Here is a 57495-nt window from a genome sequence, read left to right as displayed (position 1 = left end):
GCACGCGCTGCCAATGCCTATGTGCTGTCGGATCGCGGCAGCTGGATCTCGTTTCGCGATCGCGGCGATCTCGACGTCGTGGTCGAAGGCGACCGGCGGCTGCTCAATCAGTACGGTGTGATGCTGGTGAACCCCGAGAAGTTTCCGAACGTGAAGAAGGATCTCGCGCAGACCTTCATCGACTGGCTCACCTCGCCGGAGGGGCAGACAGCGATCGCCGGCTACAAAGTCGACGGACAGCAGTTGTTCTTCCCAAATTCGGACAGGTCGGGCGGTTGAACGCCCGCATCGCCGGCGGTTGCCAAACCGGGCGATGCATGGTCCATCATGGCGCAATGACCCAGCGCCTGCCGCCCTCGCTGACGCCGCTCGACACCGCCCTTGCCGCGTTGCTGCGAGGCATTGATCCCGTCGCGCCGGTGCAGGTGCCGCCGGCGGAAGCGATCGGCTGTATTACCGCGGGAACGCCATTGCTTGCGGCGCATCCGCCGCGCGACATTGCGGCCGCAGACGGTTGGGCGCTGCGCGCCCATGATCTCGTCGGCGCGTCCTCTTATGCCCCGCTGATTCTGACGGAAGAGCCGGCGTGGGTCGAGGCGGGCGAGGCGATGCCGGCGGGATGCGATTGCGTGCTCGATGCCGACGCGGTGGAGCTGTCCGGTCCGCTCGTGCAGGTCTTGGCGGAAGGCGTGCCGGGGCAGGGCGTCCGACGCGCCGGTAGCGACATCGCGGAGCGCACGCCTGCCGGTGCCGAAGGCTGTCCGGTCGGTGTGGTGGATCTGCTGCCCGCGAGCGTTGCGGGTTTGCAAAATCTCGGCGTGCGGCGGCCCCGGCTGCGCATCGTCAATGTGCCGGGGGCAACGGCAACGATGGATGTGATCGCCGGGCTTGCGCGTGCCGCGGGACTGGACGTGGACAGGCGCGAAGCCGGTGCGCGCGATCAGACATCGATTGCCGAGGCGCTCGATGCGTCCTCTTGTGATCTCCTGCTGACGATCGGTGGCAGCGGCGTCGGTCGCCGGGATGCCGCTGTCATGGCCCTGGCCCAGCGCGGCGAGGTGACGGCACACGGCCTCGCGCTGCAGCCTGGACGGACCGCCGCGATCGGCCGGCTCGGGCAGGTTCCCGTGGTCGCATTGCCCGGCTCGTCCGATGCTGCGCTTGCGGCGTGGCTCGCGCTCGTGCTGCCGCTCGTCGATCGCCTTTCGGCGCGTCGGCCGCGCCGAAAAGTGTCGCTGCCGCTCGCGCGAAAAATCGCATCCACTGTCGGCATCACCGAGATCGCTTTGCTGGCCGAGGAACATCGCGCCTGGATGCCGCTTGCCGTGGGCGAATGGTCGGTTCAGGCAATTGCCCGTGCGGACGCATGGCTGCTCATTCCTGCGAGTGACGAGGGATTTGCGGCAGGTACGCCGGTCGATGCCCATCTGATGCGGGCGTGATATGGGTCCTGGCATGACGATGATCCCGAGATCACCAGACCGCAGCGCGCTCGAGCAGGAGCAGTTCCTAAAGATCCTGTCGCGCGAGGAGGCTCTGGCGCGCTTCGAGGCGGCGCTGTTCCCGCGTGCGCTTCCGTCCGATACGCGCAAGCTTGGTGCCGCGCTCGGCGCGATGCTCGCCGAAGACATCACGGCGTCGATCGACGTTCCCCCGTTCGACCGTTCCAATGTCGACGGCTTTGCCGTGCGTTCTGCCGACCTTTCTGCGGCCGGGGAAGGTGCCGCCATTTGCCTCGTGCTGAACGGTGAAACCATTCACTGCGGTACCGCGCCGAGGCTGCAAGTGGCGGCGGGAACCGCCACGGCGATCGCCACCGGCGGCCCGCTGCCGCGGGGCGCGGATGCTGTGGTCATGGTCGAGCATACCCAACCGGCCGGCCCCGATGCGATCGAGGTTCGCCGTGCCGTCTCGCCCGGTCAGTTCGTGTCCTACGCAGGCTCCGACATTGCGCGCGGCGAGGCGCTGCTGCGCGCCGGCACCATCATCGGCTCGCGCGAGATTGGCATGCTGGCGGCTTGCGGCATTGCCGAGGTCAACGTGACGCGCAAGCCGCGCGTGGCCGTGATCTCCACCGGTGATGAACTGGTTCAGCCCGGCGGAGCTCTTCCGCCAGCCGCGATCTACGACACCAACGGAGCGGTTGTCGCTGCTGCGATCGATGAAAACGGCGGCGAGGCGGTCTTCCTTGGCGCCATTGCCGACGATGAAGCCAAGCTCGAAGCCGCCATGCGTGCCGCGCTTGCGGATGCCGACATGCTGGTGCTGTCAGGCGGCACGTCGAAAGGCGCGGGCGACCTGTCCCATCGCATCATCGGCCGGCTCGGTGCGCCCGGCATCATCGCGCATGGCGTTGCGCTCAAGCCCGGCAAGCCGCTCTGCCTTGCAGTGTGCGACGGCAAGCCCGTGGTGATCCTGCCGGGCTTTCCGACCTCGGCCATGTTCACCTTCCACGACATGATCGTGCCGGTGCTGCGCAAGCTGGCCGGTCTGCCGCCGCGCTCGGATGCTAAGGTGAGTGCGACCGTTCCGGTTCGCATCGCGTCCGAGCTCGGTCGCACCGAGTTCGTCATGGTCTCGCTGGTCGAGGGCAAGAGGGGCCTGATCGCCTATCCTTCCGGCAAGGGTTCCGGCGCGATCACGTCCTTTGCGCAGGCCGACGGCTTTTTGCGCATCGATGCGCTCGCCGACCAGATGCCGGCCGGGACGGAAACCGAGGTGACGCTGTTCACGCCGCATGTGCGGGTGCCCGATCTCGTCATCGTCGGCAGCCATTGCACCGGCCTCGATCTCGTCACCGCACGGCTCGCGCATGCCGGTCTGACCGTCCGCTCGATCGCCGTCGGCAGCCTCGGCGGACTCGCGGCTGCAAAGCGCGGCGAATGCGACCTCGCGCCGATCCATCTTTTCGACGACAAGACCGAGACCTACAACTCTCCCTATCTTGCCGAGGGGCTCGAGCTCGTGCCGGGCTGGCGGCGGATGCAGGGCATCGTGTACCGCAAGGGCGATAGGCGTTTCGAGGGCATCGGTGCGAAGGAGGCCGTCGCCGCCGCGCTCGCCGATCCCGCCTGCATCATGGTCAACCGCAACCAGGGCGCCGGGACGCGCATCCTGATCGACCGCTTGCTCGGCGGTGCGCGGCCGGACGGCTATTGGAACCAGCCGCGCTCGCACAACGCAGTCGCGGCGGCCGTCGCACAGCACCGCGCCGATTGGGGCATGACCATCGCACCGGTCGCCGATGCGGCCGGTCTCGGTTTCATTCCGCTCGCGGAAGAGCATTATGATTTCGCGCTGGTGACGGCACGCAAGGACCGGCCGGCGGTGCTTGCATTTTTCGACGCGCTCGGCTCGGACGAGGTGCGTGCAGCGTTGAAGCGAGCGGGCTTCCGGCCCGCATAAGAGCGGACGCGATGACGCGACTTTGGCGACGCGGTCCGGCGTGGAGCTTACGGGTAAGACCGCGCGACAACGCCTCAGGCCGCATCATCCAGCGCCGCCAGCCGTTCGGCCTCGGCAATGTCCTCGATCGTATTGGCATTGAAGAACGGATCGAGCGGCTCGGTTGGCCAGGTCACCGTCGCCAGCGGATAGCGCGCGGTCCAGCGGTCGATCTTGCGGAGGTCTTCGACGACCAGCGCGTGGCGCAACTCGCCACGCAGGGCGACGCGCCACAGGCCGATGACGGGATGGGACTGGTCGCCTGATGCGGCGACCGCGAGCTGCGCGTTCTCACGCTCGCGGGCGTCATGCAGGCGGGCAACCAGATCGCGCGGCAGGAACGGGCAGTCGCCGGCGGCGCTGAGCACCCATTCGACGTCCGGCCGGTTCGCGGCGGTCCAGTCCAGCGCGGCAAGGATGCCGGCGAGCGGGCCGGGAAAGCCGGGCACGTCGTCGGCGACGACCTGCAGGCCGAACGCGGCGAACCGCGCGGGATCGCCGTTCGCATTGAGGATCAACCCGATGCATTGAGGTTTCAGACGCGCGATCACGCGCTCCAGAATGCTGCGGCCAGCGATGGTGCGCATCGGCTTGTCGCCGCCACCCATGCGCCGCGCCAGGCCTCCGGCCAGCAGCACGCCAAGAGTTGATGGAATGCCCGTCAGCGGAATGTCAGTCGTCACCGCCTTCACCCTTGCGCTTGTGCTTGGCCGATTCCTCTTCGACGTAAGCGAGGTTCTGGTCGTAGACAATCCGCTCCTCGCCGGCGAGCGCGATGAAGCGCTTGCCGCGGGTGCGGCCGATCAGCGTCAGACCGACCTGCCTCGCGAGATCGACGCCCCAGGCGGTGAAGCCCGAGCGTGACACCAGGATCGGAATGCCCATGCGCACGGTCTTGATGACCATTTCCGAGGTGAGGCGTCCCGTCGTGTAGAGGATCTTGTCTGAGGCATCGACGCCGTGGCGGTACATCCAGCCGGCGATCTTGTCGACGGCGTTGTGGCGGCCGACGTCCTCGGTGTAGCAGAGCGGGGTGCCTTCCTTGCACAGCACGCAGCCGTGAATCGCGCCGGCTTCCAGATACAGGGACGGCATGGTGTTGATGGTCTGCGTCATCTGGTAGAGCCAGGAGGTGCGCAGCTCCGCCTTCGGCAACGCGACGCTCTCGACCGCCTCCAGCAGGTCGCCGAAAGCAGTGCCCTGTGCGCAGCCCGAGGTCTGCGTGCGCTTCTTCAGCTTGGCTTCGAAATTGGTGTTGTGCTCGGTGCGCACGACGACGACCTGGAGATCGTCGTCGTATTCGACCTCGGTGACCACGTCATTATATTTCAGCATGTTCTGGTTCAGCAGGTAGCCGAGCGCCAGATATTCCGGATAGTCGCCGATCGTCATCATGGTGACGATCTCCTGCGCATTCAGATAGAGCGTCAGCGGCCGCTCCATCGGCACCTTGATCTCGACCCTGGCGCCGGTCTGGTCGGTCCCGATCACGCTCTGGGTCAGGCGCGGGTCGTCCGGATTGGGGATGATCAGGGGCACCGGGGTCTTGTCGATCTTCATCATGGCGGAGAGGTTAGCATGACATTCGGGTCAAGCCGATATAAGCATGATCGGGAATGGGCAAGATGCCTCCACTCGTCATTGCGAGCGCAGCGAAGCAATCCAGGAATGCCCCCGCGGAGACGGTCTGGATTGCTTCGCTGCGCTCGCAACGACGGTGGAAGGCTGGGGTTCCATCGGCCAGCGAGCCGTTGGCGGAGATCGAACGGTCATGAAAGTCATCGGCCTTGCAGGCTGGAGTGGTGCGGGCAAGACCACGCTGTTGACGCGGCTGATCCCGCATTTCAACGCGCAGGGCCTGCGCGTCTCGGTCATCAAGCATGCGCATCACCAGTTCGATGTCGACGTGCCCGGAAAGGATTCCTGGCGCCATCGCGAGGCCGGTGCGGCCGAAGTATTGGTTGCGTCGTCAAACCGCTGGGCCCTGATGCACGAACTGCGCGGCGCGGCCGAGCCCAAATTGCCGGAACTATTGGGCAAGCTGGCCGCGGTCGATCTCGTCATAGTCGAGGGTTTCAAGCGCGAGCCGCATCGCAAGATCGAGGTGCATCGCGCCGCGAACGGCAAGCCGCTGCTGTTTCCCGACGATCCCGGGATCGCGGGAATCGCGACCGACACCGCCATTGACACAGGGCTACCGACCGTCCATCTCGACGATATCGCGGCTGCCGCGGAATTGTTGCTGCGCGCGGCGATGCCGGTCGAGGAGGCGGTGGCGAAGAGCGCCGCGATACGCTGACGAGGCACCATGGCGCAACTCTCGGACGATTGCTTTGCCTTCGGCGGCCCGATGATGTCGGTCGACGAGGCCGTTGGTCTCATCACGACGCGCGTCAATGCGATCGTCGATCTGGAGACGGTGGCGCTCATCGACGCAGACGGGCGCGTGCTGGCACACGACATCGCCGCGCCGCTGCCGTTGCCGCCCTTCACCAACTCGGCCGTCGACGGCTACGCCGTACGCACTGCCGATCTCCCTGTTAGCCTGGAGCAGGCGTTCCCGCTTGACGGCCGCATTCAGGCCGGCGGGCTTGCACAGGCACCGATCAAGCCTGGTCACACCGCGCGCATCTTCACGGGCGCGCCGATGCCGCCCGGCGCGGCGACCGTCTTCATGCAGGAAGATGTCCACGTCGACGAGACCGGCAAGATCGTGCTGCCGCCCGGGCTGAAGGCTGGCGCCAATGTCCGGCCTGCAGGCGAGGACATTCCCCAAGGACATGTCGCGCTGCGCGCCGGTCAGCGCTTGCGGCCGCAGCACGTCGCGCTCGCCGCGGCCTTCGGGCTGACTCGGCTTGATGTGGTCAGACGCATTCGCGTTGCCGTGTTCTCGACCGGCGACGAGCTGGCTTCCCCTGGCGAGCCACGGGCGCCCTCGCAGCTGTTCGATTCCAACCGTTTCATGCTGATGGCGATGCTTCGCCGACTCGGTTGCGAGGTCAGCGATCTCGGCATTCTGCGCGACGAGCGGACGTCGCTTGCGAATGGCCTGAAGCAGGTTGCAGGGCGGCACGACCTGATCCTGACCACCGGCGGGGTTTCAACCGGCGAGGAAGACCACGTCAAGGCGGCGGTCGAGAGCATCGGCTCGCTGGTGCTATGGCGGATGGCGATCAAGCCCGGCCGGCCCGTGGCGATGGGCATCATGGACGGCACGCCGCTGATCGGATTGCCCGGCAATCCCGTCGCGAGTTTCGTCACGTTCGTCCATGTGGTGCGGCCGACGGTGTTGGCGCTGGCGGGCGGCCTGCCGGAGCCGTTAATGCCCATCCCGTTACGTGCGGCGTTTACTTACAAGAAGAAGGCTGGCCGGCGTGAATATGTGCGCGCTTCGCTGCGACGCAGGCAGGACGGCGGGCTCGAGGCGATCAAGTTTCCGCGCGAGGGAGCGGGGCTGCTGTCCTCGCTGGTCGAAACCGACGGCCTGGTCGAACTCGGCGAGAGCGTCACGGCAGTCGAGCCCGGGCAGCAGGTCGGCTTTCTGTCCTACGCCGGTCTGCTCTAGAGACCCTGCGTTGACGCCATCGCTTGCTCCCGCCATGTTGCGTTCATGACCAGAACGATGCTCGATCTCACCGGACTGAAATGCCCGCTGCCCGCCCTCAAGACGCGCAGGGCGCTCAAGCCTTTGCAGCCGGGCGATCAGCTCGAGGTTCACTGCACCGACCCCTTGTCGGTGATTGACATTCCGAACCTGATTCGCGAGACCGGTGACAAGGTCGAGATCACCGAGCGCAACGAGGCGCGCATCGTGTTCCTGGTCGAAAAGAGCGACGCCCCGTAGAAAGGCGAATGTTCACCGCGGTGACGTTTGACTATGCTGCCCCGGCGGAGGGGACGGCCGGAGTTTCGCTGCAATGCGAAATGTGCCGGCTATTGCGGTGGATGATCTCAAACCTAAGACGTCGGGCATGACACTCCCATCACCTAGGGCAAGCGCGGGCGCAGGTCCCGCGGTGGGCCGCGAGCCTGCCGTCAAGCTCGGCAAGACGGTCGCAGGGCCGGAATTCGGCGCGCTGGCGCAGGCCTCGATCCTGATCGTCGACGACGAGCCGGGCATGCGGAATTTCCTGGTGCGTACGCTTGCGCCACGCTGCAAGCTGGTGGACGAGGCGGCCGATACCGACCAGGCCTCGCGCAAGCTCGATTCCAACCGCTACGACGTCGTCATTCTCGACAATATCATGCCCGGCAAGAACGGCGTCGATTGGCTCGCTGAGCAGCGCGCCGTCGGCTTTTTCGCCGACGCCATCCTGATCACCGCCTATGCCGACCTCGACACCGCGATCCAGGCCCTGCGTGCCGGTGCGGCCGATTTCGTGCTCAAGCCGTTCCGCTCCAACCAGATCCTCAACGCGGTGGCACGATGTCTCGATCGTGTCCGCCTCCAACGCGAGAATTACGTCCTGCGCTATGCGCTGCGGGCCTCGTCCGACCGCACCTTCCTGCGCGACAATCTGATCGGGCAGTCGGCCGCGACGCTGCGCGTGCGCGAGACCATCGCGCGCGTCGCGTGCCTGCCGACCTCGGTTCTCCTCACCGGCGCATCCGGCACCGGCAAGGAAGTGGCGGCGCGCTCGATTCACTCGCTGTCCGACCGTGCCGACAAGCCCTTCGTGCCCGTGAATTGCGCGGCGATCCCGCCCGAGATGATCGAGGCCGAGCTGTTCGGGCACATCAAGGGCGCCTTCACCGGCGCCGATTCCGGGCGTGAAGGCCTGTTCCTGTATGCCCATGGCGGCACGCTGTTCCTCGACGAGATCGGGGAGCTGCCGCTGCCGATGCAGAGCAAGCTGCTCCGTGTGCTGGAGGATCGCCGCGTCCGCCCGGTCGGCTCCGAGCGCGAAGTTCCGGTCGACCTGCGCTTCGTGTTCGCGACCAATGCCGAGCTTCAGAAGGAGGTCGATAAGGGCCGCTTCCGAGCCGATCTGTTCTACCGGCTGAATGTGATGCAGATCCATCTGCCGCTCCTGAAGGATCGCGGCGACGACGTGCTGGAGCTTGCCGCCATCTTTATGAGCAAGCTGTCGGCTCAGCTCGGCATGCCGCCGGTGCCGATCGACGCCTCGGTGCGGGCGGCGCTCGCGAGCTATGACTGGCCGGGCAATGTGCGCGAGCTGCGCAACCTGATCGAGCGCACGCTGATCCTCGGCGCCTTTCCCGACGACTTCGCCGGTCCCCGCAATGACGGCCAGTCGGTGCCAGCCGACAGTCTCGCTGAACTCGAGCGCCGTCACATTCTCGGCGTGCTGAAGGAGGTCAATGGCAATCGCGAGGAGGCGGCTCGGCGCCTCGGTATCTCGCGCAAGACCATCGATCGCAAATGCGCGTTGTGGGATGTCTGATGCTGCCGGCCGCAGCGACGAGCCGGTGCGGGGACGCTCCGTCCGCTTCCGGCTGCTCGCGATCGCTCTGCTGCCGATGCTCGTCATCCTGCCGCTCCTGCTCGGCGTTGCGATCTATCGCTGGAACGCGAAATTCGACGCGACCCTGATCTCCAAGGTGAACGGCGACCTCACCATCGCCCACCAATATCTCGCCCGTATCCTGGAGAAGACCGGCGTCCAGGTCCGGGCGCTCAGCCTGTCGGCCCGCTTCCACGAGGCGCTGTCGCCTGATGCGCACGGCGCCTTACGGGATCTGCTCGACGAGACCCGCAAGGAAATCGGTCTCGATTTCCTGTATCTGACCAATGATCGCGGCGACGTCCTGGCCTCGTCGCCACCGCTGCAGCGCCAACCGCGAAGCGACTGGCCGATCATCGCATCGGCGCTGTCAGGCCAGGTCTCGGCGACCGGCGTCGACATTTTCGGCAATGACGAGCTCGCCGCGATTTCGCCGGCGCTGGCCGAGCGCGCGCGGCTGGACCTGGTGCCGACCCCGAACGCGGTGCCGACCGACCGCAGCACGGAGACGCGCGGCATGGTCGTGCATGCGGCGAGCAGGGCGATGCTGCCCGACGGCGGCGCCGCGGCGCTGGTCGGCGGCACGCTGCTCAACCAGAATCTCGAATTCATCGACACGATCAACGATCTGGTCTATCGCGCCGCGAGCCTGCCTGAGGGCAGCCAGGGCACCGCGACGCTGTTCCTGGACGACGTGCGGATATCGACCAATGTCCGTCTGTTCGAGGGAAGGCGCGCGCTCGGCACGCGCGTGTCGGCGGCGGTGCGCTCCGCCGTGCTCGGCGAGGGGCACACCTGGCTCGACAGCGCTTTCGTGGTCAACGACTGGTACATCTCCGCCTACGAGCCGCTGGTCGACAGCTACGGCAAGCGGGTCGGCATGCTCTACGTCGGCTTCCTGGAGAAGCCGTTCAGCGAAGCCAAATACCAGACATTGGTGATCATCATCGCAGCGTTCATCGCGATCACCGCCGCGACCGTTCCGATCTTCCTGCGCTGGGCGACCTCCATCTTCATGCCGTTGGAGCGCGTTACCGCGACGATCACCGAGGTGGAGCGCGGCAACCTGTCCGCCCGGACCAAGATGCCGGTGTTGGGTGACGAGATCGGCCGGGTCGCGGTTCATCTCGACAGCCTGCTCGACCAGATCCAGGAGCGCGACCGACAGCTACGGGAATGGAACGAGGAGCTGAACGCCCGCGTGCTGGAGCGCACCCGCGACCTCGAGCATGCCAATCTCAAGCTCGAGGCAACGACCAAGCAGCTCATCATGTCCGAGAAGCTGGCTGCGATCGGCGAGATCACCGCCGGCGTCGCGCACGAGATCAACAATCCGATCGCGGTGATGCAGGGCAATCTCGACGTCATCCGCAGCGTGTTCGGGGCCGATGCCGACAAGGCGAAGGTCGAGTTTCGCCTGCTCGACGAACAGATCCACCGCATCAGCCAGATCGTGACCAAGCTGCTGCAGTTTGCGCGGCCGGAGGAATATGCCGGCTATGTCGAGCGCCATACGCCGGCAAGCGTCATCTCCGACTGCCTGCCGCTGGTGCAGCATCTCCTCAACAAGACCGAGATCTCCGTGGTCAGGGACGACCGCGCCAACCGCCTCGTGCTGATGAACCGCAACGAATTGCAGCAGGTCCTGGTCAATCTCATCGTCAACGCGATCCACGCCATGCCGGACGGCGGAACCTTGACGCTCCGTTCCTTCGATGCCGAGCGCGAGGGCCATCGAGGCGTCGTCATCGAGGTCGCCGACACCGGCATCGGCATGAGCACCGAGGTGATCGAGAAGATCTTCGATCCCTTCTACACCACGAAGCGGCTGCAAGGGACCGGGCTCGGCCTCTCCATCAGCCAGACGCTGATCAAGCGCCAGGGCGGGCAGATCACGGCCGAAAGCCAACTCGGTTCCGGGAGCACGTTCACGGTGTGGCTGCCGGAAGCGACCTGACCGGACATTTTGTCCTGGGATCCTGGACATTCTGTCCGACGAAGTACATTGCATTGCGGGAAGTCGTTGAATCGTCACGATCCGACTTCTGGCACGCGCGTTGCTCACATCAAGACAGGGTGTTGAGGGGGGATGAGGCGCGATAGCTGTCACGGCAACGCTGCTTGCGGGGCGAAGGGACATCGCCCGCGGTCGGTCGCTTGCTCGGCGCACATGAAGCGATGCGCACCGGTGATTCCACTTCGGCATGAAATCCGACCTGTCATGCGCGGCTGCCAAGCACGCGCAGGACCGGTCTCAAACCGATGTGCCGGCAAGGCCGCGCGTGGGAGGTAATGCTTATGACGACTGCCGATACCGTTTATGCACCGCTTGGTGCTTCCGGCTTGCTGGATCGTGAACGCACGATCGCGAAGGCCGGTTTCAATCGCTGGCTGGTGCCGCCGGCCGCGTTGTGCATCCATCTCTGCATCGGCATGGCCTACGGGTTCTCGGTGTTCTGGCTGCCGCTGTCGCGCGCGATCGGCATCTCGCAGAGCAAGGCCTGCCCCGACATCTCGTTGTGGCAGGAGCTCTTCACCACGACCTGCGACTGGAAGGTCGCAAGTCTCGGCTGGATGTACACGCTGTTCTTCGTCCTGCTCGGCGTGTCTGCCGCGATTTGGGGTGGCTGGCTCGAGCGAGCCGGACCGCGCAAGGCCGGTTTCGTCGCCGCGCTCTGCTGGGGCGGCGGCCTTCTGATCGGCGCTTTCGGAGTCTATGTCCACCAACTCTGGATCATGTGGCTCGGGGCTGGCGTCATCGGCGGCGTCGGCCTCGGCCTCGGCTACATCTCGCCGGTGTCGACGCTGATCAAATGGTTCCCCGATCGCCGCGGCATGGCGACGGGCATGGCCATCATGGGCTTCGGCGGTGGCGCGATGATCGGTGCGCCGCTCGCCAATCTCTTGATCAACTACTTCAAAAGCACGAGCGACGTCGGCGTGTGGCAGACCTTCGTCGTGTTGGGGGTGATCTACTTCATCTTCATGACGATCGGCGCCTTTTCGTATCGGGTGACGCCGCCCGGCTGGCAGCCCGACGGCTGGACGCCGCCGAGCGAAAAGAAGTCGATGATCACCGAGCACCATGTGCACCTCAACGACGCGCACAAGACGCCGCAATTCTGGCTGATCTGGTGGGTGCTCTGCTTGAACGTCTCGGCGGGCATCGGTGTCATCGGCATGGCCTCGCCCATGCTCCAGGAGATCTTTGCCGGCAAGCTGATCGGCCATCCGGACCTCACCTTCGGCCAGCTTTCGGTTGAACAGAAGGCAGCGATCGCGGCGATCGCCGCCGGATTTGCCGGTCTGCTGTCGCTGTTCAATATCGGCGGACGGTTCTTCTGGGCCTCGATGTCGGACCTGATGGGCCGCAAGAACACCTACTACACGTTCTTCATCCTCGGCATCGCGCTCTACGCGCTGGCCCCCACCTTCGCGGCGATGGGCTCGAAGCTGCTGTTCGTGCTCGGCTTCGGCATTATCTTGTCGATGTATGGCGGTGGCTTCGCCACGGTGCCCGCCTATCTTGCCGACATGTTCGGAACCCAGTTCGTCGGCGCCATCCACGGCCGCCTGCTGACGGCTTGGTCGACGGCCGGCATCATCGGGCCCGTGGTGGTCAACTACATCCGCGAGTTCCAGCTCGCGGCCGGCGTACCGCGCGACCAGCTCTACAACACGACGATGTACATCCTGTGCGCCATGCTGATCGCCGGTCTGATCTGCAACTACATGATCAAGCCGGTGGATCCGAAGTGGAACATGAGCCACGAGGAAGTCGCCAAATTGCAGGCGGCCAGCGCGAAGAGCGAGGCGTCGATCCAGCACGGCTCGTTCGGCATCGGCAAGGGCGGGCTCGACGCCAAGGCGGCGTTGTTCTGGGCCTTCGTCGGCGTGCCGCTCGCCTGGGGCGTCTGGAAGACGCTGGAGAGCGCGGTCAAGATCTTCTGATCGCAGCTTCATCGCGGGCGGGAGCGCACCGTGCGCGCTCCCGCCGCTCATTCAATTGTCTCAAGATCATCCCAGGGGGAATTCGATGGTTCGTAGACTCGTTTGTGCCGCCGCCATGCTGCTCGTCGCCGGCGTCCTACAATCCGCATCCGCACAGACCGCGGCGCCACCGGCCGCAACCGAGGCCAAGCCCGGCAAGATCAAGCTGACCGCGCAGAAGCTCAAGGACATGAAAGCCAAGTGGAGCGCCAACAAGCCGAAGCTCAAGGAGTGCCGCAAGGATGTGAAGGCCAAGGGCCTCGCGGGTGACGACCGCTGGTTTTATATCGAAGAGTGCATGGGCAAGAGCTGACCCATCGGCGCCGGGGCGTGGAGGGTACCTGCAGTCTTGGAGCTGAAGCTCGATACGATTTCGCTATCGCAGCATAGGAAGCCTTTATTGATCTCTGGGTCAATTCAGGCTTCGCTCTATCGATTGGCGCGTTGGACCAATGTCAGGCCCGCGTCCGGGGCAGCGATCCAGGGCTGCTCCCTCAGCTGCTCTTGGGCGGCGCTTAACTGTTTCCGCAAGCACAATAATTTGCTTGGCATCTGGCATACCAGTGGCTAGAACTGGAGCCGTTCTAAAAGACGAGATCGAGACGAATCGATGAGCCACGACGTGCACAAGGTCCGCCCGTTTGAGCATCCCGGCGAGGGGCGCCGGCGCGCCAAGGCCACGCCCAAGGGGCGGCAGGTCGATCCCACTGCGGCGCACGAGATCGAGCAGCTGCTCGGGGACAGGCCGCGGCGGCGTGATCTCCTGATCGAATATCTGCACCTGATCCAGGACAAATATCACCAGATCTCGGCCGCGCATCTCGCCGCGCTGGCTGATGAGATGAAGCTCGCCTTCGCGGAAGTGTTCGAGACGGCGACCTTCTACGCGCATTTCGACGTGGTCAAGGAGGGCGAGCCGGATATCGCGCCGCTGACGATCCGCGTCTGCGATTCGCTCACCTGCGCGATGCTCGGTGGCGAGAAGCTGCTCGAGGATTTGCAGAGCGCGTCGGGACCCGGCATTCGCGTCGTACGGGCGCCCTGCGTCGGCCGCTGCGACACTGCCCCGGCAGCTGAAGTCGGGCACAATTTCGTCGACCATGCGACTGTCGCCAATGTCATGGCGGCCGCGACAGCCGGCGACACTCACGCCCATCTGCCCGACTATATCGGCTACGACGCCTATGTCGCCGGCGGCGGCTACAAGCTGCTGGGCCGCCTGCGCTCGGGCGAATTGTCCACGGACGATCTGTTGAAGGCCCTCGACGAGGCCTCGCTGCGCGGCCTTGGCGGCGCCGGTTTTCCCACGGGGCGCAAATGGCGCGCGGTGCTCGGCGAACCCGGTCCGCGGCTGATGGCCATCAACGGCGACGAGGGCGAGCCCGGCACGTTCAAGGACCGTTTCTATCTCGAAAGCGATCCGCATCGCTTCATCGAAGGCATGCTGATCGGCGCGCATGTGGTGCAGGCCTCCGACGTCTACATCTATCTGCGCGACGAATATCCGGCCTCGCGCGAGATCCTCCAGCGCGAGATCGCAAAGCTCCCGCCGGGCGGTCCGACGCTGCATATGCGCCGCGGCGCCGGCGCCTATATCTGCGGCGAGGAGTCTTCGCTGCTCGAAAGCATCGAGGGCAAGCGCGGCCTGCCCCGACATAAGCCGCCTTACCCGTTCCAGGTCGGCCTGTTCGGCCTGCCGACGCTGATCAACAACATCGAGACGCTGTGGTGGGTGCGCGACATCGTCGAGAAGGGCGCCGACTGGTGGAAGGGCAACGGTCGCCACGACCGTCATGGCTTGCGCAGCTTCTCGGTCTCGGGCCGCGTCAAGAATCCCGGCATGAAGCTGGCGCCCGCCGGCATCACCATTCGCGAATTGATCGACGAGTATTGCGGCGGCATGGCCGAAGGCCATCAGTGCTACGCCTATCTTCCGGGCGGTGCGTCCGGCGGCATCTTGCCCGCCTCGATGGATGACATCCCGCTCGATTTCGGCACGCTCGAGAAATACGGCTGCTTCATCGGCTCGGCCGCGGTCGTGGTCCTGTCGCAAAAGGACAGCGTGCGCGCGGCCGCATTGAACCTGATGAAGTTCTTCGAGGACGAGAGCTGCGGCCAGTGCACGCCGTGCCGCGTCGGAACCCAGAAGGCGGCGTTGCTAATGCAGAAGCCGGTCTGGAACCGGGCATTGCTGGAAGAATTGAGCCAAGCGATGCGCGACGCCTCGATCTGCGGGCTCGGACAGGCGGCATCGAATCCGCTGTCCTCCGTGATCAAATATTTCCCTGACGAGTTCAAGGAAGCGGCCGAATGACGAAGATTACGTTTGAGCTCGACGGCAAGCAGGTCGAGGCCAATCCCGGCGAGACGATCTGGCAAGTCGCAAAACGGCAAGGCCGCGACATCCCGCATCTGTGCTATTCGCCAGCGCCCGACTATCGCCCCGACGGTAATTGCCGCGCCTGCATGGTCGAGATCGAAGGCGAGCGCGTGCTGGCGGCGTCCTGCAAGCGCACGCCGTCGGTCGGCATGAAGGTCAAGACCGAGAGCGCCCGGGCGACTGCGGCGCAGAAGATGGTGATGGAGCTCTTGGTCGCCGACCAGCCGGCGCGCGAGACCTCGCACGATCCGGATTCGAAATTCTGGCACTGGGCCGAGGCCACGGGCGTCACCGAGAGCCGCTTCCCGGCCGCCGAGCGTTGGGCCACCGATGCCAGCCATCCGGCGATGCGCGTCAATCTCGATGCGTGCATCCAGTGCGGCCTCTGCGTGCGCGCCTGCCGCGAGGTCCAGGTCAACGACGTCATCGGCATGGCCTATCGCAACGCCGGCGCCAAAATCGTATTCGACTTCGACGACCCCATGGGCGAGTCCACGTGCGTGGCCTGCGGCGAATGCGTGCAGGCGTGTCCGACCGGCGCGTTGATGCCGGCCGTGATGCTGGACGACAAACAGACCCGCGTCACCTACGCCGACAGGAAGGTGGACTCGCTCTGCCCGTTCTGCGGCGTCGGTTGCCAGGTCACCTACGAGGTCAAGGACGAGAAGGTGATCTATGCCGAGGGCCGCGACGGTCCCGCCAATCACAACCGTCTTTGTGTAAAGGGTCGTTTCGGCTTCGACTACATCCACCATCCGCATCGCCTGACAAAGCCGCTGGTGCGGTTGCCGAACGCGAAGAAAGACGCCAACGACCAGGTCGATCCGGCCAATCCCTTCACCCATTTCCGCGAGGCGAGCTGGGAGGAAGCGCTCGACATCGCCGCCAAGGGCCTCGTCAAGATCCGCGACGAGAAGGGCGTCAAGGCGCTGGCCGGCTTCGGCTCGGCCAAGGGCTCGAACGAAGAGGCCTATCTGTTCCAGAAGCTGGTGCGCACCGGCTTCGGCTCCAACAACGTCGATCACTGCACCCGTCTGTGCCACGCTTCGTCGGTGGCGGCGCTGTTCGAAGGTCTGAGCTCGGGCGCGGTGTCGGCGCCGTTCGCCGCGGCGATGGACGCCGAGGTCATTATCGTGATCGGCGCCAACCCGACCGTGAACCACCCGGTCGCCGCGACCTTCATCAAGAACGCCGTCAAGCAGAACGGCGCCAAGCTGTTCGTGATGGATCCGCGCCGGCAGACGCTGTCGCGCCACGCGACCAAGCATCTGCAATTCAAGCCCGGCTCCGACGTCGCGATGCTGAATGCGATGATCAACACGATCATCACCGAAGGCCTCACCGACGACCAGTATATCGCCGGCTACACCGAGGGCTTCGAGGACCTCAAGGAGAAGATCAAGGAGTTCACGCCGGAGAAGATGGAGGCGATCTGCGGCATCCCCGCGCAGACGCTGCGCGAGGTGGCACGCACCTATGCGCGGGCAAAATCGTCCATCATCTTCTGGGGCATGGGCATCAGCCAGCACGTCCACGGCACCGACAATGCCCGCTGCCTGATTGCGCTCGCGCTGATCACCGGTCAGGTCGGTCGTCCGGGCACCGGCCTGCATCCGCTGCGCGGCCAGAACAACGTGCAAGGCGCGTCCGACGCCGGCCTGATCCCGATGTTCCTGCCGGATTATCAGCCGGTGGGGCGCGATGATTTGCGCGGCAGCTTCGAAAAGCTCTGGCAGCAGGATCTCGATCCCGTTCGCGGCCTGACCGTGGTCGAGATCATGAGCGCGATCCATGCCGGTGAGATCAAGGGCATGTATATCGAGGGTGAGAATCCCGCGATGTCCGATCCAGATCTCCAGCATGCCCGCGAAGCACTCGCCATGCTGGATCACCTGGTGGTGCAGGATCTCTTCGTCACCGAGACCGCGTTCCACGCCGACGTGATCCTGCCGGCCTCGGCCTTCGCGGAGAAGGACGGCTCGTTCACCAACACCGATCGCCGCGTGCAGCTGGCCCGCCAGGTGATCAAGCCGCCGGGCGATGCGCGGCAGGATCTCTGGATCATTCAGGAGATCGGCAAGCGCATGGGCCTGCCGTGGAATTATGCCGGTCCCGGCGACGTCTATACAGAGATGGCAGAGCTGATGCCGTCCTTGAAGAACATCAGCTGGGAGCGGCTGGTGCGCGAAGGCGCCGTCACCTATCCGGCCGACGATCCGAACAAGCCGGGCAATGAGATCATCTTTACCACGGGCTTCCCGACTGCGAGCGGCCGCGGCAAGATCGTGCCGGCGAAGGTCATTCCCCCGGACGAGATTCCGGACGACGAATATCCGATGGTGCTCTCGACCGGCCGCGTGCTGGAGCACTGGCACACCGGCTCGATGACGCGCCGCGCGCAGGTGCTGGACCAGATCGAGCCGGAGGCGGTCGCCTTCATGTCGCCGAAGGACATGCGGAAGAAGAAGCTCGCGCCGGGCGATTTCATTCGCCTGGAGACCCGCCGCGGTGCCGTCGAGGTGAAGGTCCGCTCCGATCGCGACGTGCCGGAGAACATGGTGTTCATGCCGTTCTGCTACGCGGAAGCGGCGGCGAACCTGCTGACCAATCCGGCGCTCGATCCGTTCGGCAAGATTCCGGAGTTCAAGTTCTGCGCCGTACGGGCCGAGCGTGCGGAGATGCGGGACGCGGCGGAGTAGGGGAAGGCCTCGTGGTCATCGCGCACGAGGCTTGCCACACAAACCGCTGTCATTCCCCGCGAATGCGGGGAATCCAGTACGCCGCGGCCTTTCGGTTCAATCGGAGACGTCACCGAATATTGGATCGCCCGGTCAAGCCGGGCGATGACAGCTATTGTGTCGTGCCAGGTTGCCCTACACAGTCGTTGCTTCGTCGCTTCGCTCCTCGCCATGACGGTGGTAAATACCGTCCATGTCCAAAGTCACCCCAGCCACCCGGGCACTCACTGCCGCCGGTGTTGCCTTCACCGTCCACGCCTACGACTACGATCCCGACGCCGAGAGCATCGGCCTTCAGGCCGCGGCCGCGCTTGGTGAGGACCCGGCGCGTGTCCTCAAGACGCTGATGGCGCTGGTGGACGGCAAGCCGGTCTGCGTCGTCGTTCCCTCCGATCAGGAAGTCTCGATGAAGAAGCTCGCCGCTGCCGTCGGCGGCAAGTCGGCGCAGATGATGAAGCCGCCCGAGGCCGAGCGTGTGACCGGCTACAAGGTCGGCGGCATCAGCCCGTTCGGGCAGCGCAGGCAGGTCGGCACCGTGGTCGAGCAGAGCGCACTCGCGCATGATCTGGTCTATCTCAATGGCGGCCAGCGCGGCCTGCAGGTGCGGCTGAGGCCCGCCGACCTGCGGGACGTCGTGAAAGCGGTCGTCGCGGATGTGCTGGCGTGACGGCAATGGAGCGGGATCATGAGGCGGCCGCGCTTGTGGTGGCTCCTGGTCCTGCTCGCAATCTGCCCGCCGGCTGAGGCACATCAGGTCAACCTCGTCACGGCACGCGTTGCGCTGTCCGCCGATCGCACGGTGAGCGTCGAGCTCGGATTGAAGGGCAGCGACGTCGATCGCGTGATCGGCACGAAGGTCTACGACACCAGGCAGGACGCGGTGGATCCGGCCGCGGTCGAAGCGGCCAGGGCTGCAATCCTGGCCTATTTCGACAGGCATTTGGCCGTGACAGGCGGAGGTGCGGCCTGCCGGCCGAACGATGCGGCGATTCTGCCTGATGGGGACGGCATCGTCTATCGCAACAGCTTCACCTGCGTGGATGCTACCGGGAACATCGTTTACCGCTCCACCGTACTGACCGAGAGAGACAAGAGCGCGCGTCAGGTGGTGCTGATCGCGCAGGGCAAGTCCGAGATACAGGCCTTGCTCGATGCCGAGATGACGACCGTCACACTCTCGGCGGCGCCTTCGCTGTCCTCGACCATGTGGCGCTATCTCGTCACCGGCGTCGAGCACATCTTTCTCGGTTACGACCACATCGCATTCCTGCTTGCCGTGGTGCTGTGGGCCCGACGGCTCATTCCCGTCGTCAAGATCGTGACGGCCTTCACCGTCGCCCATTCGGTCACCTTGTCGCTGGCCGCGCTGGATCTCCTCGTCATCCCGAGCCGCGTCGTGGAGCCTGCGATCGCGGCCTCGATCGTGTTCGTGGCGGCCGAGAACTTCTTTTCGCGTGACGTCGACCGACGCTGGCGCGTGGCCTTCCTGTTCGGACTGGTCCACGGCTTCGGCTTCGCCGGTGCGCTTCGCGAGATCGGCCTGTCCCCGAACGCAGTGGTTCCGTCACTCGTCGCTTTCAACATCGGCGTCGAGATCGGACAGGTCGCGATTATCGCGGTCGCGATGCCGACCCTCCGTCTGGCCGATCGACTGAGTGCAAAGGATCGATCCGAGCCGGCGAGGGCGGCCGGACTGGTCTACACGCTGTCCGCGATCATCGGCCTGCTGGGCGGGCATAGGCTGCTCGCGCGCGTCTTCGAAGCCTGAAGTTCAGCCGTGCCGCCGGCGCGACAAGCTTCAAGGCTGTGGCGCCGGCCACCTCCCCGGGACGGCGTGCCCCCATGAGATCCGTGCACTTGAGTTCGCTCGCGAGCCCTGTATAGAACTGGATTAGAAATAGAATGATGTTCTGTCTAACAGAACAAGCGATGGGGAGAGGCGGAACAATGGAATCCGAACGCGTCGGTCAAACCGACGGCCCACCGGTGCCATTCACACCGGAGGCCGTCATCGCGGCTTTCAAGACGATTCCCGAATTGCTGGCCCGCGACGAGACTCTCGCCGCCCGCGGCCGCTGGCTCGATGTCGACTGCCTGCTGGGCCCGAGCACGCAGCCATTTCACATCGCAATCCGCGCCGGACGGATCGTGGATATGACGCCGCCCCCAGTGTTGATGCGTTCCTGGCGTTTCGCCTATCGCGCGACGCCAGCCGCGTTCGCCGCCCATTGGCAGAAGATGCCGTCGGCGGGCTGGCACGATCTCCTCGCGCTGACCAAGCGCGGGCAGGCGACCCTCGAAGGCGATCTGCACCCCTTCATGACGCATCTTCAGTATTTCAAGGATCTGCTGGCTCTGCCCCGGCGAAGCGGCTTTGGAGCTGCGTCATGAACGGTTATGTCGAGCCGATCGTCGGGCGCTATGTGCATGTCGACCTCGATGGCGAGATCAACCGGATCTATTTCGAGGAGAGCGGCAGCGGCATTCCATTGGTCTGCCTCCACACCGCCGGCTCCGACGCGCGGCAATGGCGGCATCTGCTCGTGGATGACGAGTTCACCAGACATTTCCGCGTCATCGCTTTCGACATGCCCTGGCACGGCAAGTCCAATCCGCCGGATAGCCAATACGGCAGCGAATACCGGCTGACCACGGCAAGCTACACCACGACGATTCGCGCGTTCTGCAGCGCGCTGGGGCTGGACCGGCCGGTGGTGATGGGCTGCTCGATCGGCGGCCGTATCGTGCTCAATCTCGCCATCGAGCATGCGCGCGAATTCCGCGCCCTGATCGGGCTCGAGGCCGCGGACTTCCAGCAGCCCTGGTATGACACGGCCTGGCTGAACCGGCCCGACGTTCATGGCGGGGAGGTCTGCGCCGCCCTGGTGTCGGGCTTGATCGCGCCCGGTGGTCCGGAGGCCGCGCGCGATGAGACGCTGTGGGGTTACAAGCAGGGTGGCCCCGGCATCTTCAAGGGCGACCTCTATTTCTATCGCGTCGATGGCGATCTGCGCGGACGCACCGGCAATATCGATGTCAACCAGTGCCCGCTCTACCTCCTGACCGGCGAATACGATTTCTCCTGTACGCCGGAGGACACGCTGCGCACGGCTGCCGGCATCCCCGGCGCAAAGGCGACCGTGATGGAACGGCTCGGCCATTTTCCCATGAGCGAAAACCCAGCCCAGTTCCGCCGCTATATCGCGCCGGTGCTGCAAGACATTCTCGATAAGCAAAAGTTGTAAACGGGAGGCGTACATTATGAAGTTGCGTTGGATGATGGCGGCTATCCTTGCCGCCCAAACGAGTGCTGCGGCTGCGGCCGACAATGTCATCAGGATCGGCGTGCTCAACGACCAATCCGGTGTGTTCGCCGACAACGGCGGGCGCGGCTCGGTCGCAGCGGCGAAGCTCGCCGCGGAAGATTTCGGCAACGAACTGCTCGGCAAGAAGATCGAGATCATCTCGGCCGACCACCAGAACAAGCCGGATATCGCTTCGGCCACCGCGCGCAAATGGTTCGACAATGAGGGCGTCGACATGATCGCGGACGGCGCGGCGTCGTCGGCCGGATTCGCCATCCTCGAAGTCGCAAAGCAGAAGAACAAGATCTTCGTCATCTCGGGGCCCGGCTCATCCGATTTCACCGGAAAATCCTGCTCGCCGGTCAGCTTCCACTTCAACTACGACACCTATGCGCTGTCGAAGCTGACCAGCGATGCGATCACGCGCGCGGGCGGCAAGACCTGGTACTTCGTGACCGCCGACTATGCGTTCGGCCACGCGCTTCAGCGCGATGCCACCAAGTTCATCGAGGCCGCCGGCGGCAAGGTGATCGGCTCGGCCGCGCATCCGCTCGGCACCGCCGATTTCGCCTCGTTCCTGTTGCAGGCGCAAGGCTCGAAGGCCGACGTCGTCGGCCTTGCGACATCAGGCGCGGACGTGCAGACCGCGATCAAGCAGGCCGGTGAGTTCGGCATCGTCGAGGGTGGCCAGAAGCTTGCCGGTCTTCTCGTTTTCATCACCGACGTGAACTCGCTCGGCCTCAAGGTGACCCAGGGTCTGCAGGTGACGACCTCGTTTTATTGGGACCTCAACGAGCAGACCCGGGCCTGGTCGAAGCGGTATGCCGGCCTGATGGACGGCAAGGTCGCGAGCATGGTGCAGGCCGGCGTCTATAGCGGCGTCCATCACTACCTCGCCGCCGTGAAGGCAGCCGGCACGACCGATGCGACGGCCGTCGCCGCCAAGATGCACGAGCTGAAAGTCAACGACATGTACAACAAGGACGTCGCGATCCGCCCCGACGGACGCGTACTGCACACCATGTATCTGGTGCAGGTGAAGAAGCCGGAGGAATCCAAGTACAAGTTCGACTACTACCGGGTTGTCAGCTCCAAGCCCGGCGAAGAAGTGTTCCGGCCGATGAGCGAAGGCGGCTGCCCGCTGGTCAAGTAACTGCGCTGCCGGGCGGCCCGGTGGTCCGCCCGGCCAAGAGATTTTTAGGGAGAGTACGGAATGTCTGGTTCGATTGGGTTCATCGGTCTCGGCGTCATGGGCGAGCCGATCTGTCGCAATCTGCTGCGCAAGAGCGGACGAACGGTGCTTGCGTTCGACCTTGCCCCCGAGCCGCTGGCGCGGATCGTGGCTGATGGAGCGACCGCGGCAAAGTCGATCGAGGACATCGTTGCCGACGCAGAGACGATCTTCCTCTGCCTGCCAAGTGCCAAGCACGTGACGTCTGTCTTCGACGGCATCCTGCCGGCGATCAAGAGCGGCCAGACCGTGATCGATCTCGGCACCTCCGATGTCGGCCAGACGCGGGCGTTCGCCAAGCAGCTCGCAGACAAGGGCGCGCTCTGGATCGATGCGCCGATCGCGCGCACCCGCCAGGCGGCGCAGGACGGCACGCTCAGCGTCATGGTCGGCGCGACGCCGGCGCAGTTTGCCGCGGTCGAACCGCTGATCCGGCATTTCGCCACCGATGTCACGCACTGCGGCGGGACCGGCGCGGGGCAGGTGACGAAGATCCTCAACAACATGGTGCTGTTCGAGACCGTCAATGCGCTGGCGGAGGCCGTTGCGCTCGCCAAGCACAGCGGCGTCGAGCCGAAGCTGCTGCTGGAGACGCTGTCCAAGGGCTCGGCGGACAGCTTTGCCCTGCGCAACCACGGCATGAAGGCGATCGTCGCCAAGGAGTTTCCGCTGCGGGCCTTCTCGACCGAATATGCAATGAAGGATCTTTCCTACGCGCTGGAGCTGGGCGCGCAGGCCGGGCTGAACCTGCGCGGCGCGGCGCTGATGCGCGAGATCTTCCAGGAGACGATCGACAAGGGCATGGGCGATGCATATTTTCCCGTCATCGCAAAGCTCATCGATCCCTCCGGATTTCCCCAATAGGAGACGACATGCCTTCGCCGGGCGTCGCAGCCGTCGACCGCGCTCTCAGCATTCTGGCGGCCTTCGAGGATGCGCCGGAGCCGATGACGCTGGCCGAGCTGGCCCGGCGGACCAAAATGTACAAGAGCACGCTGCTGCGGCTGATGACGTCGCTGCAGGAATTCGGCTATCTCGTGCAGTTCGCCGACGGCCGCTATCATCTCGGCCCGACGCCGTTCCGGCTCGGCGCGGTTTACCAGCGCAGCAACAATCTGCATGACCGGGTGATGCCTCTGCTGCGCCAGCTCGTGGCCGACGGGACCGAAAGCCCGTCCTTCCATGTGCGGCACGACGCCAAGCGCCGGCTCTGCGTGTTTCGCGTCGATTCCCAGCACTCGACGCTCGACCGGGTCGAGGCCGGCATGCTGCTGCCGCTCGACCGCGGTGCGGCTGGCCGGGTCCTCCTCGCCTTCGACGGCGAAAAAGGCGAGGGCTATGACGAGATTCGCAAGGAGTGCATCGCCCTGTCCTTTGGCGAGCGCGATCCCGACTGCGCCGGGCTTGCCTGCCCGGTGTTCGGCCCCGGTGGCAAATGCGTGGGCGCCTTGTCGCTCTCGGGGCCGAAGCCGCGGTTCACGCGCGACAACATCAAGGTGATGGCGTCGCTGCTGTTGAAGGCTGCCATCCGACTGACGCGCGCGCTGGGCGGCCCGACCGAACCTCTCGATGCCGCGCTCGCCGCCGCGGCCGACGATGCGCGTCCTCCGCGCCGGGCAAGACGATAGGCTACTGCTTCTGCAGCAGCTTGAGACGGCAGCGCAGCGCCTCGCGAATATGTGCGCGTGCGAGCTGCTCGGCTTTATCGCCGTCGCGCGCGGCGATCGCGTTGATGATGGCTCGATGCTCCTCGTGGCTGGTCGAGGAACGGCCGGTTACGGTGAAGGTGGTCGGACCGAGCAGGGCGATCCAGTCCTGCAATTCGCGCGAGGCATTGTCGAGGTAGCGGTTGCGCGCGGCGCGGCAGATCGCTTCGTGGAAGCCGCGGTTGAGCCTCGCCATCTCGGTGGCGTCGGTCGCGGAGGCCTCGACGAAAGCCTGCTCGATATCCCTGAGCGCGTCGACCTCCGGCGGCGAGGCGTGCTCGGCGGCGAGGCGCGCCGCGGCGCCTTCCATGATCTCGCGCATGGCATAGAGCTCGAGCACCTCGGAGATGTCGAGATTGCGTACGATCAGCCCGCGGCCGCCGCCGGGTTCGACGAAACCGCGCGCGGCGAGCCGGCTCAGCGCCTCGCGAACCGGCGTGCGGCTGACCTTGAGCCGCCGGGCGACCTCCTCCTCGCGCAGGCGGTCGCCGGCGCGGTAGCTGCCGGCCTGCAGCGCCTCGCAGAGAGAGCGGAACACCGCCTCACCGAGCGCAACGCCGCCGCTGCGTGCGATCGATCCGCCTGCCTTTGCCGGGCGTCTGGCCATATCGGTCCTCGAAGCGCAAGATGCGGCCTGCCCATGCAGAGATGCGCTTGCGCCCCGGATGTATATCTTTGTATACAAAAGTACGCAATGGCGGGCCGGATCGACGGAAGCCGCCGGCTGGCAGAATGTCTCCAATGTCGTTGCACCGGACAAACCGCATGGGCAGCAAATACGACGTGCTGGTGATCGGAGGCGGCAATGCGGCGCTGTGCGCGGCCATTGCGGCGCGGCGCGGCGGCGCGTCGGTGCTGGTGCTGGAAGGCGCGCCAAAGTTCTATCGCGGCGGCAACACCCGGCACACCCGCAACATGCGCTGCGCCCATGACGCCGCGACCGAAATCCTGACCGGTCCCTACACTGAGGAGGAGTTTTGGGAGGATCTGCTGCGCGTCACCGGGGGGCAGACCGATGAGGTGCTCGCCCGCCACATGATCCGCGAGTCCAAGGACATCCTCAACTGGATCGTGGAGCAGGGCGTGCGCTGGCAGCCCTCGCTCGGCGGCACGTTGAGCCTTGGCCGCACCAATTCGTTCTTCCTCGGCGGCGGCCGCGCGATGCTGAACGCGCTCTATCTCACGGCCGAGCGGCTCGGGGTCGACGTCGAATACGACGCCGAGGTCACCGACCTCGTGATCGAGGACGGCATGTTCCTGGCCGCGCGCCTCAAGCGGCCGATCAAGGGCGAGAGCGAGGTTCGAGCGACCGCGCTGGTGGCCGCGGCCGGCGGGTTCGAGGCCAACATCGAATGGCTGAAGCAATATTGGGGCGAGGCCGCGGACAACTTCCTCATTCGCGGCACGCCCTATAATCGCGGCTCGATCCTGAAGATGCTGCTCGACAAGGGCGTGCAGGAGGTCGGTGACCCCACCCAGTGCCATGCGGTCGCGATCGACGCCCGAGCGCCAAAATTCGACGGCGGCATCATCACGCGGCACGACTCCGTCGTGTTCGGCATCGTCGTCAACAAGCACGCCCAGCGCTTCTACGACGAGGGCGAGGACATCTGGCCGAAGCGCTACGCGATCTGGGGCCGGCTGGTCGCGGCGCAGCCGGATCAGATCGCCTATATCATCTTCGATTCCACCGTCGTCACCAGCTTCATGCCGACGCTGTTCCCGCCGATTGCCGGCCAGACGGTGGCCGAGCTCGCCGCCAAGCTGGAGCTCGATCCGACCGCGCTGGAGAAGACCATCACCGAGTTCAACGCCGCGGTGCGTCCCGGCACCTTCGACCACACCATTCTGGACGACTGCGTGACCGAGGGCATCACGCCACCCAAGACCCACTGGGCGCGCAAGATCGAGACGCCGCCTTTTCTCGCCTATCCGGTGCGACCGGGCATCACCTTCACCTATCTCGGCACGCGCGTGAACAAGGAGGCGCGGATGCTGATGGCTGACGGCAAGCCCTCGGCCAACATGTTCGCGGCCGGCGAGATCATGGCCGGCAACGTGCTCGGCAAGGGCTATGCCGCGGGCATGGGCATGACCATCGGCAGCGTGTTCGGACGGATCGCGGGACGGGAAGCGGCGCGCCACGCCAAGAACTAGACCAAGAAAAGAGACGGGAGAAACCATGTCACGCATTGCCATCGCTTCGATCGCCGCGCTGTTGATCGGCGGCGAGGCCTGCGCTGCCGAGCCGATCAACCTGCGCGACATGGGCTCGTTCCATGTCGGCGGGCGTCTTGTCGAAATCTCCGGCAAGCCAGTGAAGGAGGTCGTGTTCACGCCCGGCGGCGTGCCGGCCAAGGTCGATCCCAACGGCACGTATCAGGTCGAGCAGATGTACGTGCAGTATTTCCTGCCGGCGAACGAGAAGGGCGCCTATCCGCTGCTGATGTGGCACGGCGGCGGGCTGGCCGGCGTTACCTACGAGACCACGCCCGATGGACGCGAGGGCTGGCTAAACTATTTCCTGCGCAAGGGATGGGCGGTCTACAATTCCGACGCGGTTGAGCGCGGCCGCGCCGGCTGGGCGCAATACCCTGATATCTTCAAGGGCGAGCCGGTCTTCCTCACCACGGCCAATCCGTTCGAGCGTTTCCGTATCGGCGACGGACCGAACTCTTACGATCCCGATCCGGCCAAGCGGAAGGTACTGCCGGGCAACCAGTTTCCGGTCGAGGGCTACGAGAACTTCGTCAAGCAGAACGTGCCGCGCTGGACCACGACTGACGGTGCGACCGTTGCCGCCTATATCGCCGAGATTGACCGCGTTGGCCCCTCGGTCATCCTGTTCCACAGCCAGGCCGGCAGCTTCGGCTTCAAGGTTGCGCAAGCCCGGCCCGACAAGGTCAAGGCGCTGATCGCGATCGAGCCGGCCGGCATCGGCGATCCTGCCAAGGCCGATGTGCTGAAGAACATCCCGACCCTGATCATCTATGGCGACTACATCGAGCGCGATGCCCGCTGGCCCAAGATCCGCGCCAACGGCGTCGCCTTCGCGGACGCCATCAAGGCGGCTGGCGGCAGCGTCGACGTTGTCGATCTCCCAAGGGCCGGCATCAAGGGCAATTCGCATATGGTGATGATGGACAAGAACAACCTCGAGGTAGCAGCCCTGATCCAGAAATGGCTCGAGGGCAAAGGCCTGACGAAGTAACGCCATGCACGGAACCAGAATTCTCGACGAAGCCGACCGTCTGATGACGGTCTGCAATTCCTGCCGCTACTGCGAGGGGCTTTGCGCGGTCTTTCCCGCCATGGAGATGCGTCGCGCCTTCTCCGACGGCGATCTCAACTATCTCGCCAATCTCTGTCATGCCTGCGGCGCCTGCTATGTCGACTGCCAGTTCTCGCCGCCGCACGAGTTCAATGTCAATGTCCCGAAGACGCTGGCAATCGCGCGCGCCGAGTCCTACGCAGCCTATGCCTGGCCGCAAGCGCTGTCCGGCACCTTTGCACGCAACGGGCTCGTCATCAGCATCGTCACGACGCTCAGCATGGCCGCCTTCATCCTGGGCTTCGCCGCATTCAACGATCGCAGCGCGCTGTTTGGCGTGCACGCCGGCGCCGGCGCCTTCTACAAATTGATGCCGCACAACGCGATGGCTGCACTGTTCAGCGCCGCGTTTCTTTATGCCGTCCTCGCGATGGTGATGAGCGTGCGCGCCTTCTGGCGCGACATCGGACCCGCCATCGGCGGGCGCGCCGACGGTGGTTCGATCTTCCAGGCCATCCGCGACGCCGGCGAGCTGCGCTATCTGCATGGCGGCGGCGTCGGCTGCTATAACGAAGACGACAAGCCGACCGACCGGCGCAAGCTGTATCATCACCTGACCTTCTACGGCTTCATCCTGTGCTTTGCGGCGACCTCGGTCGCCACGCTGTATCACTATCTGCTCGGCCGCGAGGCGCCCTATCCGTGGTGGGATCTGCCGGTGGTGCTGGGTACACTCGGCGGCGTCGGACTGATCGTTGGCCCGATCGGCCTGTTCACGGCCAAGATGCGGCGCGATCCGGCGCTGCTCGTCGAGGGCCGCTACGGCATGGATGTCGGCTTCATCGCCATGCTGTTCCTGACCGGGCTCACCGGCTTGCTGCTTCTGCTGCTGCGCGAGACTGCTGCCATGGGGCCGCTATTGGCGCTGCACCTCGGCGCGGTATTTGCGCTGTTCATCACCATGCCCTACGGCAAGTTCGTGCACGGCATCTATCGCTTCGCAGCCCTGGTGCGCTATGCGCAGGAGCGGGGGACGGCGGCGTGATCCGCGCACCGTCCGGGTCCCTGTGAACCTCTTAAGCCACCTCGCGCTCCGGCGCGGAGGCTTGCTCTCGGGCCAACGTCGTGGCCGTAACATAGTCGGTCTTGCCGGTGCCGAGCAGCGGCACCTTGTCGACCACCATGATCGTGGCCGGAACGGTCAGCTCGGACGCGCCGATCGACTTGGCTCGCGCCTGCATTGCGCTGCGTTCAGCGCTCTTCTCCGTCGTCAGCAGCACGATGCGCTCGCCCTTGCGCTGGTCGGGGATCGAGACGGCGACCGAGGCGGCCTGCGGCCACAGCGTCGCTGCGATGGCTTCGACTGCGGACAGTGAGACCATTTCGCCCGCGATCTTGGCAAAGCGCTTGGCGCGACCCTTGATGGTGATGAAGCCGGCAGAGTCGATCGCCACGATGTCGCCGGTGTCGTGCCAGCCCTCGGGAAGCTTTTCAAGGACGCCGGGATTTTCGACCCTGAGATAACCGAGCATCACGTTCGGACCGCGCACGGACAGACGCCCACCGTCTTCGATGCCGGGGACCGGATCGAGGCGGCTTTCCATCAGCGGCGAGAGACGGCCGACGGTGCCGGCACGGTTGGCCATCGGCGTATTCATCGCCAGCACCGGCGCCGTCTCGGTGACGCCGTAGCCTTCGAGGATGCGGATGCCGTAGCGCTCCATGAACACCTGGCGTGTCCGATCCTTGACCGCCTCGGCGCCGGCGATGACGAGGCGCAGGGTGCGGAAGTCGTAGGCATGCGCCGACCGTGCATAGCCTGTGAGGAACGTGTCGGTGCCGAACAGGATGGTGGCGCCGGTCTGGTAGATCAGCTCTGGCACGATGCGGTAGTGCAGCGGTGAGGGGTACATGTAGATCGGAATGCCCGCGAGCATCGGCATCATCATGCCACCGGTGAGCCCGAACGAGTGGAACACCGGCAGCACGTTGAACACCTTGTCGTTGGCATTGGCGTCGACCCGCGCGAGCGCCTGCGCCGCGTTGGCGAGGATGTTGCGATGGGACAGCACCACGCCCTTCGGCGTTCCTTCCGAGCCCGAGGTGAACAGCACGACGGCCGGATCGTTCGCCTGGCGCGGCACGCGCGGCGCGGTACCGGCGAGCAGGCCCTTGATCTTGTCGCCAAGGCCGATCGAGGCACGGACGTCCTCCAGATAGACGACGCGCGCCTCGGCGGAGATTGCGCCCATCAGCTTGTCGAGCTTGCCCTTCTCGATGAAGGCCTTCGAGGTCAGCACGGTCCCGACCTGCGCCGCCTTCATGGCGGCGAGCACGTTGACCGGGCCGGCCGAGAAGTTGAGCATCGCCGGGACACGGCCGATATTCTGCAGCGCCATGAAGACGACGGCGACGCCCGCCGAATTCGGCAACAGCACGCCCACATTCTCGCCGACGGAGGTGCCGTTTTCCAGTTTCCGGCTCAGGACCTGCGCGCCGAGGATCAGCTTGCGATAGGTCAGCTTGGTGCCGAGCGCGTCCTCGATGATGACCTTGCCGGTGTCGCGATCGCGATAGGCATGTCCGAGCGCCTCGAACAGCGAGTGGTCGAGCATGGCGTTCTTCACCAGAGCGTCGATCATCACGTCCTGGAGCGCGGCACCGGCGGCGTTGCGACGCGCCTTGCCCTTCAGCGCCTGGTCGACCGGAAGCTTGACCGGGGGCAGGATGGTGACCGTCACCCGCGGAAACCACGAGCGCTTGATCTGGCTGGAGTTGAGATAGCTGAGATGCGAGCGCTGCGCCCCTTCGATGCGGACCGGCACGACCACGGCATCAGCCTTGTCCGCGATCATCGCGGTGCCGTCATAGACCTTCATCAGCGAGCCGGAGACGGTGATGCGTCCCTCCGGGAAGATCACCACCGGCTCGCCGGCGGCAACGAGCTTGATCAGGTCGCGCGCGGCCAGCGGCTTGGTCGGGTCCATGGTGTAGTGCTTGACGATGCGCAGGAACGGCTTGGCCCACCAGGCCTTGGCGATGCCGGTATCCACCGCGAAGCTGGAATCGATCGGCAGCACGGCGTGCAGCAACGGGCCGTCGATCAGGCTGACATGATTGGGCGCGATCAGCATCCGCGTGCCCGGAGGCGGCAGGTTTTCCAGGCCGCGCACCTCGGTGCGGAACAGCGCGCGGAACAGCAGCGCGCCGAAATCGCGCACGCCTTCCTTGCCCCACTTGGTCAGGACAAACCAGACCGCGCCAAAGCTGGCGACGCCGAGGCCAAAGAAAATCCAGCCGACATGCAGGCCAGCCGCCTGCAGCAGCGCGACGAACAGCGAGCCGACCACCATGAAGGCGGCCTGCAGCACGTTGCCCGCGGCAATGATACGGGCGCGCTCGGACGCCGCCGACCAGGCCTGGACCGCGGCAAAGGACGGAACGACGAACAGCCCGCCGCCGAATGCGAAAGCGACGAAATCGACCAGCATGCGCAAGCCGGCGAACGAGGTTGCGAAGCCAGCCGCGGCGATGTCCTGGCCCTTGGCGGTCACGGCGATCGCGAAGGCGAGATCGAGGCCGGCGCAGCCCATGATGATGGCGCCGATCGGCACCAGTGCAAGGTTCGGACGAACATGGCTCAAGCTGGCAGCGAACAGCGAGCCGATCGCGATGCCGATCGCGAAGATCGCAAGACACAGTGTCACCACACCCTCGGTGCCGCCGACGACATCCTTGACCAGCGCGGGCAGCAGCGACAGCACGATGGCGCCGACCAGCCAGAACCAGGAGACGATCACGGTGCCGTCCCACAGGCGATGGTCGGCATGTAGTGTCCTGAGCAGGCTCACCGTCGAGGTCCAGGGGTTGGCATCGACGGGCAACTCGGGCGCGGAGGGCGTCGTCTGCGGGATCCGGGACGCGAATGCCCAGGACAGCAGGGCGAGCACGACCACAGCCGATGCGACCCAGCCCATATGCGCGGAGCCGGCCACGAACTGGCCGCCGGCGACGGTGCCGAGCAGGATGGCCATGAAGGTCGCGCCTTCGACCAGCGCGTTGCCGGTCGCAAGTTCGCCGAGTTCGAGCTGGTCCGGCAGCATGGCGTATTTCACGGGGCCGAACAGGGCGGCGATGGTGCCGAACAGGGCGAGCGCTGCGAACAACAACGGCACCGAATGCAGGAAGAAGCCGGCGGCGGCAAAGCAGGCTGCGAAGATCTCGGCGAATTTGAGCCGCCGCGCGACGAGGGATTTGACGTATTTGTCGGCGAGCTGGCCACCGAGCCCGGACAGGATGAAATAGGGGAAGATGAAGACGGCGCCGGCCACCGTCACCAGCGCATCGCCGTGGCCGGTTGCGGCACTGTAAAGCAGGATAATGACGAGCGCGTTCTTGAGCACGTTGTCATTGAGCGCCGAGAAAAACTGCGCCCAGAACAGCGGCGCAAAGCGGCGTGACGACATCAATTCCCTGATCATGACTAGTCCTGTTTTGGAAAGGCAGCCTGAGGTTGTTACGTTTTTTGTGAGACGTCACGGCCGGAAGCGCATGGGACGAACGATTGCCCGGCAACGAAGTTGCTGGCCTGCACTGTCCCCTCGGTTTCTCCGATCCTGTTGGTCTCCAATTGGTCTCGTTAGGTTCGCAAATATCTGGTCGCGGTCGCGTCAGCCGCGCTGACCCTGATCTGGCCGAGGCAATATGGAAACCTGAACCGCCTCATGGAGGCCAGCGAGATCGACCGCGTCTGTCCGGACATGGTGAGTCCTTCGTTGCAGCAAGAACGGGAATTCAGATCGTACTCGACCCGCAGGGCTGCCCCCGGCTCAGGTGAGATGGGAGAGATGGCGAAAGGGCGAGAAGCGGCCAAGAACGCTGAACCTACGCCCTTCGAGACGTGCACGATCGCGGCTGGCCCGCCACATCCGGAAGGCCGCCCGACGTTCCGCGAGCACGCCAGCAACGTCACATGCGTTGGCGATGCGATTGATCGGCGCCATGGCGAACCGCAGCAGGGCCCGGCCAAAGCCGGTCACGAAGGCCGCGGCGTCGTCGATGAACGTGGTGGCAATATCAACAGCGAGGGTTTGCATTTTGCAGGTCTCCGAGTTAATTTGAACAATGTTCACATGAGTAGCTTGAAAATGAACAATGTTCAAGAAGAATCGCCGCGAGACCAAAAAAAATCTCGGCGGCGGCTCCAGATCCTGGAGATCGCCCGCGGCATTATCGAAACTAAAGGCTTGAGATCGTTGAAGGTTCGGGACGTCGCGGAGGCCGCTGGCTGTTCCGTTGGCAGCGTCTATAACGAGTTCGGCGACTTCGACAGTGTGATCCTGACGGTCAATCGGGAAACCGTTCGGGCCCTGACGGACCAGCTTCGCGAGGTGCGGGCCGAGGACCCCATCCGCCAGCTCTACGGGCTTGCCGGGACCTACCTCGGATTCTTCGCCGAGCACGCGAATCTGCTGCGGTCGCTGTTCGAGCATCGGATGGAGGACGACCGTCCTTATCCCGACGACATCCTGCAGATGGTGATGGATGCTTTCGCGTTGATGCATTCGCCCCTGGTACGCCTATTGCCGGATGCAGATGACGTGAAGATCGCGCTGCTGTCGCGCACCTTGTTCTCTGCCGTGCACGGCATCATCTCGCTCGGTCTCGAGGAGCGCATGGTCGCCGTGCCGCCGCAGATGCTACGTCAGCAGGTCGAGCAGTTCCTCGACACACATCTCGTCGGTCTTGGGATTTTGCCTTCCCGGTGAAGGCGCCTTAGGCTGGTGCCGCTTCGCGCGGCCGAGCCGCAACGACGATGATATCAGGTCTTCCGCCGTCGACCTGAACGCGGTTGCGTCCCTTTTCCTTGGCGCGATAGCAGGCGGCATCGGCGCGTCGCATCGCGTCCTCGAGCGTGATGGTGCCCTCGGGAATGCAGGCGAGCCCGATGCTGGCGGTCACCGCAAAGCAGCGATCGTCCCAGCTGAAGTTAAACAGCTCGAGTGATCGTCGCAGCCGTTCGGCGATTTCGACTGCATTCGCGGGCGAGCATTGCGGCAGGATCAGGCCGAATTCGTCGCCGCCCAGGCGCGCCACCAAATCGTGCGGGCGCCGGTCCTGTTGCAGAAGACGCGAGACCTGGCAGAGCAGCCGGTCGCCGGCGAGATGACCGCAGCTGTCGTTGACGCTCTTGAACTGATCGAGGTCGATTAGGATCAGGCCGAGTGGGCCCGCCGCGGCATCGTCCAGCTCGGTTTGCAGGCGCGCCTCGAAGGCACGGCGGTTGGAAAGGCCGGTCAGCCAGTCGTGCGATGCCTGCCACGCCAGGCGTTCCTTCTCGGCATGCAGGGCGTCCTCGAAGGCGTGTCGCTGCAGCACCAATCGTCTCGTGTGCCAGATCAGGAGCAGGATCAGCGTTACGGCGGTGACGATGTTGATGCCGGTCAAGATCAGCTTGATGGCGCGGGAGCCTTCACCGAGGACGGCAGAGAACCGGTTGGCATGTACCGTGAACTGGGCGTTGAGCTCGGAGAGTCGCGACGACAGGATTTGCAGGCGGCTTGCGTCCTGAACGGGGCCGTTCTCCCACTCGGACCGGATGACCTCGCCGAAGACGCTGAGCTCCAGCAACATGGGGTCTGTGGCGGCCCACTCGCGGATCGCTTCCTGCAGGAAGCTGACGCGGTTGAAGTAGCGAAACAGCCAGATCAGTCCGGGAACGTCATCGGGATGATTGCCGCCTTGCAGGAAGCCGATGCGCGCCGCCTCGACATCGACCGGATCGCGCTCGAGCGCCCAGCGCGCGAACTCATCGCCGATGGGAACGGCGAGCGAAGCCTGGTATTGCGCGAACTGGCTGGCGTCGCCCGAATGCAGATAGAGATTGAGGAGATAGACGGCGTTCTTCTGCGAGCGCGACCACAACGCTTCGCCCGCGACATAGGCGCGAACCGACGACAACACCTCGAGACTGAATCCCGCGATCGCCGCCTGGAGCATGACGACCATCACGAAAGGCGAGACGAGCTTGATGACGTGAAGGAAGCTGCGTTCCTTCATCGACATGGCTGTTCGGCGAAACACCCTGGCATTCCCCAAATCGCGCAACGCCTCCAACCGAGCGCTGCGCCTGCAACGCAAAGTAGATGGGATGGTTGCTTAACTCGACCTGAAAGGCGCGGAGGACTGCATTGCAGGATGAAGACGTCGTGAAATGGATGCCCTCAGATTGCGTCAAATGCCGCGAAATCGAGTGAGCCGGGGCGTCATATCCGTCGGATGTGCTTTGCTTGGCGAAGAGAATTGGGGCCGGGCTAGACCAGCACCGGCTTGCGCACGCGGCCGGCGTCACCGAACACGCGCAGGTAACGCTCGATCTCCGAGGGCATCCCGGTCGCCTTCTCCGGATTGTCGGAGAGCTTGACGGCGGGACGGCCGTCCACCGACGACACCTTGCAGACCAGCGAGATCGGATCGAGATTGAACGACCCATCCGGCGTGCAGCCGACGAAATCATTGGTGAGGTTGGTGCCCCAGCCGAAGGAGAGCCGCACCCGGCCGGTGAAGTGATGGTAGGTCTCCTCGATCGAGCCGACATCCATCGCGTCGGAAAAGACGAGCAGCTTGTCCCTGGGATCGCGGCCCTTCTTCTCCCACCAGGCAATGATCTCCTCGCCGGCCTGGACCGGCGGCGCGCTGTCGGGCCGGAAGCCGGTCCAGTCCGCGACCCATTCCGGCGCATCGCGCAGGAACGCCTTGGTGCCGAAGGCGTCGGGCAGTGCGATCAGGAGGTTGCCGCCATAGGTCTGGCGCCACTGGTCGAGGATGCGGTAGGGCGCCCAGCGCAATTCCTCGTCGTCTTTAGCGAGCGCGGCCGCGACCATCGGCAGCTCATGCGCATTGGTGCCGATGGCTTCGAGATCGTTGTCCATCGCCAGCAGCACGTTGGACGTGCCGATGAAGGACGAGCCGAGGCCCTCTTTCACGGCCTCCACGCACCAGCGCTGCCAGAGGAAGCCGTGGCGGCGGCGGGTGCCGAAGTCGGACAGGCGCAGATTCTCCAGCTTGCGAAGACGCTCCACCTTGGTCCAGAGCTTGGCCTTGGCGCGGGCATAGAGCACGTCGAGCTCGAAGCGGCCGCGGCCCTTCATCGCGGCGCGCGAGCGCAGCTCGTTGAGGATTGCCAGAGCCGGGATCTCCCACATCGTGGTGTGGGTCCACCGCCCATGGAAATGCAGCTCGTACTGGCCCTCCACCTTGCGCAGCTCGTATTCGGGAAGGCGGAATTCGGCCAGCCAGCGGATGAAGTCCGCCGAGAACATGTGGGTCTTGCCGTAGAAGGTGTTACCGGCCAGCCAGATCAGCTCTTTCTTGCTGAAGCGGATGGTGCGGGCATGGTCGAGCTGGGCGCGCAGCTCACCCTCGTCGATGATGTCGGCGAGCCGCACATGGCGGGAACGGTTGATGACCGAGAAGGTCACCTGCTGATCCGGGTAGTCTTCCCGAATCATCTGTAACATCAACAGCTTGTAGAAATCGGTATCGAGCAGGCTGCGGATGATGGGATCCAGCCGCCAGCTGTGATTGTAGGTTCGGCTCGCAATGTCGGTCACTGTCATGGGTACATTTTAGCGTGGCTCCCCCTGCGCAACCAGTGGATTTGGGAAGGGCAGTCTTGCGGAGGAGCGGCGCCAGTATCACGACTTGATATCAGGACTTGGCGGCCGCCGCTGCCACGGTCTCCAGTTGGCTCCTGACCCAACGATGAGCCGGGTCCTTCTGGTAGCGCTGGTGCCAAACCATGAACATCGGCAGCTCGGCCAGCGTCCGGGTGCGGGACGCCAGCGGAATCCGCGTTTGCGCGAAGCCGCGCATGACCCCGGATGCCAGCAGGCTCGGCATGCTCGCCAGCATCTGTGAGCCGCGAAGGAAGGACGGCACGCCGGAGAAGCTCGGCACCGAGATGGCAATGTCGCGGTGCAGTCCGTTGGCCGCCAGCCGGCGGTCGAAGTCGAGCCGCTCATTATCGGTATAGACGACGGTGACGTGACGCGCCGAGAGATAGGCGCCGCGGCCGGTCGGAGCGCTACGCATCTTGGGATCGAAGTAGCAGACGTAATGATCGCTCAAGAGCCGCTTCTGCACGATGTCGACGCCGGAGGGCGGTAGCGGCGTGATCAGGATGTCGCAGCGGTTTTCTCGCAGCATAGCCGGCGAGGGCGACTGCGAGGGGATCACGCGCAGCTTCAGGTCCTTCACTTGTGCGGCGACATGAGCGAAGAACCGTGGCAGCAGCAGATCGCGCTGGAAATCATTGGCGGCGATCGTCAGCGACAGCTGCGCGCGGGCCGGCTCGAACGTGACGCCCCCGGCAAAGCTCCGCATCTCGTCGATCAGTGCCCGTGCCTTTCCGGCAAGCGCCTGGGCATGCGCGGTGGCGACGATGCCGCGGCCGGATTTCGCGAACAACGGATCGCCGGCGATCCGCCGCAGCTTGTTCAGCCCGTGGCTGACCGCCGATTGCGTCAGGCCGAGCCGCGTGGCCGCCGCAGTGACCGATCCCTCCTCCAGCACGGCGAGGAACAGTTCAAGGGCGTGGCCGTCGAGCGCCAAATGATCGATTTCATTCATGCAATATATTATAATCGATCTATTTATCCGGGGAATAGGCCGGCCCATGATCTTCCGATAAGCCGCGCGTCCGAATCGGGCGCCCCAGGGAGAGACACGATGAATGCCCAGGCGCCAGCCTTGCGGGATCCCCGCCTCAACCGTCCCGAGCCCCTGACGCCGACGTTTGGCGATGGCGGCTTCTTCCAGCGCGACCGCTCCATCCATCCGCCCGCGCATGCGCCCGGCTACAAATCCTCGGTGCTGCGCTCGCCGCGGCAGGCGCTGCTGTCGCTGGAGAACTCGATTTCGGAGATCACGGGACCGGTGTTCGGCCACAACGATCTCGGCCCGCTCGACAACGATCTGATCCGCAACTACGCCAAGGATGGCGATCCGATCGGCGAGCGCATCGTCGTCCATGGCCGCGTGGTCGACGAGACCGGCCGGGGCGTGCCGAACACGCTGGTCGAGTTCTGGCAGGCCAACGCCAGCGGGCGCTACCGGCACAAGAAGGACACCTATCTGGCGCCCATCGACCCGAATTTCGGCGGCTGCGGCCGCGCGCTGACCGACGACACCGGCTATTACTATTTCCGCACCGTGAAGCCGGGGCCCTATCCCTGGCGCAACTACGTCAACAGCTGGCGTCCCGCCCACATCCACTTCTCGGTATTCGGCTCCGGCTTTGCGCAGCGGCTGATCACGCAGATGTATTTCGAGGGTGATCCCCTGATCCCGATCTGCCCGATCCTGACGACGATTCCGGACAAGGATGCGCTCGACCGCCTGGTGGCGCCGCTCGACCTCAACGCCTCGACGCCGTTCGACTCGCTCGCCTACCGCTTCGACATCGTGCTGCGCGGTCAGCGCTCCACCTATTTTGAAAATCGCACCGCGGGGAATTGAGCCATGCCGCAGCCGCTCACCTATCTCAAGGAAACCGCCTCGCAGACCGCCGGGCCCTATGTCCATATCGGACTGATCCCGGCGATGGCCGGCTTCGACATCTTCGAGAAGAACTTCTCCAACGTGCTGGTGACGCCGAATACTGAAGGCGAACGCATCACGCTGGAAGGCAAGGTGCTCGACGGCACCGGCACGCCGCTGCGCGACGTGCTGCTGGAGATCTGGCAGGCCAATGCGAACGGCCGCTACAACCATCCGGCCGATCGTTCGGCCGGCGCGCTGAATGAGGAGTTTCGCGGCTGGGGTCGCGCCGGCTCCGACTTCGAGAGCGGCCTCGTGACCTTCGAGACCATCAAGCCGGGCGCTATCACCGACAAGTCTGGACGCAAATGCGCGCCGCACGTGAATGTCTGGATCGTCGCGCGCGGCATCAACATCGGCCTCAACACGCGGCTCTATTTCTCGGACGAAGAAGCCGCTAACGCCGCCGACCCGGTGCTCAACCTGATCGAGCAGCCGTCGCGCCGCTCGACCCTGGTCGCAAAGCGCACCGAGCGTGCCGGCAAGATCGTGTACGCCTTCACGATCAATTTGCAGGGCCCGGAGGAGACGGTGTTCTTCGACGTGTGAGACCTCAGGCCTCTTCGCCATGAAGCTGCGCGCGAAATGCGCGCGGCGATAGGCCCGTGGCTGCGGCATAGACCCGGCTGAAATAGGCGGGATCCTCGAAGCCGAGCGCATAGGCGATCGTCGAGACCGGCAAATTGGTATAGACGAGATTGCGGCGCGCCTCGCGGATCAGCCGGTTGAGGATGAGGTGCGAGGCGGTATCACCGGTCGCCGCTCGCGTGATCCGGTTGAGATGCGTCGGCGTGACCGCCAGTGCCTCGGCATAGTCAGCGACGCTCCAGCGTTCCAAATGGTGCTGCTCCAGCAGCGCCTCGAAGCGGCGAAACAGGCTGGATTCAACCGTGCCGCCGCCACCCGTCTCGTTCGTGAGCGCGCGCGCCACCAGCCCGATCATGGCGGACGACAACGCGCGCAGCACATGCGCGCGGCCGAAATCGCGCGCGGCATGTTCGGCGAAGATCTGCTTCATGGTGGCGCGGATCTGCGGTGTGCCGCGCACCACCGCCGAGCGCGACAGCGCACCGCGCAGGCCCTCGGCGGCGAGCAGCGCCTCGTCCAGAATTTCCGCGGCGATGGTCAGCACCCAACCTTGCGTATCGGGCACGAAGCGGAAGCCGTGGACGTGGCCGACGGGTACGTTGACGATCTGCATCGGCCTCAAGGGCACCACCCGCCCGTCGAGCGTCGCCTCGCCGCCGCCGCGCTCGATCAGCAGCACCTGATGCAGCCGGGCATGCCGGTGCACGGCCAGGGTCCAGTCGTGCAGCACCGAGCGGGACGCGATGGTCTCGCAATGCACAACGTCGGGCAAGTCGCCGGACTCGCCGAACAGATTATAGATCCGGATCGCCGGGGCTGTGTCTCTCATGTTCGAATAGTACAAGACAATGGCGAAACCCTCCATCGGTCTGCGGCGCCAAATCTGCAAAAAAGTGCCGACGGGAGGACGCAAAAATGAAAGTTCAGGTCTGTATCATCGGCGGCGGGCCGTCCGGGCTGCTGCTGTCCCAGCTCCTGCATCTCAAGGGCATCGACACGGTCGTGCTGGAGAAATACAGCCGCGACCATGTGCTCGCCCGCATCCGTGCCGGCGTGCTCGAGCACGGCTTCGCCAAGTTGATGCGGGAGGCGCAGTGCGGCGAGCGGATGGACCGCGAGGGTGAGATTCACCGCGGTTTCGAGATCGCCCATGACGGCGTGCTCTCCAAGATCGACCTGCACAAGCATTCCGGCGGCAATTCGGTGCTGGTCTACGGCCAGACCGAGCTGACGCGCGATCTTTACGAGGCGCGCGATCGTCTCGGCGGAAAGGTCGTGCATAATGCCGAGGACGTGACGCCGCACGATCTGACGTCGGACCGACCCTACGTGACCTATCGCTCCAACGGCGAGAGCGTCCGCGTCGATTGCGACTACGTCGTCGGCGCCGACGGCTTTCACGGTGTCAGCCGCAAGTCGATTCCGAAGGACGTGCTGCGCGAATATGAAAAGGTCTATCCGTTCGGCTGGCTAGGCGTGCTGTCGCGCACCAGGCCGGTGTCGCCCGAACTGATCTATGTGAAACACGAGCGCGGCTTTGCGCTCTGTTCTCTTCGCTCGCAGGTGCTCAGCCGCTACTACATCCAGGTGCCGCTCACCGACAAGGTCGAGGACTGGAGCGACGATGCGTTCTGGGCCGAGCTGAAGCGCCGTCTGCCGGGCGAAGTTGCCGGCCGCCTGATCACGGGGCCGTCGATCGAGAAAAGCATCGCGCCGCTGCGCAGCTTCGTCGCCGAGCCGATGAGCTATGGCCGGCTGTTCCTCGCCGGCGATGCCGCCCACATCGTGCCGCCGACAGGCGCGCGCGGGTTGAACAGTGCCGCCTCCGACATCTATTATCTCTATCACGCCATGCTCGCGCATTATCAGCGCGGCGACGATTCGGGTCTTGCAGGCTATTCCACCAAGGCCCTCGCACGGATCTGGAAGGCGCAGCGCTTCTCCTGGTGGATGACGATGCTGCTGCACCGCTTCCCCGACCGGCTCGAATACGAGGATCGGCTTCAGCAGACCGAGCTGGACTATCTGCTTTCGTCGGAGACGGCGCAGCGCCTGCTCGCGGAGAATTACGTGGGACTGCCGTTTTAGGCGACACCACTCGAGGGGTAGACGCGGCTACTTGCCTTCCAGCGTATTGATTGGTGTCCAGTCCGGCGCCGGCGGCGTCTCCATCAGCATTTTTGCGCGCTTGGCGAATAGCGCGGACGCAGGATCAATCTTTGCTGCGCCCTCGAACGCGTCGGCCGCCTTCGCAAAATCCCGCGCCCGCCAGCATGCCAGCCCCTCGGCATAGGCTGCAGCCACCTTCGCCTGATCGGCGCCCTCCGCGCCTTTCTCCGCCAGCGGCTCGAACACCCTGATGGCCTCGCCGCGGCCTAGCACCTTGATCGCGTCGAGCTCGCGCCAGGCGAAGGTATCGCCGGTCTGCGCCATCGTCGTTTCCGAGGCCATGATCGCGGTGCCGTAATATTTGTTGGCGCCCTCCAGCCGCGAGGCGACGTTCACGGTGTCGCTCATCACGGTGTAGTTGAAGCGGCGGCGCGAGCCGATATTGCCGACCACGGCTTCACCGCTGTTCAGCCCGATGCGGTGCGACAGGCCGTGGCCGGCGAAAGCGGGGTTGTGAGCATTGAGGTCCGCCAGTTTCTCGTGGCACTCCAGCGCAGCGCGCACTGCGTTGCGTGCGTGTGCGGGATCGTCGGCCGGCGCACCGAACATCGCGACGATGGAATCGCCGATATATTTGTCGACATAGCCGCCATGGCTTTCGATGATGTCGGTCATGGCGGACAGATATTCGTTCATCAGCGTCACCAGCTCGCCTGGTGTCATGGTCTCGGCAATTGACGAAAATCCGCTGAGGTCGGAGAAGAACATGGTGACGTTGCGCATCTCGCCGCCGAGCGCCGGCATCTTGCCGGAGGCGACCATGGTTTCGATGACCTCGGGCGCGAGGTAGAGGGCAAAGCTCTTGCGCAGGAAGCGCTCGTCGCGGTCGGCCAGCACGAAGCGGTAGCCGATCATCGATGCGAGTGCCATAAGGCTCGCGAGCGCAGGTTCGGCCAGCGGCAGCGCCCGGGCATGAACGAAGGCGGCAACGGCCACGGCGGTGTAGAGGGCAGTGAGGACGAGCCAGACGGTGAGTGCACCGGTCGGTGCGAACATGGCGGCTGCGCAGGCGATGATTGCGGCGAACACGATCGTAAGAATGGTCCGCGCCGGAAAGCCTAGCTCGGCTACGGCGTCGTGCTCCATCAGGTTTCGGACGGCAGTGGCGTGGACGAACACGCCGGCGACATCGCTGCGGGCTTTCTGCGGCTTGCTGGCCGGCGTGGGCAGGGCGCATCGCGCGGCCGGCGTGCCGTCGTAGCCGCCAGACAGGCGCATCGAGGTGAGTTTGCGGTCCTCGAAATTCAGGACCGTGCCAAGCAGCACGACCTTGCCGTCGAAAGCACGGCGGAAGAAGTCGGCGTCTCCTTTCTCGACGCAGGCGCGCAGATCGACGAAGGAAAAGGTCGGGATGTCGCGTCCCAGCCCTCGAAAGTTGAGCGTCATTGTATTTGGCACCGCACTCGGGACCGCATAGCCGGACAATTCGGTCGCGCCGGAAGACGCGATCTCGGCTTTTGCGCCGGCCGCGCGCGCAGCGAGCTCGACCGCCATCGCGGGGACCGGCCGCCCCTCGATGGCAAAGCTCAGCGGCATTCGCCGGATGACATCGTCGTGGTCGGTGTGGACATTGAGCGCCCGGACGGCGTTGCGCACGGCCACTTGCTGCGCGCGATACGGCACTTCCGGATGATCGTTGCTCAGGATTTCGCCGAGCACCAGCTTGCCGCTGTCGGAGATTTGCCGCAGCGCGATCAGATAATCCCGATCGAATCCTTTCATCCGGCCGCCGACGGCGGTCTCGCCAAAGGGGATCTCCGACTGCTCGATCGAATTCTTGAAGATGACGTCGAAGCCGATCACCTTGGCGCCGCCCTCGGTGATACTGCCGAGCACCCGGCCGATCTCGCGTGTCCAGGTCTGGGTCGGCGATCCCGTGAAGGGCGGCGTCTCGTAGGTTTCCCCGTCGATCGCCACGACGACGACCGGCGATGTCGCGGGATCGCGCCGATCGCCAATGAGCTTGCCGCGCAGCGCCGTGAGGATGTCGAGGGAGAGGCCTTGAAGCGTGTGCAGCGGCGGGGACGTGCAGGCGGCGCCCGCAACGAGCGCAATGAGCATCGCTGCAACGATGTCCCGTCCCCCAATCCGCCGCATCGCCGCGTCGCCAGGTCCGCTTATTCGAGCTGTAGCAGGCGGCTGATGATCGGGGTCGGCGACGAGGTGGCGCTAGCGTCGACCTGGAAGGTGTAACGCTTGCTGCCGAGGCTTGCGAGATAGCTCCCGCCCGGGGTCAGCGACTTCCCGGCCTTGGCGAAATCGTAGAACTTGCCTCGGGTCATGACGTCGCTCTTGAGCGCGACGCTGATCGTGGGCTCCTTGCCGTCGGTGCGCTCGATCATCAGCGTGCTGCCGGCCTTGGCCTGGATCAAGGGCGCGACGCCATAAATCGTCGGCAACTTGGATGGTGCGCCCTTGGTATCGGATCGCATCGTCCGGAACGTGGTGGCGGCGCTCTGGTTCGCTTCGCGCTCGGAGAGCTGTGCCGCCTTGGTGTCACAGGGCACCTTGGCGCGCTGCACGTCACCGAGCTGCACGGTGCTTTGCTCGGCGCCGACCAGCACGACGCCTTCGCTGATCGTCTCGCGCAGGCAGGATTTGAGATAGCTGAGCGTGATGCTGGCCTTGGGTCCGAGCTTGATGATCTTGCCCGGCGCGACGTAGTCCATGAACTCGACGCCGTCGACCTTGCCTTGGACATCCTCGACGATGGCGGCGGGCGTCTCAGCCAAGGCGGGGGCCGTAACACAAAACGCGCCGACAGCGGCGCCGATCAGGCTTCTCATGAATCATCTCACTCAGTTCGACCGATGCTGTGTCGGTCCCCAATCCCGGTCCGATGCTTAGCAGCGGGGGCACCCGGGCAAGTGTGACCAGAATCACTCTTCGATATTGGTGCCACTTTAGCAGGAACAGGTTCAAACCGGCGACCAGAGAAAAATCAAATCATGGCAAGGCGTTGGCGGGATTGATGAGTCAGGCGGCGGGGACTGGGCGATCCTCGACCGGACGCTTCTCCGCTGCGCTCTCCATGGCGGGAACGAGAGGGGCCTCGGTCTTCTGAAAAGGCGTCGCTCGCTGACCGGCGGCAATCTCGGTGACCTCGTCCCAGCGCGACAAGAAGGCCTCGACGCAAGCGGGGTCGAACTGCCGGCCCTTGTTCTCGGCCAGGTAGTTGCGCGCCAGCTCGAGCGGCATCGGCTCCTTGTAGGGCCGCCGCGTCGTCAGGGCATCGAACACATCGGCGACCGCGACCACGCGCGCCGCGACCGGAATCTCGTCGGCCCTGAGGCCGTTGGGATAGCCCGCGCCGTCCCAGCGCTCGTGATGACCTGCGGCAATTTGCGCGCCGAGCTGGATCAGCTCGCAGCCGGAATCCGCCAGGATCCGCTCGCCGATCGTCGCATGGGTCCGGATCACTGCCATTTCCTCATCGGTCAGCTTGCCGGGCTTGAGCAGGATATTGTCGGGGATGGCGACCTTGCCGACATCGTGCAGCGGCGCGGCCAGATAGATGTCGCGGCAGAGCCGGGGCGGCAGGCCGAGCTGCTCGGCGATGATGCGGCTGTAGCGGGCGACCCGCAGCGTGTGCTCGCCGGTGTCGTTGTCGCGATATTCGACCGCGAGCGCGAGCCGCAGGATGATCTCCTCCTCGCGCTCACCGAGCTTTCGCGTTGCTGCCGCAACTTCACTGGCCAGATGTGCGGCACGATCGCTGAGCTTGCGCACGGCTGCACCCAGCTGAATCAAATTCCGCAGACGCACCGTCATCTCGACGCTTTGCGGCGCCTTGGGCAGGAAATCGGTTGCACCGGCCTGCAGCGCTTCCATTTTGACGTCGTCGGTCTGTCGCGAAGTGATCATCGCAATCGGGATGTCGGCACAGCCGGGCAGGGTGCGGAAGACGCGGATGAAGCTGATGCCGTCCATATGCGGCATCTCGTAGTCGACCAGCACGAGATCGAAGACGCGCTCGCGGGCGCAGGTCAGCGCTTCCACGGGATCGAGGAAGGCGGTGGCTTCGACCAGGCCTTCAGCCTCGATGTGGCGTTTCAGGAAGTTGAGGACGGATCTGCTGTCATCAACCAGCAGCGCTTGGGTCAGCATCGGCGGCCGGGGCTCTCTTCGCTGGCAAAGGCACGGACTTCACGCATAGCCCGAGCGAATTTAACGCGAAGCAAATGCGCCGCGTGAGCCGCCGCCTCGCGCGCTCGAAATTCCAGTCTGCGCACATCTGCACGCACCTGCGCGAATTCCGGCGAAATGTGACCCGTAGTTGTACGGATGCCCGCGTTAGGGGTTTGCTCACCCGATTCGCGTCAAACGAGTATCGGAATTTTTACAAAGGCGGGTGCAGCGATGGAGCTCAATCCCATGGAGCCGAAATGGTCGTTGCGGTTGCCCGCCGATTGCAGCATCGCGGCCATTCGCAGCGTCTATGAGCTCATTCGCGAGGCGTTCGGGCGCCAGGAGAGGCTCGAGATCGACTGTTCGAGCGTCGACAAGGCTGATGTGACCTCGATTCAGCTTCTGCTGTCGACCGCCAAGACCGGCGAAGCCCAAGGCCGCCCGGTGGTGCTCACATCATTCTCCCAGTCTCTGCGCAACACACTTCGTCGCGCCGGCTTCGCCAGCGATTCGGTGCTCGATCAGCATTTCCCGCAAAAGAAAGATGGCACCTGATGGCCACGATTCTCACCGTCGACGATTCCCCCAGCATCCGGCAGATGATCAAGGTCGTGCTCGAGCCGGCCGGTCACAACGTGATCGAGGCCGGCGACGGCGCGCAAGGGCTCGCCAAGGCGCAAGCCGGCAAGCTCGACCTCGTCATCACCGACCTCAACATGCCCGTCATGAACGGGCTCGAGCTGATTAGGGCCCTGCGCAAGCTGCCCAGCGCGGTGGGCATGCCGATCGTGTTCCTGACTACCGAATCCAACGATGCGGTGAAGCAGGAAGCCAAGAGTGCGGGCGCGACCGGCTGGATCACCAAGCCCTTCAAGCCTGAGCAGCTGCTCGCCGTGGTCGGAAAGCTGGTGCGCGCATGAGTGCGATGGATCCGACCGAGATCTTTCGTCAGGAAGCCAGCGAGCTCTTCGAAGTTCTCGAAGGAGCCCTGCTGGATCTCGGACAGCGTCCCGACGACCGCGAGCTGGTCGATTCTGCCTTCCGAGCCCTCCATACCATCAAGGGTTCGGGCGCCATGTTCGGCTTCGACAAGGTCGCCTCCTTCACTCACGAATTCGAGACCGCGTTCGACCGCGTCCGCAAGGGTGAGATCAAGCCGACCCAGGAGCTGATCTCGGTCGCGCTCGCCGCCAAGGACTACATCCGCGCGCTGATCGAAGATCCCCAGTCGACCGACGACATCATCGGCGAGGCCATCCTCGACGACCTCAAGCGTTTCGTCTCATCCGATCAGCCCGTTGTACCGGTTCTCGAGATCACCCCGGCGCCGCCGCTGGCCCCGGCCGAGACCAAGCAGGCCGGCTGGCACCTGTACCTGGAATTCGAATCCCATATCCTGCGCAACGGCTCGAACCCGCTCGATTTGCTGGAGGATCTCTGCAAGCTTGGTCCTTGCTTCGTGGTGCCTGTCACCGACGGCGTCCCGTTCCTCGACGAGATGGAGCCGGAAGACTGCTACTTGAAATGGGACGTCAAGCTGCACGCGGCCTGCGACAAGGACGCGATCGACGACGTCTTCATGTTCGTCCAGGACGAGATGAAGTTGACGCTCTTGCCGCTCGAGCAGGTCGAGGCACCTGCACCGGCGCCGGTGCTCCAACTGCTCGACGAGGAGCCGGTCGTTGCCGAGACGGCTGCACTGGCGGTCGAGGCCGCTCCCCCGCCCGTTGCCGAGCAGTCGGCCGCAAAAGCCGAGCCCAGGGCCGAAGCTGCAACCGAATCGAAAGCCGAGATCAAGCGCGAGGCGGCACCCGCGCGTCGCGAGGAGGCCAAGCAAGAGCGCGGCATCGCCACCGTTCGTGTCCAGGCCGAGCGCCTCGACGAGTTGATGGACCGTGTCGGCGAGCTCGTCATCGCGCAGGCGCGCCTGACCCAGCTCGCTTCGTCCGGCTCGGACCTCTCGATCAAGGTGATCGCCGAGGAAATCGAGCGTCTCGCCTCGTCCTTGCGCGACACCACCATGGGTGCGCGCATGGTGCCGATCGGCTCTCTGTTCGGCCGCTTCCGCCGCCTCGTGCACGATCTGTCGCGTGATCTGTCGAAGCCGGTCGAATTCGTCACCACGGGCGAGGACACCGAGCTCGACAAGACCATGATCGAGTGCCTGGCCGATCCCCTGGTGCACCTGATCCGCAACGCTATCGACCACGGCATCGAGGATACAGCCACGCGCGCCGCGAACGGCAAGACCGAGCAGGGCCGCATCGAACTCGCCGCCGTTCACTCCGGCGCCCAGGTGCTTGTCACCGTAAAGGACAATGGCGGCGGTCTCAACACCGCGCGCATCCGGGCGAAAGCGGAAGAGCAGGGGCTGATCGCGGCCGGCGCCGTGCTCACCGATCACGAGATCCACCAATTCCTGTTCCACCCCGGCTTCTCGACCGCGCAGACCATCTCGGCATTGTCCGGCCGGGGCGTCGGCATGGACGTGGTCAAGCGCACCATCGAGAACATGCGCGGTTCGATCGACCTCTCGACCAGGTCGGGCCACGGCACCACCGTGACGCTGCGCCTGCCGCTCACGCTCGCGATCATCGAAGGGCTGCTGATCCGCGTCGGCGAGGGCCGCTACATCATTCCGCTGTCCGCCGTCGAGGAATGCATCGAGCTGACGGCCGACGACGAACGCTCCCGCGGTCGCAATTTCCTCAATGTGCGCGGCAATCTCGTGCCCTTCCTCCGATTGCGCGAGCTCATGGTCGCATCCGGAACGCCCGACCGGCACCAGAAGACGATCATCATCTCGACGGGCGAGACCCACGTCGGTCTCGTCGCCGACCAGATCATTGGCAACCACCAGACTGTGATCAAGTCGCTCTCGAAGCTGCACTCCGACGTCACGATCTTCTCCGGCGCAACGATCCTCGGTGACGGCACGGCGGCGCTGATCCTCGACGTCGCGCAGCTCGTCGCATTGGCTCAGTCGAAGGTCGAAAAGCAGCACATCAACGAGGCGGCGTGATGAATCAGGATTTGGCTGGCCAGCATCGGTCCGGCGCAATGCAGGTCGTGATGATCGGCCTCGGCGAGGAGAAATTCGCACTCGACGCCGGTCTCGTGCGCGAGATCATCGATCCCGTCCCAGTCACCAAGGTGGCCGGCGCGCGCGCCTTTGTTCCCAGCGTGATCAACGTGCGCGGTAACGTCATTCCGCTCGCCGACCTGCGGATACGCTTCGGCATGCCCCAGCTCGACGACTCGGCGGATACGCGCATCGTCGTCATCGAGCTCGATATCGACGGCGAGCCCGTTCTGGTCGGCGTCACCGCCGACAAGGTCTACGAGGTCACGGAGATATCGCAGACCGACGTGCAGCAGACGCCCCGTGTCGGCATGCACTGGAAGCCGGAATTCATCCGCTTCATTGCGAAGTGGCGTGAAGAGTTCGTCATCGTTCCGAACATGGAACGCATCCTGAATTGAAACGAGGTCTCGGGCGAGACCGGGGGTTAGGGGCTGGAAATGAGATTCACCGTCAAGGCAAAGCTTGCCAGCGCGTTCGGCTTGGTCATCGTCCTGTCCGCGGTGGCGGGCGGTGTCGCCTACATGAAGCTCAGCGACATGATGGCGACCGCTGACAGCATGGTCCTGCGTGCAACGCGGATGGAAAAGGCAACGCAGATCGAAAAGAACATTCTGCAGCAGCTCCGCGCTGAGAAGAACTCCATCCTCGGTACCGAGGCCCAGGCCGAGCAGTTTGCCGCCGAAGCGGCCAAGCTTCGCGATGAAGCGACGAAGACCAGAGAAGAAGTCTACGCCTTGGCGAGCGAGGCGGGCAGGAAGTTGCTCGACAGCTTCGCGACCTCGTATTCCAAGATGAATTCTTATCAGGAAGAGACGATCAGGCTGGCGAAGACGGACAAACCGAAGGCTACCGAGCGCTCGATGGGTGACGGCCGCAAGGTCGTCGCGGATGCGATGGAAGCCATGGGCGCCTATGTCGTCAACACAAAGAAGCAGATGGCTGAGCAGGCGGTCCAATCAAAGGCAGAGGGACACCAGGCCCAATTCTTGCTGTTGACGCTGATCGGCGTCTCGCTGGCGGTTGCGATCGGGGCTGCACTCTGGATTTCGCTCTCGATCAGCCGTTCGCTCGGAAGGGCCGTCGGTCTTGCGGGCGCGGTCGCGGAGGGCGATCTCAGCCGGACCATTCCCTCGGCGAGCAACGACGAGATCGGAGATGTCGTGAGGTCGTTGAATGCGATGGTCGAAAAGCTCCGGCAGATCGTCGCCGAAGCGATCACGGCGGCGCAGAATGTCTCTGCCGGGAGCCAGGAACTGTCCGCCAGCGCCGAGCAGCTGTCGCAGGGCGCGACCGAGCAGGCCTCGTCGGCGGAGGAAGCTTCCTCGTCGATGGAAGAGATGGCCTCCAACGTGAAACAGAACGCCGACAACGCCAACCAGACCGAGAAGATTGCGGCGCAATCGGCCAAGGACGCCGAGGCCAGCGGCGTCGCAGTCGGTCGTGCCGTCGAAGCGATGCAGACCATCGCCGAGAAGATCACGATCGTGCAGGAGATCGCGCGCCAGACCGACCTGCTCGCGCTCAACGCGGCGGTGGAAGCGGCCCGCGCCGGCGAGCATGGCAAGGGTTTTGCGGTGGTCGCCTCCGAGGTGCGCAAGCTCGCCGAGCGCAGCCAGGCCGCCGCGGCCGACATCGGCACGCTGTCGACCGAGACCGTGAAGGTGGCGCAGGAAGCGGGAGACATGTTGTCGAAGCTCGTGCCCGACATCAAGAAGACCGCCGAGCTGGTGCAGGAGATCACCGCGGCCTGCCGCGAGCAGGACGTGGGCTCGGCCCAAATCAACCAGGCGATCCAGCAGCTCGACAAGGTGGGCCAGCAGAACGCCAGCGCATCCGAGCAGGTGTCCTCGACCTCGGAGGAGCTCGCCTCACAGGCCGAGCAGCTCCAGTCCACCATCGCATTTTTCCGCATCGAGGAAGACACGCGCAGAGGGAAGACGTCGCCCGAGCCGATCGACCGTGCCGTCGGTCAGCTCCGCGCCAAGGCTGCGCACATGGCGGCCGTCGATCGCGGCACGAAGAAGCCGGCGCCGGCCCGCAAGCCGGCACGTGCGGTGAAAGTCGCCGGCGGCGGTGGTTTCGCCTTCGACATGCATGACGGCGAAGACGACCGCGACGCCGAGTTCCAACGCTGATCAGACGGTCCGGCTCTTGTGCCGGACCGCATTCATTCGCCAACCTCCGGATCCCTTGGACTGCACCATGGCCGCAACCTCGCAATATCTGACGCTCGGGCTCGCCGGCGAGACGTTCGGCATCAGCATCCGCAATGTCCGTGAGATCCTCGACATGCGGCCGATCTCCCGGCTTCCGCACGCCCCGAACTTCCTGCTCGGCATGATCGACGTGCGCGGCAGCGGCTATCCCATCGTGGACCTCCGGACCAAGCTCGGCCTGCCGAGCGTGGCGGCGACCGAAGCCACCCGCATCATCATCCTTGACGTGCCGATGAAGGACCGCCTGGTCGGCGTCGGCTTCGTCGCCGACTGTGTGTTCGAGGTCACCGACATCGACGAGCAGGCGATCGAGCCCATCCCCGAGGTCGGCGGCAAATGGCAATCCGATTATGCCTCCGGCATCGGCCGCAAGGGCGACAAGTTCGTCGTCATTTTCGACCTCGGCAAGCTGATGGCGAATGACAAGATTCCGGAAGGGCACGATGCCGGCGCGGACGCGCCTCGCGCCGCCTGAGTTTGCAAGAGTGAAGCGTGGTCCCGCATAAGCACCCCACTTCCAACCAACGAGACTGACATGAGATTCACCGTCAAAGCCAAGCTCGCCAGCGCCTTCGGCGTCGTCATTCTTCTCTTCATCATCGCAGGCGTCGTAAGCTACACGAAGCTGTCCGACATGGCGACAACCGCGGAGTCGATGGTGCTTCGTGCCAAACGGATGGAGAAGGCCGCGGAGGTCGAAAAGATCATCTGGCAGCAACTCAGGGCGGAAAAGAACGCAATTCTCGGAACGCCAAGCGAAGCCGATGAATTCGCCACGCAGGCCGTCAAACTCCGCGAGGAGGCAACCAAGATCAGGGACGAAGTCTACGCACTCGCCAGCGAGGGCGGCAAGAAGCTGCTCGACAATTTCGCGAGTGCTTACGCCAGGATGAACGCTTATCAGGAAGAGACGATCAGGCTGGCAAAGACGGACAAGGCGAAGGCCACGGAACGCTCCATGGGTGACGGGCGCAAGATGGTCGCAGATGCCACGGAGGCAATGGGTGCCTATGTCACGAATACGAAGAGGCAGATGGCCGAGCAGGCCGCGCAGTCCCAGGAAGACAGCCGACGCGCTCAGCTGATCCTCATCGTCCTGGTCGTTGTCTCGCTGGTCGTTGCCGCGATCGGCGCGGTCTGGATCTCGATCAATATCAGCCGGTCCCTGGCAAAGGCCGTCGACTTGGCGGATGCCGTGGCGATCGGCGATCTCAGCCACAAGATCGATGCGTCCAGCAACGACGAGATCGGCGACCTGGTCAAATCTCTGAACGCGATGACAGCCAACCTCAACGCGACGGCTGCCGTCGCCAACGAGATCGCACAAGGCAATCTCACGGTCGAGGCCAAGCCGTTGTCGGACAAGGATACGCTGGGCCTCGCGCTGGAACGCATGGTCGAGAAGCTTCGCCAGATCGTGTCGGAAGCCTTGACCGCAGCGCAGAACGTCTCCGCCGGTAGCCAGGAGCTCTCCGCCAGCGCCGAGCAGCTGTCGCAGGGCGCGACCGAGCAGGCTTCGTCCGCCGAAGAAGCCTCCTCCTCGATGGAGGAGATGGCTTCCAACGTGAAACAGAACGCGGACAACGCCAGCCAGACCGAGAAGATCGCGTCGCAGTCCGCCAAGGATGCGGAAGCTTCTGGCGCAGCCGTCGGCCGCGCCGTCAACGCGATGCAGACCATCGCCGAAAAGATCACGATCGTGCAGGAGATCGCTCGCCAGACCGATCTGCTCGCGCTGAACGCCGCGGTCGAGGCTGCGCGCGCCGGCGAGCACGGCAAGGGTTTTGCGGTGGTCGCCTCCGAAGTGCGCAAGCTCGCCGAACGCAGCCAGGCGGCCGCCGCCGAGATCGGCACGCTCTCGGCCGACACGGTCAAGGTGGCCCAGGAGGCCGGCGCGATGCTCGCCAAGCTGGTTCCCGATATCAAGAAGACGGCCGAGCTGGTCGAGGAGATCACGGCGGCCTGCCGCGAGCAGGACGTCGGCTCGGCCCAGATCAACCAGGCGATCCAGCAGCTTGACAAAGTCGGCCAGCAGAACGCCAGCGCATCCGAGCAGGTGTCCTCGACCTCGGAGGAGCTTGCCTCGCAGGCCGAACAGCTGCAGTCCACGATCGCTTATTTCCGCATCGAGCAGGGCGCCAAGAGCCAGGCGGCCGCTCCGATCGACCGGGCGGTCAACCAGCTGCGAGCCAAGGCGGCGTCCATGGCGGCGGCCGAGCGCTCGGCCAAGAAGACGCAGGCCAAGCCGATGCGCGCTGCAAAGGTTGCCGGCGGCGGCGGCTTTGCTTTCGACATGAATGATGGCGAGGATGATCGGGACGCCGACTTCCAGCGCTAGACCCCCCAAGGGCTCCTGCGAACCGGTTCGTTCGGTGCGGACCGGTTCGCTTTCAGCGATTACGTGAACGGTGTGAGATTGAACATGGCCAGGATGGCCCGACATTCAGTGCAGGCGGCCATCCCGGACGAGGGCCGTCATCCATGATGCCTGCCATACAGGACACGGCCGTGCATCTGTCCGACCGCCACTTCCGGACCATCGCTGAATTGATCGAAACCCAGGTCGGCATCAAGCTACCCCAGGGCAAGCGGCTGATGCTGGAGGGGCGGCTGCACAAGCGTGTGCGCGCGCTGAACTTCTCAGGCCTCAATGAATATGTCGAGAACCTGTTCGAAGCGGATCATTTCGAGACCGAGCTCACTCATCTCATCGATGTGGTGACGACCAACAAGACCGATTTTTTCCGCGAGCCGCAGCACTTCACCTTCATGAGGGACGTCGCGGTCCCCGCGCTCCTCAAATCGCATCGACGCGAGAACGCGAACCTGAAGATCTGGAGCTCGGCGAGCTCCACCGGCATGGAGGCCTACACGACCGCGATGGTGCTGGACGACATGGCGCGAAGCGGCTCGCGCTTCCAGTATCGCATCCTCGGCACCGATATCTCGACGGCGGTGCTGCGCCTCGCCAGGACGGCGATCTATACCCGCGACGTGCTCGCTCCGGTGCCGGAGCCATTCGTGAAGCGATATTTTTCGTCGTCTCGGGACAAGTCGCGCGGTGAAGTGCGAATCGTACCCGAGTTACGGCGCATGACACACTTCATGAGGATGAACCTCATGGACAAGTCCTATCCCGTCGATCGTGACGTCGACATCATCTTCTGCCGCAACGTCCTGATCTATTTCGAGCGCGAGACCCAGCGCAAGGTGGTCGAGCAATTGTGCGGGCATTTGCGTCCGGGCGGCTATCTGCTGGTCGGGCATTCGGAATCGATGATTCACAGTGCCGTGCCCGGGCTGAAGCAGGTTCAGCCAACCATCTTCCAGGTCTAGCCGGAGCGCAACCACGATGCCGAGGGGGAAAGTTCGCGTGCTGATCGTGGACGATTCGGCGTCGGTGCGCCAAATCCTTCAGACGATCCTTTCTGAAGATCCTGATATTGAGGTGATGGCGACTGCCTCTGATCCCTTCGTCGCGGCCCGTCGGCTCGAGAAGGAGCTACCCAATGTCATCATTCTCGATCTCGAAATGCCGCGCATGGACGGCATGACCTTCCTGCGCAAGATCATGGCGCAGCATCCGATTCCGGTGATCATCTGCTCGTCGCTGACCGAAGAGGGCTCGAGCGTGATGTTCGAGGCGTTCGAGGCCGGTGCGGTCGATATCGTGCCGAAGCCGAAGATCGACACGCGCCAGGCGCTGCTCGAATGCTCGACCCGGCTGCGTGAGGCGGTGAAGTCGGCTGCGCGGGCGCGGGTGCGCCCACGCGCGGAACGTCGCGCCATCGAGAAGAAGCTGACCGCCGATGCCATCATCCCCCCGCCGGTGCAGGGCAAGGTCCGGCCGACCACGGAACGCATCGTTTGCATCGGTGCGTCCACAGGCGGCACCGAGGCGCTCAACGACGTGCTCGAGATGCTGCCGGCCCATTCTCCGCCGATTCTCATCGTCCAGCACATGCCGGCCGGCTTCACTGCGGCCTTTGCCAGACGTCTCGACGGCGTCTGCCAGATCAGGGTCAAGGAGGGCGAGGACGGCGAGCCGGTGCTGCCGGGCTGCGCCTATATCGCGCCCGGCGCCCGGCACATGCTGCTGCAGCGCATCGGTCTGCGCTACCAGATCGCGATCAAGGACGGTCCGCCAGTGTCCCGGCATCGACCGTCCGTGGATGTGTTGTTCCGTTCGGCGGCCCAGCATGCCGGCGCCAACGCGCTCGGCGTCATCATGACAGGCATGGGCGACGACGGCGCGCGCGGGATGCTTGAGATGCGCAAGCTCGGCGCCGCGACGCGGGCGCAGGATGAAGAGAGCTGCGTGGTGTTCGGCATGCCCAAGGAAGCCGTCGCCCATGGCGGTGTCGAGAAGGTCGTTTCGCTGCACCACATCCCGCGAGAGATCATGCTCTGGTATCAGGCCGGGCATTCGGCGACGGCGGGTTGATGGCCATGTCCTTCGTCCCGACCGATACGCTCGCCGAGGCGACCGCCGCAATCGACGACGTCTCCTCACGCATCGAGGACGTCTTCGCGCGCGTCGGTCACGAGCTCGGACGCGGCCACCTCATCTTCAAGGAGCTGAACCAGGGCCTCGCGACGCTCTCAGGCGAACTCTCCGGCGCCGAGATCGAGGGAGCTGCGACGGCGCTGCAAGAGATCGCCGCGCGGCTCAGCGAACTGGCGCAGGCGTTGCCGGCCGAGACCGTCCTGCTGGAGACCATCGGCAAGAGCACGGCGGAGGCGTCCTCGCTCCTCAAGCCGCTGTTCAAGCATATCCAGATGATCACCATCATCGCGCGCAGCGCGCGGATCGAGGCGGCCTCACTCGAGGGCGACCGCGAAGGCTTCCTCGCCTTCACGCAGGAAGCCTATGATCTCGGCCGGGCGGTGCAACGCTCGATCGAAGGCTGCGCGCGGGACCAGCAGCGCCTGTCCGATGCGGTCGCCACCGCCTCCGGCCGGCAGAAGGAGTTCGAGAGCCGTTACCGGGCCCAATTGACGTCGGAGAGTGCCGAGCTCGGCGCGGCCTATTCGGGCCTGCGCGATCAGCGCAGCAGGAGCAGTCATCTCGCCGACCGTGCCAGCTCCAGCACCGGGAAGATCGCCGGGGCGGTGGGCAGCGCGATCATCTCGCTGCAGGCAGGCGACAGCACGCGTCAGCGTCTCGAACACGTGTCCCACGGCATCCGTCTTGCGTCGGAATCCGCGCCGGGCCTCGTACCGGAACCGGTCCCGAGCGACCACGGCGCGCGTGCGATTTGCCGGTTGCAGGCAGCTCAGCTCAAGGATGCCCAGCGCGAGTTCGACAGCGACGTCGGCCAGATCGTCGTTGCGCTGACCGCCATCCTGCGCGATGCGGGCAGCGTTGCCGGCCACAGCCGTACGCTGTTCGGCGGGGAGGAGGACGGCTCGTCGTTCCTGACGCGCATCAAGCAGACGCTGGCGCATGCGTCGAGCCTGATCGCCACCTGCGAGGGCGCTGGCCGATCGGTCGACGAGGCGCTCGCGATCGTCGAGGACACGCTGGCGAAATTCCGCCAGGCGATCGCCGGACTTGCGGAGGCGACGGTCGACATCACGCTGATCGGGATGAACGCCGGCCTCAAGGCAAGTCATCTCGGCAACCGCGGCAGCGCCTTCGTCGTGATCGCCAACGAGCTGAAGGCGACCGCCGACCAGGTCTCGGCCGGTGCCGGCCGCCTGAGACCCGTGCTCGACGCTATCGAGCGCTCGGCCAAGGAGCTGAAGGAACTCCGCGTGCAGGGTGATCCCACACAGCTTGCCAAGCTCGAGCCGCAAATCCTTCTGGCGCTCCGCGAGGTCGAGGCCGGCAATGAACGGCTCGGCAAGCTGATGAGCCGGCTCGTGAACGAAGGTGCGGAGTTCGAGAGGCTGATGAATTCGGCCCAAGGCCAGATGACCGCGCTCGGAGAAAGCTCGGCGGCCTTACCTGCGGTCGCCGCGCGGCTCGAGACTGCGAGCGCGGGCGTGCAGCGGCTCCAGCCGGAAGTGCAGGATCAGGCAATCCTCGACGATCTCTTCGCGCGCTACACCATGGAACGCGAGCGAGACGTTCATCGCGAGGTCCTGCAAACGCTCGGACTTAAGTCGATCGCCGCCACGCGCAGGGTCGAGCCGATCGAGACCGCGGACGACGGCATCGAATTGTTCTGACGGCGTCGCCTCGTGCCGCGGCAATTTGACGGGTTGGCTTTGCAGAACGTTAACCGTCGCGGAATGCTTGCCACTTTGGTCATTGTCGCGCCCGAGCGTTGGTTGCAAATACCAGCGAATTCTACGGCGGATAGTTCCATGAGAGACGGCAAATACGCGGCCTGGTTCAGGACGCCGGTCGCCCAGGGCACGGGCGTCGTGCATCTGGCGGACGGACGGATCTCCGGCCGCGACAGCTTCTTCACCTATGGCGGCTCCTATCAGTTCGCCGACGACGAGAACTTTACGGCGGTCTTGACCACGCAGCGGTATGCCGAGGGCCCGCCCACCGTGTTCGGTCTGGACGAGGTCGAGGTCGAACTCGCGGGCGTCTGCAGCGGTGCGCTGGCGACCTGCTCCGGCAAGGCCAAGCAAGCCCCCGATGTGATGTTCGAGGTGACGCTGATCTACTGCCAGGAGGATGTACCGGCCGCGGAGCCCCGAGGCGCCGTCGTGAAGCTCAATGACAAATTGCCCAAGGGCCTCGACAGCCGTTCGCGGCCGCGCCATTTCCCCGCACCTTCCAGGCCTCCGGCATCTTAGTCTTGCGTTGACGCTATCGCAGCGGAACTGAGCCGCTTGGGCATCGCACAACAAAGCCTTTAGACATGAGACCTAGGCTGAGGCTGAACAACCGTAGTGGAAGAACATGCCTCAGATCTGGATGACTTATGACGAACTTGCGGCGCTCTATGATTGCACCGCCTCCGAAGCCCGGCTTCAGGCATTGAATATGTCGCTCGATCGCCGCAAGAGCCGCGATGGTAACACCCGCGTCAAGCTGAACGCGGCGTTGATGGCTCGGTTCATCGAGGCGATCCGCAAGACCGAATTCGATCTCGATGATGCGATCGCAGCGTTACGCAATACGCATCGCTTAATGTCCGGAGATCCAGCGATTGAGCAGGCGAACCTCAGGCGCCAAGGGTCATAGATCTGCCACTCGAAGAGCAGTGCACCAAAGAGA

49 protein-coding genes (1 of these 49 running past the window's edge) are annotated in these 57495 nt (G+C 64.7%); 38 read left to right on the top strand and 11 right to left on the bottom strand.

The features are described 5' to 3' along the window. The 3 genes in view from P6U31_RS28675 to P6U31_RS28665 are tightly spaced (at most 56 nt apart) and all read left to right on the top strand, a layout consistent with a single transcriptional unit that may run on beyond the window. Positions 1–279: the 3' portion of a substrate-binding domain-containing protein gene (locus P6U31_RS28675; RefSeq protein ID WP_407185103.1), read on the top strand. The gene continues 549 nt to the left of window position 1, outside the view; the window shows 279 of its 828 coding nt (coding positions 550–828); its start codon lies off the left edge, out of view; the stop codon is at positions 277–279. Between the two features lie 56 nt (positions 280–335). Continuing rightward, a complete protein-coding gene (locus P6U31_RS28670) occupies positions 336–1442 on the top strand; it encodes a molybdopterin-binding protein (RefSeq protein ID WP_407185102.1) in 1107 nt (368 codons plus the stop codon). Positions 1443–1455: 13 nt separating this feature from the next. Then, positions 1456–3405, top strand: coding sequence for a molybdopterin biosynthesis protein (locus P6U31_RS28665; RefSeq protein WP_407185101.1), 1950 nt, complete (start codon positions 1456–1458; stop codon positions 3403–3405). A gap of 74 nt (positions 3406–3479) precedes the next feature. Here P6U31_RS28665 and mobA read toward each other — a convergent pair whose 3' ends face one another. Both mobA and fdhD read right to left on the bottom strand, forming a co-directional pair. Next, on the bottom strand, positions 3480–4136 hold the full coding sequence (gene mobA / locus P6U31_RS28660; RefSeq protein WP_407185100.1) for a molybdenum cofactor guanylyltransferase MobA: 657 nt from the start codon (positions 4134–4136) through the stop codon (positions 3480–3482). Beyond that, complete coding sequence (gene fdhD, locus P6U31_RS28655; protein WP_407185099.1) at positions 4117–5007, bottom strand: formate dehydrogenase accessory sulfurtransferase FdhD; 891 nt, start codon at positions 5005–5007, stop codon at positions 4117–4119. The genes mobA and fdhD overlap by 20 nt, the downstream gene beginning before the upstream one ends. Before the next feature lie 208 nt (positions 5008–5215). On the opposite strand from fdhD, the gene mobB reads away from it, so the two are divergent. From mobB to P6U31_RS28575, 16 genes are all read left to right on the top strand, one after another. Then, positions 5216–5743, top strand: a complete 528-nt coding sequence (mobB, locus tag P6U31_RS28650) for a molybdopterin-guanine dinucleotide biosynthesis protein B (RefSeq protein ID WP_407185098.1) — start codon at positions 5216–5218, stop codon at positions 5741–5743. Between the two features lie 9 nt (positions 5744–5752). Beyond that, a complete protein-coding gene (gene glp / locus P6U31_RS28645; RefSeq protein WP_407185097.1) occupies positions 5753–7009 on the top strand; it encodes a gephyrin-like molybdotransferase Glp in 1257 nt (418 codons plus the stop codon). A 45-nt stretch (positions 7010–7054) separates the two neighbouring features. Next, positions 7055–7288, top strand: a complete 234-nt coding sequence (locus P6U31_RS28640; protein ID WP_407185096.1) for a sulfurtransferase TusA family protein — start codon at positions 7055–7057, stop codon at positions 7286–7288. A gap of 127 nt (positions 7289–7415) precedes the next feature. Continuing rightward, the gene (locus tag P6U31_RS28635; RefSeq protein ID WP_407185095.1) at positions 7416–8849 is read left to right on the top strand and encodes a sigma-54-dependent transcriptional regulator; all 1434 of its coding nucleotides are present in this window, start codon (positions 7416–7418) and stop codon (positions 8847–8849) included. Beyond that, the gene (locus P6U31_RS28630) at positions 8842–10866 is read left to right on the top strand and encodes a cache domain-containing protein (RefSeq protein ID WP_407185094.1); all 2025 of its coding nucleotides are present in this window, start codon (positions 8842–8844) and stop codon (positions 10864–10866) included. The genes P6U31_RS28635 and P6U31_RS28630 overlap by 8 nt, the downstream gene beginning before the upstream one ends. A gap of 341 nt (positions 10867–11207) precedes the next feature. Next, on the top strand, positions 11208–12860 hold the full coding sequence (locus P6U31_RS28625; RefSeq protein ID WP_407185093.1) for an OFA family MFS transporter: 1653 nt from the start codon (positions 11208–11210) through the stop codon (positions 12858–12860). Positions 12861–12945: 85 nt separating this feature from the next. Continuing rightward, complete coding sequence (locus P6U31_RS28620) at positions 12946–13212, top strand: hypothetical protein (protein WP_407185092.1); 267 nt, start codon at positions 12946–12948, stop codon at positions 13210–13212. Between the two features lie 297 nt (positions 13213–13509). Continuing rightward, positions 13510–15213 (top strand): NADH-ubiquinone oxidoreductase-F iron-sulfur binding region domain-containing protein, encoded by a 1704-nt coding sequence (locus tag P6U31_RS28615; RefSeq protein WP_407185091.1) that lies wholly within the window; start codon positions 13510–13512, stop codon positions 15211–15213. Further along, positions 15210–17978, top strand: coding sequence for a formate dehydrogenase subunit alpha (gene fdhF / locus P6U31_RS28610; protein ID WP_407185090.1), 2769 nt, complete (start codon positions 15210–15212; stop codon positions 17976–17978). Before P6U31_RS28615 ends, fdhF begins: the two co-directional genes overlap by 4 nt. Positions 17979–18210: 232 nt before the next feature. Continuing rightward, on the top strand, positions 18211–18684 hold the full coding sequence (gene ybaK / locus P6U31_RS28605) for a Cys-tRNA(Pro) deacylase (protein ID WP_407185089.1): 474 nt from the start codon (positions 18211–18213) through the stop codon (positions 18682–18684). Between the two features lie 18 nt (positions 18685–18702). Continuing rightward, positions 18703–19785, top strand: a complete 1083-nt coding sequence (locus P6U31_RS28600; protein ID WP_407185088.1) for a HupE/UreJ family protein — start codon at positions 18703–18705, stop codon at positions 19783–19785. Between the two features lie 179 nt (positions 19786–19964). Beyond that, entirely contained in the window at positions 19965–20408 is a 444-nt protein-coding gene (locus tag P6U31_RS28595) for a hypothetical protein (protein ID WP_407185087.1), read from the top strand. Further along, positions 20405–21262, top strand: coding sequence for an alpha/beta fold hydrolase (locus P6U31_RS28590; RefSeq protein WP_407185086.1), 858 nt, complete (start codon positions 20405–20407; stop codon positions 21260–21262). The genes P6U31_RS28595 and P6U31_RS28590 overlap by 4 nt, the downstream gene beginning before the upstream one ends. A gap of 16 nt (positions 21263–21278) precedes the next feature. Continuing rightward, positions 21279–22475: an ABC transporter substrate-binding protein gene (locus tag P6U31_RS28585; RefSeq protein ID WP_407185085.1), complete on the top strand. Its 1197-nt coding sequence runs from the start codon at positions 21279–21281 to the stop codon at positions 22473–22475. Positions 22476–22535: 60 nt separating this feature from the next. Continuing rightward, positions 22536–23417, top strand: coding sequence for an NAD(P)-dependent oxidoreductase (locus P6U31_RS28580; protein ID WP_407185084.1), 882 nt, complete (start codon positions 22536–22538; stop codon positions 23415–23417). A gap of 8 nt (positions 23418–23425) precedes the next feature. Continuing rightward, positions 23426–24181, top strand: coding sequence for an IclR family transcriptional regulator (locus tag P6U31_RS28575; RefSeq protein ID WP_407185083.1), 756 nt, complete (start codon positions 23426–23428; stop codon positions 24179–24181). Position 24182: 1 nt separating this feature from the next. Here P6U31_RS28575 and P6U31_RS28570 read toward each other — a convergent pair whose 3' ends face one another. Further along, a complete protein-coding gene (locus P6U31_RS28570) occupies positions 24183–24866 on the bottom strand; it encodes a GntR family transcriptional regulator (protein WP_407185082.1) in 684 nt (227 codons plus the stop codon). Positions 24867–25024: 158 nt separating this feature from the next. Here P6U31_RS28570 and tcuA point away from each other — a divergent pair, with 158 nt between their 5' ends. The 3 genes from tcuA to tcuB are packed head-to-tail and all read left to right on the top strand — an operon-like array spanning position 25025 to position 28575. Beyond that, positions 25025–26416 carry an FAD-dependent tricarballylate dehydrogenase TcuA gene (tcuA, locus tag P6U31_RS28565; protein ID WP_407185081.1) on the top strand — a complete coding sequence of 464 codons (1392 nt, stop codon included), beginning with the start codon at positions 25025–25027 and terminating at the stop codon, positions 26414–26416. 25 nt (positions 26417–26441) lie between these two features. Further along, the gene (locus P6U31_RS28560) at positions 26442–27470 is read left to right on the top strand and encodes an esterase (RefSeq protein WP_407185080.1); all 1029 of its coding nucleotides are present in this window, start codon (positions 26442–26444) and stop codon (positions 27468–27470) included. Positions 27471–27474: 4 nt separating this feature from the next. Continuing rightward, positions 27475–28575, top strand: coding sequence for a tricarballylate utilization 4Fe-4S protein TcuB (gene tcuB / locus P6U31_RS28555; protein WP_407185079.1), 1101 nt, complete (start codon positions 27475–27477; stop codon positions 28573–28575). Between the two features lie 31 nt (positions 28576–28606). Here the strand turns inward: tcuB and P6U31_RS28550 are convergent, their stop codons facing one another. Next, positions 28607–32011 carry an acyl-[ACP]--phospholipid O-acyltransferase gene (locus P6U31_RS28550; RefSeq protein ID WP_407185078.1) on the bottom strand — a complete coding sequence of 1135 codons (3405 nt, stop codon included), beginning with the start codon at positions 32009–32011 and terminating at the stop codon, positions 28607–28609. Between the two features lie 666 nt (positions 32012–32677). On the opposite strand from P6U31_RS28550, the gene P6U31_RS28545 reads away from it, so the two are divergent. Then, on the top strand, positions 32678–33298 hold the full coding sequence (locus tag P6U31_RS28545) for a TetR/AcrR family transcriptional regulator (protein WP_407189962.1): 621 nt from the start codon (positions 32678–32680) through the stop codon (positions 33296–33298). Positions 33299–33305: 7 nt separating this feature from the next. Here the strand turns inward: P6U31_RS28545 and P6U31_RS28540 are convergent, their stop codons facing one another. The 3 genes from P6U31_RS28540 to P6U31_RS28530 form a co-directional block, all read right to left on the bottom strand. Next, positions 33306–34613 carry a GGDEF domain-containing protein gene (locus tag P6U31_RS28540; protein WP_407185077.1) on the bottom strand — a complete coding sequence of 436 codons (1308 nt, stop codon included), beginning with the start codon at positions 34611–34613 and terminating at the stop codon, positions 33306–33308. A gap of 230 nt (positions 34614–34843) precedes the next feature. Continuing rightward, complete coding sequence (gene pncB / locus P6U31_RS28535) at positions 34844–36148, bottom strand: nicotinate phosphoribosyltransferase (protein WP_407185076.1); 1305 nt, start codon at positions 36146–36148, stop codon at positions 34844–34846. Positions 36149–36239: 91 nt separating this feature from the next. After that, entirely contained in the window at positions 36240–37160 is a 921-nt protein-coding gene (locus tag P6U31_RS28530; RefSeq protein ID WP_407185075.1) for a LysR family transcriptional regulator, read from the bottom strand. 99 nt (positions 37161–37259) lie between these two features. Between P6U31_RS28530 and pcaH the strand changes: the two genes are divergently transcribed. Both pcaH and pcaG read left to right on the top strand, forming a co-directional pair. Then, complete coding sequence (pcaH, locus tag P6U31_RS28525) at positions 37260–38048, top strand: protocatechuate 3,4-dioxygenase subunit beta (RefSeq protein WP_407185074.1); 789 nt, start codon at positions 37260–37262, stop codon at positions 38046–38048. A gap of 3 nt (positions 38049–38051) precedes the next feature. Beyond that, positions 38052–38678, top strand: a complete 627-nt coding sequence (gene pcaG / locus P6U31_RS28520; RefSeq protein ID WP_407185073.1) for a protocatechuate 3,4-dioxygenase subunit alpha — start codon at positions 38052–38054, stop codon at positions 38676–38678. A 4-nt stretch (positions 38679–38682) separates the two neighbouring features. Here the strand turns inward: pcaG and P6U31_RS28515 are convergent, their stop codons facing one another. Continuing rightward, positions 38683–39582, bottom strand: a complete 900-nt coding sequence (locus tag P6U31_RS28515) for a helix-turn-helix domain-containing protein (protein ID WP_407185072.1) — start codon at positions 39580–39582, stop codon at positions 38683–38685. Positions 39583–39632: 50 nt separating this feature from the next. Between P6U31_RS28515 and pobA the strand changes: the two genes are divergently transcribed. After that, a complete protein-coding gene (gene pobA / locus P6U31_RS28510; protein ID WP_407185071.1) occupies positions 39633–40805 on the top strand; it encodes a 4-hydroxybenzoate 3-monooxygenase in 1173 nt (390 codons plus the stop codon). 27 nt (positions 40806–40832) lie between these two features. Here the strand turns inward: pobA and P6U31_RS28505 are convergent, their stop codons facing one another. The 3 genes from P6U31_RS28505 to P6U31_RS28495 form a co-directional block, all read right to left on the bottom strand. Then, complete coding sequence (locus P6U31_RS28505) at positions 40833–42983, bottom strand: CHASE2 domain-containing protein (protein ID WP_407185069.1); 2151 nt, start codon at positions 42981–42983, stop codon at positions 40833–40835. A 20-nt stretch (positions 42984–43003) separates the two neighbouring features. Beyond that, complete coding sequence (locus P6U31_RS28500) at positions 43004–43672, bottom strand: hypothetical protein (RefSeq protein WP_407185068.1); 669 nt, start codon at positions 43670–43672, stop codon at positions 43004–43006. Positions 43673–43862: 190 nt separating this feature from the next. Continuing rightward, positions 43863–44993, bottom strand: coding sequence for an HD domain-containing phosphohydrolase (locus P6U31_RS28495; RefSeq protein ID WP_407185067.1), 1131 nt, complete (start codon positions 44991–44993; stop codon positions 43863–43865). 252 nt (positions 44994–45245) lie between these two features. On the opposite strand from P6U31_RS28495, the gene P6U31_RS28490 reads away from it, so the two are divergent. The 12 genes from P6U31_RS28490 to P6U31_RS28435 all read left to right on the top strand — a co-directional run bounded on the left by P6U31_RS28490 (position 45246) and on the right by P6U31_RS28435 (position 57462). Further along, positions 45246–45569, top strand: coding sequence for a lipid asymmetry maintenance protein MlaB (locus P6U31_RS28490; protein ID WP_407185066.1), 324 nt, complete (start codon positions 45246–45248; stop codon positions 45567–45569). After that, complete coding sequence (locus P6U31_RS28485; protein WP_027562191.1) at positions 45569–45934, top strand: response regulator; 366 nt, start codon at positions 45569–45571, stop codon at positions 45932–45934. The genes P6U31_RS28490 and P6U31_RS28485 overlap by 1 nt, the downstream gene beginning before the upstream one ends. Further along, positions 45931–48036: a chemotaxis protein CheA gene (locus tag P6U31_RS28480; RefSeq protein WP_407185065.1), complete on the top strand. Its 2106-nt coding sequence runs from the start codon at positions 45931–45933 to the stop codon at positions 48034–48036. The genes P6U31_RS28485 and P6U31_RS28480 overlap by 4 nt, the downstream gene beginning before the upstream one ends. Beyond that, positions 48036–48497 carry a chemotaxis protein CheW gene (locus P6U31_RS28475; RefSeq protein ID WP_407185064.1) on the top strand — a complete coding sequence of 154 codons (462 nt, stop codon included), beginning with the start codon at positions 48036–48038 and terminating at the stop codon, positions 48495–48497. The genes P6U31_RS28480 and P6U31_RS28475 overlap by 1 nt, the downstream gene beginning before the upstream one ends. 39 nt (positions 48498–48536) lie before the next feature. After that, on the top strand, positions 48537–50234 hold the full coding sequence (locus P6U31_RS28470; RefSeq protein ID WP_407185063.1) for a methyl-accepting chemotaxis protein: 1698 nt from the start codon (positions 48537–48539) through the stop codon (positions 50232–50234). A gap of 67 nt (positions 50235–50301) precedes the next feature. Then, positions 50302–50790, top strand: coding sequence for a chemotaxis protein CheW (locus tag P6U31_RS28465; RefSeq protein ID WP_407185062.1), 489 nt, complete (start codon positions 50302–50304; stop codon positions 50788–50790). A 60-nt stretch (positions 50791–50850) separates the two neighbouring features. Continuing rightward, positions 50851–52653 (top strand): methyl-accepting chemotaxis protein, encoded by a 1803-nt coding sequence (locus tag P6U31_RS28460; protein ID WP_407185060.1) that lies wholly within the window; start codon positions 50851–50853, stop codon positions 52651–52653. Between the two features lie 143 nt (positions 52654–52796). Further along, positions 52797–53651, top strand: a complete 855-nt coding sequence (locus P6U31_RS28455; protein ID WP_407185059.1) for a CheR family methyltransferase — start codon at positions 52797–52799, stop codon at positions 53649–53651. 16 nt (positions 53652–53667) lie between these two features. After that, complete coding sequence (locus P6U31_RS28450) at positions 53668–54759, top strand: chemotaxis response regulator protein-glutamate methylesterase (protein WP_407185058.1); 1092 nt, start codon at positions 53668–53670, stop codon at positions 54757–54759. A 5-nt stretch (positions 54760–54764) separates the two neighbouring features. Beyond that, a complete protein-coding gene (locus P6U31_RS28445) occupies positions 54765–56489 on the top strand; it encodes a chemotaxis protein (RefSeq protein WP_407185057.1) in 1725 nt (574 codons plus the stop codon). Between the two features lie 138 nt (positions 56490–56627). Then, the gene (locus P6U31_RS28440; protein ID WP_407185056.1) at positions 56628–57071 is read left to right on the top strand and encodes a hypothetical protein; all 444 of its coding nucleotides are present in this window, start codon (positions 56628–56630) and stop codon (positions 57069–57071) included. Between the two features lie 106 nt (positions 57072–57177). Next, the gene (locus tag P6U31_RS28435; protein WP_407185055.1) at positions 57178–57462 is read left to right on the top strand and encodes a hypothetical protein; all 285 of its coding nucleotides are present in this window, start codon (positions 57178–57180) and stop codon (positions 57460–57462) included. The last annotated feature ends 33 nt before the right edge of the window (positions 57463–57495 follow it).

Origin of the sequence: Bradyrhizobium centrosematis (assembly GCF_045571495.1) — a bacterium.
GTDB classification, from domain to species: domain Bacteria; phylum Pseudomonadota; class Alphaproteobacteria; order Rhizobiales; family Xanthobacteraceae; genus Bradyrhizobium; species Bradyrhizobium centrosematis.
The sequence above is the reverse complement of the archived record's forward strand: the minus strand, read 5'-3'. Positions and strand labels throughout refer to the sequence as shown.

Excerpts from the sequence above, each read along its gene's own strand:
- pcaG (WP_407185073.1), top strand. The coding sequence starts at position 38,052 with ATGCCGCAGCCGCTCACCTATCTCAAGGAAACCGCCTCGCAGACCGCC.
- P6U31_RS28500 (WP_407185068.1), bottom strand. The coding sequence starts at position 43,672 with ATGAGAAGCCTGATCGGCGCCGCTGTCGGCGCGTTTTGTGTTACGGCC.
- P6U31_RS28495 (WP_407185067.1), bottom strand. The coding sequence starts at position 44,993 with ATGCTGACCCAAGCGCTGCTGGTTGATGACAGCAGATCCGTCCTCAAC.
- P6U31_RS28505 (WP_407185069.1), bottom strand. The coding sequence starts at position 42,983 with ATGCGGCGGATTGGGGGACGGGACATCGTTGCAGCGATGCTCATTGCG.
- P6U31_RS28440 (WP_407185056.1), top strand. The coding sequence starts at position 56,628 with ATGAGAGACGGCAAATACGCGGCCTGGTTCAGGACGCCGGTCGCCCAG.
- P6U31_RS28455 (WP_407185059.1), top strand. The coding sequence starts at position 52,797 with ATGATGCCTGCCATACAGGACACGGCCGTGCATCTGTCCGACCGCCAC.
- P6U31_RS28630 (WP_407185094.1), top strand. The coding sequence starts at position 8,842 with ATGTCTGATGCTGCCGGCCGCAGCGACGAGCCGGTGCGGGGACGCTCC.
- P6U31_RS28670 (WP_407185102.1), top strand. The coding sequence starts at position 336 with ATGACCCAGCGCCTGCCGCCCTCGCTGACGCCGCTCGACACCGCCCTT.
- P6U31_RS28515 (WP_407185072.1), bottom strand. The coding sequence starts at position 39,582 with ATGGAGGGTTTCGCCATTGTCTTGTACTATTCGAACATGAGAGACACA.
- pobA (WP_407185071.1), top strand. The coding sequence starts at position 39,633 with ATGAAAGTTCAGGTCTGTATCATCGGCGGCGGGCCGTCCGGGCTGCTG.
- P6U31_RS28600 (WP_407185088.1), top strand. The coding sequence starts at position 18,703 with ATGAGGCGGCCGCGCTTGTGGTGGCTCCTGGTCCTGCTCGCAATCTGC.
- P6U31_RS28435 (WP_407185055.1), top strand. The coding sequence starts at position 57,178 with ATGCCTCAGATCTGGATGACTTATGACGAACTTGCGGCGCTCTATGAT.
- P6U31_RS28445 (WP_407185057.1), top strand. The coding sequence starts at position 54,765 with ATGTCCTTCGTCCCGACCGATACGCTCGCCGAGGCGACCGCCGCAATC.
- mobB (WP_407185098.1), top strand. The coding sequence starts at position 5,216 with ATGAAAGTCATCGGCCTTGCAGGCTGGAGTGGTGCGGGCAAGACCACG.
- P6U31_RS28480 (WP_407185065.1), top strand. The coding sequence starts at position 45,931 with ATGAGTGCGATGGATCCGACCGAGATCTTTCGTCAGGAAGCCAGCGAG.
- P6U31_RS28545 (WP_407189962.1), top strand. The coding sequence starts at position 32,678 with ATGAACAATGTTCAAGAAGAATCGCCGCGAGACCAAAAAAAATCTCGG.
- fdhD (WP_407185099.1), bottom strand. The coding sequence starts at position 5,007 with ATGATGAAGATCGACAAGACCCCGGTGCCCCTGATCATCCCCAATCCG.
- P6U31_RS28560 (WP_407185080.1), top strand. The coding sequence starts at position 26,442 with ATGTCACGCATTGCCATCGCTTCGATCGCCGCGCTGTTGATCGGCGGC.
- P6U31_RS28465 (WP_407185062.1), top strand. The coding sequence starts at position 50,302 with ATGGCCGCAACCTCGCAATATCTGACGCTCGGGCTCGCCGGCGAGACG.
- P6U31_RS28460 (WP_407185060.1), top strand. The coding sequence starts at position 50,851 with ATGAGATTCACCGTCAAAGCCAAGCTCGCCAGCGCCTTCGGCGTCGTC.
- fdhF (WP_407185090.1), top strand. The coding sequence starts at position 15,210 with ATGACGAAGATTACGTTTGAGCTCGACGGCAAGCAGGTCGAGGCCAAT.
- P6U31_RS28620 (WP_407185092.1), top strand. The coding sequence starts at position 12,946 with ATGGTTCGTAGACTCGTTTGTGCCGCCGCCATGCTGCTCGTCGCCGGC.
- P6U31_RS28625 (WP_407185093.1), top strand. The coding sequence starts at position 11,208 with ATGACGACTGCCGATACCGTTTATGCACCGCTTGGTGCTTCCGGCTTG.
- P6U31_RS28475 (WP_407185064.1), top strand. The coding sequence starts at position 48,036 with ATGAATCAGGATTTGGCTGGCCAGCATCGGTCCGGCGCAATGCAGGTC.
- pncB (WP_407185076.1), bottom strand. The coding sequence starts at position 36,148 with ATGACAGTGACCGACATTGCGAGCCGAACCTACAATCACAGCTGGCGG.
- P6U31_RS28490 (WP_407185066.1), top strand. The coding sequence starts at position 45,246 with ATGGAGCTCAATCCCATGGAGCCGAAATGGTCGTTGCGGTTGCCCGCC.
- P6U31_RS28590 (WP_407185086.1), top strand. The coding sequence starts at position 20,405 with ATGAACGGTTATGTCGAGCCGATCGTCGGGCGCTATGTGCATGTCGAC.
- P6U31_RS28585 (WP_407185085.1), top strand. The coding sequence starts at position 21,279 with ATGAAGTTGCGTTGGATGATGGCGGCTATCCTTGCCGCCCAAACGAGT.
- P6U31_RS28665 (WP_407185101.1), top strand. The coding sequence starts at position 1,456 with ATGACGATGATCCCGAGATCACCAGACCGCAGCGCGCTCGAGCAGGAG.
- P6U31_RS28450 (WP_407185058.1), top strand. The coding sequence starts at position 53,668 with ATGCCGAGGGGGAAAGTTCGCGTGCTGATCGTGGACGATTCGGCGTCG.
- P6U31_RS28470 (WP_407185063.1), top strand. The coding sequence starts at position 48,537 with ATGAGATTCACCGTCAAGGCAAAGCTTGCCAGCGCGTTCGGCTTGGTC.
- P6U31_RS28575 (WP_407185083.1), top strand. The coding sequence starts at position 23,426 with ATGCCTTCGCCGGGCGTCGCAGCCGTCGACCGCGCTCTCAGCATTCTG.
- pcaH (WP_407185074.1), top strand. The coding sequence starts at position 37,260 with ATGAATGCCCAGGCGCCAGCCTTGCGGGATCCCCGCCTCAACCGTCCC.
- tcuA (WP_407185081.1), top strand. The coding sequence starts at position 25,025 with ATGGGCAGCAAATACGACGTGCTGGTGATCGGAGGCGGCAATGCGGCG.
- P6U31_RS28570 (WP_407185082.1), bottom strand. The coding sequence starts at position 24,866 with ATGGCCAGACGCCCGGCAAAGGCAGGCGGATCGATCGCACGCAGCGGC.
- P6U31_RS28595 (WP_407185087.1), top strand. The coding sequence starts at position 19,965 with ATGGAATCCGAACGCGTCGGTCAAACCGACGGCCCACCGGTGCCATTC.
- P6U31_RS28615 (WP_407185091.1), top strand. The coding sequence starts at position 13,510 with ATGAGCCACGACGTGCACAAGGTCCGCCCGTTTGAGCATCCCGGCGAG.
- tcuB (WP_407185079.1), top strand. The coding sequence starts at position 27,475 with ATGCACGGAACCAGAATTCTCGACGAAGCCGACCGTCTGATGACGGTC.
- P6U31_RS28485 (WP_027562191.1), top strand. The coding sequence starts at position 45,569 with ATGGCCACGATTCTCACCGTCGACGATTCCCCCAGCATCCGGCAGATG.
- P6U31_RS28635 (WP_407185095.1), top strand. The coding sequence starts at position 7,416 with ATGACACTCCCATCACCTAGGGCAAGCGCGGGCGCAGGTCCCGCGGTG.
- glp (WP_407185097.1), top strand. The coding sequence starts at position 5,753 with ATGGCGCAACTCTCGGACGATTGCTTTGCCTTCGGCGGCCCGATGATG.
- ybaK (WP_407185089.1), top strand. The coding sequence starts at position 18,211 with ATGTCCAAAGTCACCCCAGCCACCCGGGCACTCACTGCCGCCGGTGTT.
- P6U31_RS28550 (WP_407185078.1), bottom strand. The coding sequence starts at position 32,011 with ATGATCAGGGAATTGATGTCGTCACGCCGCTTTGCGCCGCTGTTCTGG.
- P6U31_RS28580 (WP_407185084.1), top strand. The coding sequence starts at position 22,536 with ATGTCTGGTTCGATTGGGTTCATCGGTCTCGGCGTCATGGGCGAGCCG.
- P6U31_RS28530 (WP_407185075.1), bottom strand. The coding sequence starts at position 37,160 with ATGAATGAAATCGATCATTTGGCGCTCGACGGCCACGCCCTTGAACTG.
- P6U31_RS28640 (WP_407185096.1), top strand. The coding sequence starts at position 7,055 with ATGACCAGAACGATGCTCGATCTCACCGGACTGAAATGCCCGCTGCCC.